The organism is Afipia sp. DC4300-2b1, assembly GCF_049895725.1.
Lineage (GTDB): Bacteria > Pseudomonadota > Alphaproteobacteria > Rhizobiales > Xanthobacteraceae > Afipia > Afipia broomeae.
In genome coordinates, this window is the sequence record NZ_JAFCSX010000001.1 from 674,292 (window position 1) to 729,374 (window position 55,083).

The window sequence follows — 55,083 nt, forward strand, 5'->3', positions numbered from 1 at the left end:
ATCAGATCCTCGAATGTGCCGGGACGGTATTTGCGTGCGAGAACGCGGTAGGCGGAACTTGAGCCTGCCGACGGGGCTGGCGTTCCGCCGAGTTCGAAACCCGGCTGATCGTCCGCAGTCGCGCCGGCAATGTCAGCATCGGTCATCAATCGATCCGCGATTGAGCACGCTAGGCACCAGGCGCGCGTTGCGCCGCTGCGGACGCACGAAAAAAGAGAAGTAGGAGACTGACGAGCGACCCGATCCGGACCTCGTTAGGGCTGCTTCCTTCCGGACCTGACCCGGTTGGCGAGTGGCTCGTCCACCGCCAATCTCCCGGTCCCTATTTGGGGCCAAAAGCGCCGGAAAGCAAGCGCGCGGCGCACCTTCGCACCACGTTGTTTCAGCTTGCAAAATGGCCTGCCTCGTGGTCCGGCCGCTGCGGGTCCAGCCCCGCCCGGACAAAGGCATGGAAGCCCCGCGCAAAGCCGGGCATGACAGGTGTTGTTTGCAGCACTGCACTCTGCAAAATTGCCGGAACCGCTCCTGTTCCGTATCCGACGTTCAGAAACCTAATGTCCCCTTCCGCCTGGTCGCTCCATCCAACCCTCGAGAAAGACACCATCAGCATCGGCGATCTGCCGCTGTCGCGCGTGCTCGTGATCAAGGATGCGAATTATCCGTGGGTGCTGCTGGTGCCGCGCCGGCCGGACGCGGTCGAGATCATCGACCTCAACGAGATCGAACAGGCGCAACTGACCACCGAGATTAACCGCGTCGCGCGGGCCCTGAAAGAGGTCACCAAACCCGACAAGCTGAACATCGCTGCGCTGGGCAATGTCGTTCCCCAGTTGCATGTTCATATCATTGCACGCCGGACCACCGACGCCGCATGGCCGCGGCCGGTCTGGGGCGCAGTGCCGCCGCTGGCGCACGATCCGCAGGAAGTCGAAGCCTTCATCGCCGCGCTCCGCCGCAAGATCTGGCTGAGCTGAAAATCCGGACTGATCAATGACAACAAAAAATGATCCCTTTCCGCTCGGACAGCCCGGCTTCGTGTCGCATCCGATCGACCGCGCGGCGCATATCCGCACCGACGCCGAAAAACTGTTCGCGCTGGAAACCCATCGCAATGCGCGGGCCTATGTGGTTCATCGCGATTCGCTGGTGGTCACCCTGGGCGCCGACGGCCCCCGCGCACTGCTGACGCTGGATGAAGCGCACAAGTTCGGCGCCAATCCCGGCACCATCTTTCTCGGACTGCACGAAGGCGCGGCGATATTCGGCATGGGCATCAGTGCCACCGCCGCGGAAGACCTGATGGGCCGGCAGGACGTCGGCGTGGAAAATCTACGGGCGGTTGCCGCAAGCGGCGCCATACCGGCGCGCGAACTCTCCACCATCGCGATGGCGAAGTCGCTGGTGAGCTGGCATCAGCGCCACGGCTTCTGCGCCAACTGCGGTTCGCGCTCATCGATGGCGGATGGCGGCTGGAAGCGCATTTGCCCAAGCTGCAAGACCGAACACTTTCCGCGCACCGATCCGGTCGTCATCATGCTGGTGACCGCGGGCGACAGATGCCTGATGGGCCGTCAGTCGCAGTTTCCGCCGACCATGTGGTCGTGTCTCGCCGGATTCGTCGAAGCCGCCGAGACCATCGAGAACGCCGTGCAGCGCGAGATTCTCGAAGAGGCCGGCATCCACTGCACCGACGTGCGCTACTACATGACGCAGCCTTGGCCCTATCCGTCATCGCTGATGATCGGCTGCACCGCGCGCGCCACCACCACTGACATTACCGTCGACAGGAACGAACTGGAGGACGCCCGCTGGTTCAGCCGTGATGAAGCCGTGGCGATGCTGGCGAAGACGCACCCCGAAGGCTTGACAGGGCCGCATCCGGTCGCCATCGCGCATCATCTTCTGGCGAACTGGATCAAGGAAACAGCCTGACCGATTTTTACGGTTCCCTTGAACGGGAACCGCGTGGCGTGTCATCGATTGTCTCAATCACGAGCATTTCCGGCGAGGCGCAGTGTCAGTGAATATCCAGAATCAACCACGCAAGGCATCTCCACGCATTGTCTGTATCGGGATGCCGGTGCGCGATCTTATTTTCCGCGTGCCGGAAGTGCCCGCGCGCGGCCAGAAGGAATATGCCAGCGAGTTCGTCGAGGTGGCCGGCGGCAATTCGCCCAACGCCGCCATTTCGATTTCACGGCTCGGCGGGCGTGTCCTGCTGGCAGGCCCGATCGGCGGTTTGCTTGCGGCGAGCAATGCCATCATCGATGATCAATTCAGAAGGGAGAGGATCGACACCAGCGGACTTGTTGTCGTCGATGACGTGGTCACACCGATCTCCAGCGTGCTGATCGATCCGAGCGGTGAGCGCACCATCGCCACCTTCCGCGATCCCAAACTGTGGACCGTGGCGCTACCGCCATCGGACACGCTGCTCGCCGACTGCGATGCCATTCTGATCGAAAGCCGCTGCGCGGAATTCGGCACCGATGTGTGCGCGGAAGCCAGCCGCCGCGGCATTCCCGTGGTGATCGACGGCGACCGGATGATGTCGATGCGCGAAGGGCTCTTGCAGGTCGCCTCCCACATCGTGTTTTCGGCAGAGGCGCTGCACGCAACCGCCGGCGAAAGCGATGACGTGACTGCCCTGCGCAAGCTCGCGCTGGTGACCCCTGCATTGCTCGGCGTCACATCGGGCGCCAGGGGCGTGATCTGGCTCGACCCGCAGGGTCAGCCGAAACACATGCCGGCCTTCCCGGTCCATACCGTCGATACGCTGGGCGCGGGCGACGCCTTCCACGGCGCCTTCACGCTGGCCGTGGCGGAAGGGCAGCCGCTGGAGCAGGCGATGCGATTCGCCTCCGCGACCGCCGCCCTCAAATGCACCCGCTTCGGCGGCGCCTTCGGGTCGCCGCAACGCGCTGAAGTTGATGCCCTTTTGGCCTCCAGCCCGGTCACCCTCCCAGCATAGAGACCCTCTAAAGCCGCAAATCCAGGCTTGTCAGAGAATGATTTTCTATATATGAGGTATACAGCCCTCAATTATGGAAGAAAGTTCTTCTAATGTCTGACGCTGCTGTAGCAATTCTTGACGCTCCGCGCCGCCTGGACGCGATCGATCGCAAGATTCTGACCGTTTTACAGGACGACGCTTCGCTTTCGGTCGCCGAAATCGGCGATCGGGTCGGCCTGTCCTCGACGCCGTGCTGGAAGCGCATTCAGCGCATGGAGGCCGAAGGCATCATCCTGCGCCGCGTCGCGCTGGTCGATCAAAACAAGATCGGCCTCGGGATTTCGGTGTTCGTTTCGGTGGAAAGCGGCGATCACTCCGACGCCTGGCTGAAGAAATTCGCCGACGCCGTCAGCGCCATGCCCGAGGTAATGGAGTTCTACCGGATGGCGGGCGATGTCGACTACATGCTGCGCGTGGTCGTCGCCGACATGCAGAGCTACGATATTTTCTACAAGAAGCTCATCAGCGCTGTGGCGCTGAAGAACGTCACGTCACGCTTCGCGATGGAAAAGATCAAATCGGTGACCGCGCTGCCGGTGCCGGCGCTGACTGCAGCTTAGTTTCTCCTTCTCCCCGTTTACGGAGAAGGTCGGGATGAGGGGCAAGGGTTCCACCAGCAACATTAAAGTGCCCCTCACCCGGATTGCCATAGCGCGTCGCAGACGCGCGTAAACGCGTTTATGGCAATCCGGCCTCTCCCCGCAAGCGGGGCGAGGTTAAGAAACCTCAAATCTTCTGATTGTACTCGCCGACTTCGGGATGGGTGCGCAGCACCGAATCCATCGCCTCGAACATATCGCGCATGCGCTGTTCGGAGACCGGGCTCTCGACCACCACCACAAGCTCCGGCTTGTTGGATGAGGCCCGCACCAAGCCCCAGCTTCCGTCCTCGCAGGTGACGCGCACGCCGTTGACGGTGACCAGATCGCGGATCGGCTGACCGGCGACCTTGTCACCCTTCGCCTTCAGATCCTCGAAGTGCTTCACGACCTGCGCTACGATTCCGTACTTGGTTTCGTCGGAGCAATGCGGCGACATGGTCGGCGACGACCAGGTCTTTGGCAGCGCATCCTTCAGGTCAGCCATGGTCTTGCCCGGCGCATGGTCCAGCATCTCGCAGACCGCAATTGCCGAGACGAGGCCATCGTCGTAGCCGCGGCCGATCGGCGCGTTGAAGAAGAAGTGGCCGGACTTCTCAAAGCCCGCCAAAGCCTTCAGCTCATGGGTGCGGCGCTTCATATAGGAATGGCCGGTCTTCCAGTAGGTGGTGTGGGCACCCTGCTTTTGCAGCACGGGATCGGTCACGAACAGGCCGGTCGATTTCACGTCGACCACGAACTGCGCGTTCTTGTGAATCGCGGACATGTCGCGCGCCAGCATCACGCCGACCTTGTCGGCGAAGATTTCCTCGCCGGTATTGTCCACCACACCGCAGCGATCGCCGTCGCCATCGAACCCGAGGCCGACGTCGGCCTTGTGCTCGAGCACTGCATCGCGGATCGCGTGCAGCATTTCCATGTCTTCGGGATTCGGATTGTACTTCGGGAAGGTGTGATCCAGCTCCGTGTCGAGGCGGATGACCTCGCAGCCGATCGCTTCCATCACCTGCGGTGCGAATGCACCGGCGGTGCCGTTGCCGCACGCGACGACCACCTTCAGCTTGCGCTTCAGCTTCGGACGCTTGGTGAGATCGGCGATGTAGCGCGCCGGGAAATTCTCGTGAAACTGATATCCGCCCGCGGGCTTCAGCTTGAAATCTGCGTTGAGCACGATCTCTTTCAGGCGATTCATTTCGTCCGGGCCGAAGGTCAGCGGGCGGTTCGCACCCATCTTCACGCCGGTCCAGCCGTTGTCGTTATGCGAGGCGGTGACCATCGCCACGCACGGCACATCGAGATCGAACTGCGCGAAATACGCCATCGGCGTCACCGCGAGGCCGATGTCATGAACCTTGCAGCCGGAGGCCAGAAGGCCGGAGATCAGCGCGTATTTGATCGAGGCAGAGTAGCTGCGGAAATCGTGCGCGGTGACGATTTCCTGCTTCTGGCCCATCTCGCCGATCAGGGTGCCGAGGCCCATGCCGAGGGCCTGAATGCCCATCAGGTTGATTTCCTTGCCGAACAGCCAGCGCGCGTCGTATTCGCGGAAGCCGGTCGCCTTCACCATCGGCTCGGATTCATAGGCATAGGTATTCGGAATCAGTTCGGGCTTTGGCTTCGGAAACATTCAGGGGGCCTCATGGCAGGGCGGGCGGGCGATATCCAGCAGCTTTAACGAATGCTTGGAACCGTGGAAAGGCGGGAGCCGGGTGTTTAGGAGCAAAATGCGGCATATTGGCAGCGAGCTTGTACAGCCTTCATTCAGATCGGACCCGCATGACCGACCGCCGCCTTGAGTATCCCGCCACCTTGCGTAACCGCGACGTCATCCTCGACGTCCTGCGCGGTGTGTTGCCCGCGTCCGGACTTGTACTGGAGATCGCCAGCGGCTCCGGCGAACACGTCGTGCATTTCGCGCGGGCTTTTCCGGGCCTGACGTTTCAACCCTCGGACCCCGAGGACGCCGCCTTGCAAAGCATCGCGGCGTGGACGAAGGACAGCGGTCTTCCCAACATCCGCCCGCCTGTGGTGCTCGATGCCTCATCAGGCCACTGGCCGGTGACCGCCGCCGACGCCATCCTCTGCATCAACATGATCCATATTTCTCCCTGGCAGGCGACGACAGGCCTGATACGCGGCGCTGCGAAACTGATGCGCATCGGCGCGCCGCTCTATCTGTACGGGCCGTACCGGCGAGCGGATGTGGTCACTGCGCCGAGCAACGAGGCGTTCGACGCGAGTCTCAAGTCTCGAAACCCGGAATGGGGATTACGCGATCTGGAAGCTGTGGCGGAGGTGGCGCGGGCTGAGGGATTTTCGGCCCCGGCGATCACTGAAATGCCGACGAACAATCTGAGCGTGGTGTTTCGGCGGATATAGTCGTTATTACAAGGGAAGCGAAGCAATCCAGAACTGCAGGCACGAAGCTGGATTGCTTCGTCGCAAGCACTCCTCGCAATGACGCAGCAGCCGCTATCGCTTACTGCTCCATCACCAGCTTGCCGCCGGCCATTTCAAACCGGCGAAGCTTCGACAGATAAGACATGCCGAGCAGATTTTCCGACAGCGCGTCGTCGGGCAGCACCAGCGCATCGACATCGCGTACGACGAGGCCGCCGATATCGACCATCGCAAGGCGCGTGCGCGCGGCCCTGATCGAGCCATTGGCGGTTGAAACATTCGCGGTGTATTCGCTGGGCCGCGGACGAATGCCGATCAGCGCCGCCGAGCTTTCGTTGAGTGCGATCACCGAAGCGCCGGTATCGACCATGAAGCCGATACGGCGGCCATCGACGCGAGCGTCGGTCTGGAAGTGCCCCCGGCTGTCGCGCGAAATGGTGACACTCCGCAGGCCGGCATTGCCTGTGGTTTTCGGCTGCACCGACGCGAAGGCATTCATCGCCTTGGACTTGTCGACGGACTGAGCCTGCGCCTTTTGCGAGGTCATCTGATCGGCGACCTTCGCCATGGACGTGCCGAACACAACCAGCAGGGCCGCCAGAATCATGATGTTACGCATCACACATACGCCTGTTATCGCCCGGTCCCATGTGGACCTTACGGGAAGCACGTCACAGCAGGCCGAAATGACCGCCCGGCACCTTCAAAGGAGGCTTTTTCCGAAATAAGGGTGAGGGAAGCGTTAATTCTCACGTTCCGCGGGGCTTGACCCGGCGGGTCGGCGGTGCGGACGCGGGATCTTCAGGCCAGGGATGGCGCGGATAGCGCCCGCGCAGATCGGAGCGAACCGCCGCATAAGACCCGCGCCAGAAGCCCGGCAGGTCGCGCGTCACCTGCACCGGGCGATGCGCCGGCGACAGCAGTTCCAGCACCAGCGGGATTTTGCCCTTCGCGATCGACGGATGAACATTGAGCCCGAACAATTCCTGCAGGCGAACCGCAATGGTCGGCCCCTGCTCGGCCTCATAGTCGATCGGCAGCGACGTTCCGGTCGGCGCCTCGAAGTGCGTCGGCGCTTCGCGATCGAGTCGCGCGCGCATTTCCCACGGCAACAGATTCATCAGCGCGTCGGACAGGTCGCCGGCGGAAAAATTTGCCAGCGAGGTCTTGTCGTACAGTGCCGGCACGAGCCAGTCGCCTCGTGTCTCCGCCAGCGCATTGTCTGAAAGATCGGGCCATTCCTCAGGCGAGGCCGCGCGCAAAAACATCACGCGGTCGCGCCATTGTTTCAGCGGCTTCGACCATGGCAAGCGCTCCAATCCCGCAGCGACAAGACCGTCGGCCAGCACCCGCGCTGTCTCTGCCGAGGGAGAAACCGGAAGGGTTTGTTCTGAGAGCGTGATGGCGTGAAGTTTCTTCCTGCGCCGTGCGCGCAGCGCCATCGCGGCGCGATCGAACGTGATCTCGTCGTCGGTCTGGATATGATCGGCGAACTGCGCCTCGATCTCGGCCTGCGTGATCGGCGCCGCCAGCAGGATGCGCCCGTTCGCCGCCGTGCCGGTCAGTTCCGCCACCGCGATGTAAGGCGATTTCGCCAGCGCGGAAGTCTGCTCGATGCTCGCGCCGCGCCCGTTGGCGAGCACGAACGAGCCGTTGCCGCGATTGCGTGCGACACGATCCGGGAATGCGAATGCGAGCATAAGCCCGGTGGAGAGTGAACGATCTGTGATGTCGAACGGTTCACTCGCCGCCACCTGTTTGGCCCAGCGCTCCGCCAGTTGCCGCGCGCTTTGCGCCCGCTGCGACCGGTCGCGGCGGAAATTATCCAGCCGCGCATCGAGATCGGCAATGTCTCCGCCAAGCCCGCGCTCGGTGAGAATGGCCGCGATCAGTGCCGCCTCATCACCCGAACCAAGCCGATGCGAATCCACGATCATGCGCGCAAGGCGCGGCGGCAGCGCCAGCGCACGCAAACTGTTGCCCTCGGGTGTGATCCGCCCTGCCTCATCGAGCGCATTCAGTTCACGCAGCAGCGCCCGTGCTTCAGTCAGTGCCGGAAGCGGCGGCGGATCAAGGAAGGCGAGGGCCGAAGGATCGCCCGCGCCCCAGTGCGCGAGGTCGAGCACCAGCGACGACAGATCGGCGGACAAAATCTCGGGCCGTGTATAGGCCTCCAGCGATGCGGTCTGCGGCTCGTCCCACAGCCGGTAACAGACGCCGGGCTCGGTGCGGCCAGCGCGGCCCCTGCGCTGATCGACGGCGGCGCGCGAGGCGCGAATGGTTTCAAGCCGCGTCAGTCCGATGTCGGGTTCATAACGCGGCACCCGCGCCATCCCGGAATCGACCACGATGCGCACGCCCTCGATGGTCAGCGACGTCTCCGCAATCGAGGTGGCCAGCACCACCTTGCGCTGCTCCTTCGGCGGCGGCGAAATCGCGCGGTCCTGCACGCCGGCATCGAGCGCGCCGAACAGCGGCACGATCTCGGTGTTAGGATCGCTGACACGCTCGCTGAGAAAATTCTGGGTGCGGCGGATTTCGGCGGCGCCCGGCAGGAACGCCAGCACCGAACCGCTATCTGCGCGCAGCGCCGTGGCGATGGCGTCCGCCATCTGCCGTTCGATCTGCACATCCGGCTTGCGGCCGAGATAGCGCGTATCGACCGGAAACGCGCGGCCTTCGCTGGTGATCACCGGACAATCGCCGAGCAGTTTAGCGACCCGCGCGCCATCGAGCGTCGCGGACATCACCAGAATGCGCAGATCCTCGCGCAAGCCGGTTTGCGCATCTCGCGCCAGCGCAAGGCCAAGGTCCGCATCCAGCGAGCGCTCATGAAATTCGTCGAACAGCACGGCGGCAACGCCGTTCAATTCCGGATCGTCGAGAATCTGCCGGGTGAAGATCCCCTCAGTGACCACCTCGATTCGGGTCGCGCGCGAGACCTTCGAACCGAACCGCACGCGATAGCCGACCGTCTCGCCGACCCGCTCGCCCAGCGTCTGCGCCATGCGCTCGGCCGCGGCGCGCGCCGCGATCCGGCGCGGCTCCAGCACGATGATCTTCTTACGTCCGACCCAGTCCGCATCCAGCAGCGCCAGCGGCACGCGCGTGGTCTTGCCCGCGCCCGGCGGCGCGACCAGCACGGCAGTGCTGCCGCGCGCGAGCGTCGATGTCAGGTTGGCCAGAACCGCATCGATGGGAAGAGGCGTGGAGAAATCAATCATCGGAACAGATATAGCCGTCATTGCGAGCGAAGCGAAGCAATCCACTCTTAAGAAAAGCTGGATTGCTTCGTCGCAAATGCTCCTCGCAATGACGCCAGGCGGCCTGCGCCTAAATCGCTCCCCGTCCGACGCTCTCGTAGGTGAAGCCGAGCGCTTCCATCTCGTCGCGGCGATAGATGTTGCGCAGATCGACCATCACGGGATTGGCCATTTCGCGCTTCAGCCGCTTCAGATCGAGCGCGCGGAACTGCCGCCACTCGGTGACGATCACCAGCGCGTCGGCACCCTTGGCGACGGCATAGGGATCTTCGCAATAGGTGATGTCCGGCAGTTCGCTCTTCGCCTGTTCCATGCCGGCGGGATCGTAGGCGCGCACTTTCGCACCGAGATCGAGCAGGCCCGTCACCAGCGGAATCGATGGCGCTTCGCGCATGTCGTCGGTGTCCGGCTTGAAAGTGAGCCCAAGAAGACCAATGGTCTTGCCGCGCAGGTTGCCGCCGAGAGCGCTCGAGACCTTACGTGCCATGGCGCGCTTGCGATTGTCGTTGACCGCAAGCACCGCTTCGACAATGCGCAGCGGCACGTCATGGTCCAGCGCGGTCTTGACCAGCGCGCGGGTATCCTTCGGAAAACACGAGCCGCCGAATCCGGGACCGGCGTTGAGAAACTTCGGGCCGATGCGGTTGTCGAGGCCGATGCCGCGCGCAACTTCCTGCACGTCGGCGCCGACTTTCTCCGACAAATCCGCCATCTCGTTGATGAAGGTGATCTTGGTCGCGAGAAATGCGTTGGCAGCGTACTTGATCAACTCCGCCGTGCGGCGCTCGGTATACATGATCGGCGCCTGATTGAGGTACAGCGGGCGATAGACCTCACCGAGAACTTTTCGCGCACGTTCGTCGTCGGTGCCGACCACGATGCGGTCGGGATGCTTGAAGTCGCGGATCGCCGCGCCCTCGCGCAGGAATTCAGGGTTGGAAGCCACGGCAACATCGGCCTGCGGATTGGTTTCGCGGATGATGCGTTCGACCTCGTCGCCGGTGCCCACCGGCACGGTCGACTTGGTGACGACAACGGTGAAGCCCTGCAGGGCCTTCGCGATATCGCGGGCCGCGGCGTGCACATAGGTCAGGTCGGCATGGCCGTCGCCGCGCCGTGACGGCGTGCCGACAGCGATGAACACCGCGTCTGCCTTGCCCACGGGCCCGGCAATATCGGTGGTGAAATCCAGCCGCCCCGCCTTGACGGACGCCTCCACCAGCCGGTCCAGATCGGGCTCAAAGATCGGGATTTCGCCGCGGTTGAGCGCTGCGATCTTGCCGGCGTCGGTATCGACGCAGGTCACGCGATGGCCAAAATCCGCGAAACAGGCCCCCGAAACCAGCCCCACATAGCCCGTGCCGATCATGGCAATCCGCATGTACCACCCGCTCCAAAACTCATTAACGATGTTCCGTTTCGCGGGGCTTTTAGCGCAAATCGGCGTGAATGGGGCACAACATTTGTATGAATAAAGGAGAATGAAACCCATGCGCCCCAGGATGGCGTGCAACTGGACCGAAACGGGACATCATGAGCAGCAACGGCACATCCGGCGCGCGCCCGTCGCCCGCCTCCGAGCGGATCGACTGGGTCGATTACGCCAAGGGCATCTGCATCGTCATGGTGGTGATGATGCACTCGACCCTGGGCGTCGAGGCCGCCGCGGGCAAGCAGGGCTTCATGCACCTGTTCGTCGAGTTCGCGAAACCGTTCCGGATGCCGGATTTCTTCCTGATATCGGGCCTGTTCCTGGCGCGGGTGATCGGCCGCGACTGGCGCACCTATCTGGACCGCAAGGTCGTCCATTTCGCCTACTTCTATGTGCTGTGGGTCACGATCCAGTTCGCCTTCAAGGCCCCCGCTTTCGCCGCCGAGCAGGGCTGGACCCATGTCGGTGTCATGTATCTGCAATCTTTCATCGAGCCGTTCGGCACGCTGTGGTTCATCTACCTGCTGCCGATCTTCTTTGTGGTGACCAAGGCCACCCTGCGCGTGCCTGCAATCGTGATCTGGCTTGCGGCCGCGGCGCTTGAAACGGCGCATGTCGCCACCGGCTGGACCGTGATCGACGAGTTCGCCGCGCGCTTCGTCTACTTCTATTCCGGCTATCTGCTGGCGAATTATGTGTTCGCGCTGGCCGATCGTGCACGCGAAAAGCCGGGTCTCGCGCTGGCCGGTCTCGCGGCATGGGCGCTGGTCAATGGCGTTCTGGTATTTACCGGCTTCGGAGACCGGCCAGTGATTTCGCTCGCACTCGGATTTGCCGGCGCCTGCGCCATCATCGTCACCGGCACGCTGCTGGCCCGCGCCAACTGGCTGGGCTTCCTGCGCTACTGCGGCGAGCATTCCATCGTGATCTATCTCGCCTTCTTCCTGCCGATGGCGATCGTGCGGGTGGTGCTGCTCAAGACCGGCATCATCCCCGACATCGGCCTTGTCTCGCTGATCGACACCATCGCCGGCGTGGTCGGTGCGCTCCTGATGTGGTGGGGCGCCAAACGCGCCGGGCTCAATTTCCTGTTCGAGCGGCCTGCCATGTTCTGGATCGCGCCGAAGCAGAAGCGTCCGGCGGCCCTGCAGGCGGCGGAATAGCTCAACATTTCCGTGAGGAACTCCGCGCGGGCAGGTGTCAATTCCGGGAGAAATCCCTAAATTGCGCCCATGCCCAAAAAGCCTGCATCCCCCGCGAAATCGCCCGCCACGAAACCCGCCGCCAGCGCGCCAGCCGCAAAGACCCCCGCCAAGGGCGATCACGTCTTTCTGGTGGACGGCTCGGGCTACATCTTCCGCGCCTATCACGCGCTGCCGCCGCTGAACCGCAAGTCCGACGGCTTGCAGGTCAATGCCGTGCTCGGTTTCTGCAACATGCTGTGGAAGCTGATGCGCGACATGCCGCCGGACAACCGGCCGACCCATCTGGCGATCATCTTCGACAAGTCCGAAGTCACGTTCCGCAACGAGCTCTATCCCGAATACAAGGCGCAGCGCGCCCCTGCTCCCGACGATCTCATTCCGCAGTTCGCACTGATCCGCGAAGCGGTTCGCGCCTTCGACCTGCCCTGCCTCGAACAATCCGGCTATGAGGCCGATGACCTGATCGCAACCTATGTGCGCGAGGCGTGCGAGCGCGGCGCGACGGCGACCATCGTCTCTTCCGATAAAGATCTGATGCAGCTCGTGACTGAGTGTGTGTCGATGTACGACACCATGAAGGATCGCCGCATCGGCATTCCTGAAGTGATCGAGAAATTCGGCGTGCCGCCGGAGAAGGTGGTCGAGGTGCAGGCGCTCGCGGGCGACTCGGTCGATAACGTGCCGGGCGTGCCGGGTATCGGCATCAAGACCGCGGCCCAGCTCATCAACGAGTACGGCGACCTCGAAACGCTGCTCAAGCGCGCCCCCGAAATCAAGCAGCCGAAGCGGCGCGAGGCGCTGATCGAGAACGCCGACAAGGCGCGCATCTCGAAGAAGCTGGTACAACTCGACGACCGCGTGAAGCTCGATGTGCCGCTGGACGATCTCGCCGTGCACGAGCCGGATTCACGCAAGCTGATCGCCTTCCTGAAAGCGATGGAATTCTCGACCCTGACACGGCGCGTGGCGGAGTATTCGCAGATCGATCCATCGGATGTCGAAGCCGACGCCAGCATGAAAAGCTCGTTCGCGCCCGCCGATGTCGCAGCCGATTCACCCAAGACGCCGCCGCTGGGCGGCGAGCCTGACCTTTTCGCGCGCGGGACGGCCGAAAAGACGTCAAACGCCGGACAGTGGACCGGATCGCAGCCGAAGCAGGCCGCGGCACCCGCCACAGGACCTCAAACGCCGAAGGCGCTGGCCGATGCGCGCGCCGAGGAAGCGCGCAGCGCCAAGTTCAATCGCGCCGCCTACACGACGATCAAGACCGTCGACGAGTTGCAGCGGCGGATCGCGCGCGCCTTCGATCTCGGTCAGGTCGCCGTGACGGTCGAGACCTCGAGCGCCGATCCGATGCAGGCCGAGATCATCGGCATCTCGCTCGCCACCGGCGTCAATGAAGCCTGTTACATTCCCCTCGCGCATACCAAACCCGGCGATGGGTCGGGGCTGTTCGCCGGCGGACTGGCTCCGGACCAGATCAAGGCCGCCGATGCGCTGGCCGCGCTCAAGCCGCTGCTCACGGACGCGGGCGTCCTCAAGATCGGCCATGATCTGAAATTCGATACCGTGGTGCTGGCGCAGCACGGCATCGACATGGCGCCGATCGAAGACACCATCCTGATTTCCTATGTGCTAGACGCAGGCCGCGCCAAGCACGATTACGAGTCGCTGGCCGAGAGCTGGTTCGGCCACAAGGCCATCGGCTTCGGCGAACTCATCGGCAGCGGCAAGAACCGCGTTGCCTATGATCAGGTGCCGGTCGAGAAGGCCGCCGAATACGCCGCCGAACGCGCCGACGTAACGCTCCGGCTGTGGCGGGTGCTCAAACCACGCCTGCTGGCCTACCGCGTCAACACGGTCTACGAAACGCTGGAGCGCCCGCTGGTGTCCGTGCTCGCGCGCATGGAGCGGCGGGGCATTTCCATCGACCGTCAGGTGCTCTCGCGCCTGTCCGGCGAATTCGCGCAGACCGCCGCGCGCGTCGAGGCCGAGATCCAGAAAATGGCCGGCGAGGCGATCAATCCTGGCAGCCCGAAACAACTCGGCGACATCATGTTCGGCAAGATGGGCCTGCCGGGCGGCGCGAAGACCAAGACCGGCGCATGGTCGACGTCGGCGCAAATCCTGGATGAACTGGCCGAAGCCGGACATGAATTTCCGAAGCATGTTCTGGAATGGCGGCAGGTCACCAAGCTGAAATCGACCTACACGGATTCGCTGCCGGAATACGTCAATCCGCAGACCCAGCGCGTGCACACGACCTACGCGCTCGCGGCGACCACCACGGGGCGGCTATCGTCCAACGAACCGAACCTGCAGAACATTCCGGTGCGCACCGAGGATGGCCGCAAGATCCGCAAGGCCTTCATCGCCGCCAAGGGCCACAAGCTGGTCTCGGCGGATTACTCGCAGATCGAACTGCGGCTGCTGGCGGAGATCGCGGACATTCCCTCGCTGAAGCGGGCGTTCCAGGACAAGCTGGACATTCACGCCATGACCGCGTCGGAAATGTTCGGCGTACCGATCAAGGACATGCCGGGCGAAGTGCGCCGCCGCGCCAAGGCGATCAACTTCGGTATCATCTATGGCATCTCCGCCTTCGGCCTCGCCAACCAGCTCGGCATTCCGCGCGAGGAAGCCGGCGCGTACATTAAAAAGTACTTCGAGCGTTTCCCCGGCATCCGCGCCTATATGGACGCGACGCGCGACTTCTGCCGCGAGCACGGCTATGTCGAGACGATCTTCGGCCGCAAGTGCCATTACCCGGACATCAAGGCCAGCAATCCGTCGGTCCGCTCGTTCAACGAGCGCGCCGCGATCAATGCGCGGCTGCAGGGCTCGGCGGCCGACATCATCCGCCGCGCCATGATCCGCATGGAGGATACACTCGCCGAGCACAAGCTGTCGGCGCAGATGCTGCTGCAGGTTCACGACGAACTGATCTTCGAGGTACCGGAAGACGAGGTCGCCAGGACGCTGCCGGTGATCCAGCATGTGATGCAGGACGCACCGTTCCCGGCGGTATCGCTGTCGGTGCCGTTGCAGGTCGATGCACGAGCAGCGAACAACTGGGACGAGGCGCATTAAGCCGTAACTGCGCGCCTATACGTGGGAGATCGAGATGGATGATCAAACCGTGCGGGCAGCGCTGGAGCGCCATTGGGAGGCATCCGATGCGAACGATTTCGACACCGAACACGAGATCTATCGCGAGGATGCCGTGCTTCATTATCCGCAGTCCGGTGAGCGGATTCGCGGCCGGCGCAACATTCAGGAAAGCCGGCGCCTCCAGCCGAACAGGAAGCGCTTTACGGTTCAACGGATCATCGGCAGCGGCGATCTCTGGGTCACGGAATTCGTCCTGACCTACGACGGCATACCGTCCTACACTGTGAGCATTATGGAATTTCGCGACGGACTGGTGGCCAACGAAACGCAGTATTTCGCCGATCGGTTCGACCCCGCACCCTCGCGCGCGCATCTTGTGGAGCACGTCGACGCCCGCGTCCCCCACGGCTAGGACGGGCACATTGATCCGGCGTGAAAGGTCATAGCAATGTCCCCGCCCTTGCTCGCTTTCGCGCTGACCTGTCTCGTGATTGAGATCACGCCTGGCCCGAACATGGCTTATCTCGCCGCGCTGTCGCTTTCGCAGGGCGTCCGCGCCGGCATCGCGGCCGTCGCCGGAATTGCACTCGGGCTTGCAATCTATGGTGTGGCTGCCTCGCTCGGGCTCAGCGCCATCATCGACAACTCGCGATTCCTCTATGAGACGCTGCGCTGGGGCGGCGTCGCCTATCTGCTGTGGCTGGCATGGGAGGCATGGACCGCCGAACGCGAGGTCTCGCCGGAAACTGTCGACGGCGGGATCAACCCATGGACCGCATTCCGGCGCGGACTGATCACTAATCTACTTAATCCGAAGGCCGCGGTATTCTATGTCGCCGTGCTGCCGGACTTTATCCAGATCGAGAAAGGCGCGGTCCCGGAGCAGACGCTCATGCTCTCGGCGATCTATGTCGGCATCGCGACTTCGATTCATCTCGTCATCGTGTTGCTTGCCTCGCGGCTGCAACGTGTGATCGCAACGGCAGAACAGCGGCGTACGGTTCGCCGCGTCCTTGCCGTGTTGCTGGCCGCCATCGCGATCTGGTTTGCGTTCAGCACCAGCCGCTAAGACCTAACCCAGCTTCACCTCAAACCCGCGCTTCACGCCGGGCCGCGCCATCATCATCGCGTACCACCGCTTCACGTTAGGGAAATCGTCGAGCGCCACCTTGTGGCGCTCGTGCCGCCACGCCCAGCCGATAATGGCGAAGTCGGCCACCGATATCTTGTCCGCGGCAAATTCATGCTCCGCAAGGCGGCGGTCCAGCACGCCATAGAGCCTTCGCGTTTCCTTTGAAAAACGCTCGAGGCCGTAGCGGCGATCCTGCTCGTTTTCGAGTGCGATAAAGTGATGCACCTGGCCCGGCATCGGCCCGAAGCCGCCCATCTGCCACATCAGCCATTCCAGCACGGGAATCCGCTCGCCCAGATCCTTCGGCAGGAATTGTCCGGTCTTCTCGCCGAGATAGAGCAGGATCGCCCCGGATTCGAAGATGCTGACCGGCCTGCCGTGCGGGCCATCCGGATCGATGATGGCGGGAATCTTGTTGTTCGGGCTGATCTTGAGAAAATCCGGCGCGAACTGCTCATCTTTGGAAATGTTGATGGGATGCACCTTGTAGGGCAGCCCCATTTCCTCGAGTGCGATGCTGATCTTGCGGCCGTTCGGGGTGTTCCAGGCGTAGAAGTCGATGGTCATTCGCTTCCTTTAATTGATCTTGCGCTGTTGACGGTGAGCGATCCGCTGTGGAATGTCTACAAAGCAGAGGATAAATTCCCGCAAATCCCCATAACCTGAAGAGATCGCCTTGTCCAAATCAGCGTCCCGCGCCCGCCTCGCCGACATCATCCGCAAGCGCTCGTTCGGGCGCGGCGAAATCACGCTGGCCTCGGGCCGCAAGAGCGATTTCTATTTCAACCTGAAGCCGACCATGCTCGATCCCGAAGGCGCGGCGCTGCTCGCCGAGCTGTCGCTGGATGCGCTGAAGGACGATCAGGTCGATTACATCGGCGGACTGGAGATGGGCGCGGTGCCGATCGCGGGCGCGATCGCACAACTGTCGTGGCTGAAGGGACATCCCATCGCGGCGTTCTTCGTGCGCAAGAAGCCGAAGGAACACGGCGCACGCCTCGCAGTCGAAGGCCTAGCCAAGGGCGAGAGCCTGGCCGGCAAACGCATTGTCATCGTCGAGGATGTCACCACCACCGGCGGCTCGGCGATAAAGGCGGTGGATGCGGTGAAGGATTCAGGCGGCGAAGTCGTGCTGGTGTTCACCATGGTCGACCGCGACGAAGGCGCGACCGAAGCGTTCTCCGAGGCCGGCATTCCGTTCCGCGCGCTCTACAAGGCGGGCGAATTTCTCAAGAGCTGACATCGGCCCTATCGCTGCTCGGAGAAAGTTCTCCGGTCGCTCCAGCAAAGCGAGCCCGAGCCGGACGGAATCCATCACCACGGAATAGAGATGAGAATGCAGATATCTCCCCGTCACCACCGGTTTCAAGGTTTATGGGTCCGGACCTTCGCCGGCACGACCGTGACATGCATTCTGGCCTTTACGTTGTTTTTCCTTCTTCCCGCGCCGGCCTTCGCCGCCGAAGGGCTGAACGGCGCAAAGCTCTCGATCCTCTGGGCGCTGCCGTTCGTCGGCATTCTTTTGTGTATCGCCACGGGTCCGGTGTTCTATCCCCACGTCTGGGAGCATCACTACGGCAAGTTCACCGCGCTCTGGGCGGCGCTGATCGTCGTTCCACTGTTCGCCACCGCCGATGTTCACACCGTCACGACGACACTCGCGCACACGGCGCTGCTTGAATACATGCCGTTCATCCTGTTGCTGCTGGCGCTGTTTGTGGTCGCGGGCGGCATCTATCTCGAAGGCAACCTGCACGACAGCGTGTTCACCAACACTGTATTGCTCGCCGTCGGCGGGCTGATGGCCAGCGTCGTCGGCACCACCGGTGCGGCGATGATCCTGATCCGCCCCCTGATCCGCGCCAACGACGACCGGCGATACAACGCGCATGTCGTGGTGTTCTTTATTTTCCTCGTCGCCAATATCGGCGGCGCGCTGTCGCCGCTCGGCGACCCGCCGCTGTTCATCGGCTTCCTCAAGGGTGTCGATTTCTTCTGGACAACGAAACATCTATGGCAGGAGACCCTGGTGGTCGGCGGCATCGTGCTCGCGATTTTCATGGTGATCGATCTTTACATGCATCACCGGGAGGGCCGCTTCACCAAACTGAAAGACCCGACGCCGGACAAACCGCTCAAACTGCACGGCAAGATCAACCTCGTGCTGATCGCGGTCATCATCGCCGCCATCCTGATGAGCGCGCAGTGGAAGCCCGGAATCTCCTTCCACATCGCCGGCGTCGATCTCGAAATTCAGGACCTGCTGCGCGATGCGATCTTCGTCGTGGTCGCGATCGCATCCATGACGTGGACGCAGAAATCAGATCGCGAGGCCAACGGATTTTCATGGGGGCCGATTCAGGAAGTCGCGATCCTGTTCGCCGGCATCTTCATCTGCATCGTGCCGGTGATGGCGATGCTTCAGGCGGGGCCGCAAGGACCGTTCGCCGCGCTGCTCGGACTCGTCACTAACGCCGACGGCAGCAACAACGCCGCCGCCTATTTCTGGCTGACCGGCATCCTGTCGTCGTTCCTCGACAATGCGCCGACCTATCTGGTGTTCTTCCAGCTCGCCGGCGGAGATCCGCAGGTTTTGATGGGAGTAAAGGCTGCGACGCTGGCCGCGATTTCCTCCGGCGCGGTCTACATGGGCGCCAACACCTATATCGGCAACGCACCGAACTTCATGGTCTATGCCATCGCGCGGCAGGCCGGCGTGAAAATGCCGAGCTTTTTCGGCTATATTGTGTGGTCGATGCTGGTGCTGGTGCCGACTTTCGTGCTGGCGACGTTCCTGTTTTTCAGGCCTTGAGCGCGACGCTCGTCTGCACGATTCTTTGGCGCAAAGCCGCTCCCTAACTCGGCGTTTACCATCACGCATTAAGGTCATTGACGCTGCGGCATGAAGTTGCCGCAGGCGTCAGCGTTGCGTGAGTGGGGCAGTCCGTGTTGCGTACAGAGTTGCGTATTTCGCGCGTGCGGCGCCGCATGACGCTTGTTCTCACTGTCATGCTGGCAATGCCCGTGGCGCTTGCGCCCCACGCGGCTTCCGCCGGCATTTTCGATTTCCTGTTCGGCGGTGACAAGCCGCAGCGGCAGGAGCCTCAGCAGCAACAGCAGCCGAGCAATGCCTTTGCCGATCCGTTCGGCCTGTCCACACCCAATCCCGCGCCTGCGCCGTCGGCTTCCTCCGGCGGTCGCTTCACCACCTATTGCGTGCGGACCTGCGATGGCCGCTATTTCCCGCTGACGTCGCGCGGCAACGGTACGCCGGCACAGATGTGCCAGGCGTTCTGCCCGGCAAGCGCAACCAAGGTCTATTCCGGCAACAGCATCGATTACGCCGTAGGCAATATGGGCGAGCGCTATGTCGACACGCCGAATGCCTTTGCCTATCGCAAGGCGCTGAAGGCGGACTGCACCTGCAACGGCCGCGACCCTGCGGGCCTTGCGCCGGTCGATCTGTCGCTCGACACCACGTTGCGCCCCGGCGACATTGTCGCGACCTCGAACGGGCTTGTTGCTTACTCCGGCACCAGTTCCGCCAATGGCCAGATCGCGCAGTTCACTCCGGTCAACAACTATCCCGGCCTGACATCGGAGTTGCGCGCGCGGCTCGGCGAGATGAAGGTCGCGCCGGTGGCCGCTGAAATTCCCGAAGACACCTATTCGTCGCAGGACGTCACGGGGTCGGTGCCCGAGCCGAAATACGCCCAGCCGATGGCGCCGGATGCCGTCATGCCGAAGCTCGCGCCGAAGCCTCGCGCACGGATGTGATTCAACTCACCGCCCGACGATGACGCCGATCACGTTCGGCGCGGCGAGATACTTCTCTTCCATTTCCATCCGCGCCCGCGCCTTGATCTCCGGCGTCAGCAGGCCGCGATGCTCGGCCAGGATCATCCAGCAATAGCCCCACCAGTCGGCGAGAATGCCGGTGTCGTCGACCAGATCGTAGCCGTGTTCGGCGGCGAAGATGCGTGCCCGCGCCTCGTCCAGCGAGTCGAGGAATTCATGATCCTTCAGCGAGAACAGATCGTCGCTGAAATCGTCGGTGGTATAGCCCCACACCGACATGCAGACTGCGTTGAATTCGCGGTCGATGTGGTCGTCGTCCACCAGCCGCGTCCGCGCGGCGGCATGGAGACGGGAAAGCGTCCGGGCAAAGTCCGCGATGCGCGTCAGCGCCTTGTTGTCGAAAGCGATATTGGACATGTAGTCCTCAAGACCGATGACAGACCCTAGATGTGGTGGCCCATAGGGACCGAATCACAATGATATATCAATGACTTGCTAAAGTGTTCTTAATTTGTTCCGAGATCATTCTTCTTTGCACAATGCTGTCGTCGGATGTCTGCTAGCCTGACTGCTCGGGCCGGGTATCACTCACCAAAATACGGAGCATGCGACGATGAAGACTCAAGGATCGGCCGTCTGGAGCGGCGGTATCAAGGACGGCAAGGGTGCGATCTCGACCAAGAGCGGGGCACTGAGCAGCTACCCCTATGGCTTCGCTTCGCGCTTCGAGGGCAAGCCCGGCACCAATCCCGAAGAGCTGATCGGCGCGGCCCATGCCGGCTGCTTCACCATGGCCCTGTCGCTGATCCTGGGTGAAGCCAAACTCACCGCCGAAAAAATGGAAACGGTCGCCGAAGTCTCGCTCGACAAGGACGGCGACGGATTTTCCATCACGGCCGTGCATCTGACGCTGAAGGCGAAAATTCCCGGCGCAACGCAGGAGCAGTTCGAGAAACTTACCGGCATGGCCAAAGCCGGTTGCCCGGTGTCGAAACTGCTGAAAGCGAATATTACGCTGGACGCAACGCTGGAAGGCTAAGCGAGCAGACGGATAGCATCTGACAACAGAGGGGCGTCGCACCAACTCGCGGCGTCCATCCGCTAACCCGCGATGCTCGCGCGACCCTTACGGCACAACCATGATAGGGATCGAAGCGAGTTCGTGAGAGAGCTTGCGCACGGCCTTTTCAGCCTCTGCCGGAAGCTGCTCCGGGCTGCAGCAAAACGGTACCTCCAGCCCCAGTGATTTGCTGGCGTCGCTTTCCCAGACCAGTCCGACGAACGACTTCTTCGTCACGAAGTCATGCGTGAGACTGGCGATCTTGATACCGTCGATATCCGCCATCTGACCCTCCCCGGTTTGGATTTCAGAATAGCGCGCCTTGCGACTGGATTATGACGGCAACCGCCGAAGCCATTGGGGTACTCAAGGCGTGACGTTCAGCGCGGATAGACCGGCGCGCAGACCGTCTGCCCGCTCGTCAGCCGTTCGACCGTGACATCGATGCCGTACACTGCTTTCAGCCGCGCGGCGGTGAGCACCTCGTGCGGCGTTCCTTGCGCAACGATGACGCCGTCCTGCATCAAGGCGACCCGGCTCGCCACCGCAAAGGCCTGATCCGGATCGTGGGTTGAGAGAATGATGCCCGTGCCGCGCGCGGCGAGCTTGCGGATTTCCGCCAGCACAGCGGCCTGATTGCCGAAATCGAGACTGGCGGTCGGCTCGTCCATCACGATCAGCGGCGCCGCCTGCGCCATCGCCCGCGCCACGATCACGAGCTGGCGCTGTCCACCGGACAATGTCGTTACCTCGCGCGAAGCAAGTTCGGCGATCCCAAGCTCGGCCAGCGAATTCTGCGCGATAGTCCGGTCTTCCTTCGTGGGGGCCGCGAACACGCCGCGATGCGCGACCCGCCCCATCAGCACCAGATCGGACGCGGTATAGGGAAACGCGGTGTCCTGCGCCTGCGGCACATAGGCGATGCGGCGCGCGATATGCGCGCGCGGCAGGGTAGACAGTGCATCGCCGCCGAGCGAGATGTCGCCGCCCTGCGGCCGCAGCAGGCCGAGCAGTGTCTTGAACAGCGTGGTCTTGCCGCAGCCGTTCGGCCCGAGCAGACACAGCACCTCGCCGGTCTCGACGGTCAGATTCAGATTCCGGCCGACAGGCCGCTCGGGATAACCGAATGAAAGATCGCGGGCGATGAGACGCATCATGACCACCCGTGCCGGCCGCGCCACAAGAGCCACAAAAAGAATGGTGCGCCGACCACTGCGGTGAGGATTCCGAGCGGCACTTCGATGCGCCCCAGCGAACGCGCCAGCGTATCGACCAGCACCAGATAGCTCGCGCCCATCAGCATCGCCGCTGGCAGCAGCCGCTCGAAATTCGGGCCGACCAGCATCCGCGCAATGTGCGGGATCACCAGACCGACCCAGCCGATCACGCCGGAGATCGCCACCACGCTGGCGGTGATCAGCGTCGCCGCGGCGATGACGATGACACGCAGCCGCCCGGATTCGACGCCAAGGGATTTGGCCTCCTCGTCACCCAGCGACAGCACGTTGATCTGCCAGCGCAGCAGCACCAGCGGCACAAGGCCGATCGCGACCGCCGGCGTGACATTCCACAGATCGCCGCCGCGCACACTGGCGAGACTGCCGAGCAGCCAGAAGCTGATTGCGGGCAACTGGTCATAAGGATCGGCGAGAATTTTCAGCAGCGAGATCGCCGCGCCCGCAAGCGCGCCGACCACCACGCCGCCCAGCACAAGCACCAGCGTCGGATCACGGCCGCGCACAGCCACCGCAATCAGATAGACAAGCCCCACCGTTGCAAGGCCGCCGCCGAAGGCGAGCATCTGGATCGCGAACACCGGCAGTGACAGGAAAATGCCGATCACCGCGCCAAGGCCCGCGCCCGCCGAAACGCCGAGCACATCGGGCGACACCAGCGGATTCCGAAACAGTCCCTGATAGACGACACCCGCGCCCGCCAGCGAAGCGCCGACAATCAGGCCCGCCAGCACGCGCGGGCCGCGAATGCCGAACAGCACACGCTGCTCGGCGGTCTGCGGCAGATCCCCCGACCAGAAATTTTGCAAGGCGCGGAAGAACCCATCGAGCGTCACCGGAAATGCGCCGACGGTCAGTCCGACCACAGCGACTGCAAGCGCCAGCAACGCGAGGCCGGGAATGATCCAGGAAGCCCGCGATGCCGTCCGCTGTGCCGTCATCGGCGCGCCGGAATTGAAGGCGGCTTGCCGTCGGCCCATGCGATCAGCGTGTCGAGATCCGCGTCGGTGACTTCGACATGATAGAACAGCTTGTAGAAGGCGCGCGTGTCCTGCCGGATGTCGAATGGAAAGCGCGCGCCGTGAAACAGATTGGCAAGCCAGCGCAGCCCGATCAGACGGTTGATCGACGGCGGCCGGTCGATCCAGCCGAACGGCGCGGTCGGCGCGAGATACACGCGGCCATCCTTGACGGCTTTGAGGCCCTGCCAGACTGAATCGCCGCCTTTGGCGACCTTGTCGTGGAAGTTACGATCCCAGGTGACAATGATGTCGGGATTCCAGGCGAGAATCTGTTCGGGCGACACGTTGGCAATGCCGCGCCGCTGGTCCTGCGCATCGGCGACGTTGCGCCCGCCGGCCCGTTCGATGATCTCGGTGTTGATCGAGCCGCGCAGCCCTGTCTCAAGTCCGTCCGGACCGCGCGCCAGATAGACCCGCGGGCGCTGATCCTCGGGAATTCCCGCCAGCGTCGTATCGAGACTCTTGAAGAGGTCGTCCGAATATTTTGCAAGCGCCTCGCCGCGCTCCGGCGCGCCAAAGATATTGCCGAGCAGCCGGAACGATGATGCCGTCGCCTCAAAGCGCCCGTCGATCAGCACATAGGGAATGCCGGTGCGCTGCTGCACGCTGTCGGCCAGCGACGCGAAGGTCTGCCGTACCGAGCCGTAGTCGACGATCAGGTCGGGCTTGATCTTCAGCACGGTCTCTATGTTGGCCGTGTCGCCGCGTCCGGTCAGCAAACCGACCTCCGGCAGATCGCGCTGGCCCGCAGCGATGTACGGGCGCTCTTCGGCGCGCAATGCGCGCGGCCAGCCCACCATGGTCTCCGGCCGCATCGCATAGACCACCACCGACGCCGGCCCGCCCGCCGCGAACACCTTATCGACGCGGTCGGGCAGTTCGACGGTCCGCGCCGCGCTATCGGTGATCGTGCGCGCACCCAATGCCGGCCGCGCCAGCATCATCATGCTGGCGCCCGCCACAAACGATCGCCGGTTGATGCGGATCATGGATGGCCTCAGTCGATGCCCACCATGACGTCGCTCGCCTTGACGATGGCGTAGACCTGCTTGCCGACTTCGAGCTTCAACTCCTCAACCGAGGTCTTTGTGATGGCCGAGGTGATGATGCTGCCGCCAATGTCGATCTTCACATGGCTGGTGGTGACGCCGTGGTCGATGGCGACGACCTTGCCCTTGAGCTGATTGCGCGCGCTGATCTTCATTCCGTGATCTCCGTGTGACGGGGCAACAAAAAGGGCGGCCCGTGAGCCGCCCTTTTATACGTCAAAACCGGTCTGAAGGAACTCACTCCGCGGCGAGCTTGACCTCGGGAGCGGCGGCGCGGACTTCCGCGTCAACCTGCTTTTCGAACTGTTCAAAGTTCTTCTGGAACATGCCGACCAGCGCGCGCGCGGTCTTGTCGAACTCGGCCTTGTCCTTCCAGGTGTTGACCGGATCGAGAATGTCGCTCGGCACGCCTTCGAGAGCCGTCGGCACCGCGAAGCCGAAATACTTGTCGGTGCGGAACTGGGCGTTGCGCAGCGAACCGTTCAGCGCGGCGGTCAACAGCGCGCGGGTCACCTTGATCGGCATGCGGCTGCCGGTGCCATACTTGCCGCCGGTCCAGCCGGTGTTGACCACCCAGCAATCGACATTGTGCTTGGCGATCAGCTCCTTCAGGAGCTGGCCGTATTCGGCCGGATCGCGCGGCAGGAACGGCGAGCCGAAGCACGCCGAGAATTCAGGAACGGGCTCGTTGCCGAGACCCCGCTCGGTGCCGGCGACCTTCGCGGTGTAACCCGAGAGGAAGTGATACATCGCCTGCGCCGGGGTCAGCTTGGCGATCGGCGGCATCACGCCGAAGGCGTCGGCAGCGAGCATCACCAGATTCTTCGGATGACCTGCGCGGCCGGTGCGCGATGCGTTCGGGATCGATTCCAGCGGATAAGCGGAACGGGTGTTCTCGGTCTTGGAGCCGTCGTCAAAGTCGGGCTCGCGGGTGACCGGATCGAGCACGACGTTCTCGAGCACCGCGCCGAAGCAGATGCTGGCGTCATAGATCGCAGGTTCAGCTTCGCGCGACAGCTTGATGGTCTTGGCGTAGCAGCCGCCTTCGAAATTGAAGATACCGTCCGGACCCCAGCCCGTCTCGTCGTCGCCGATCAGGGTACGGTTCGGATCGGCTGAGAGCGTGGTCTTTCCGGTGCCGGAGAGGCCGAAGAAGATCGCGCTGTCGCCGTCCGGGCCGACATTGGCCGAGCAGTGCATCGGCATCACGCCCTGCGCCGGCAGGAAGTAGTTCAGCGTGGTGAACACCGACTTCTTCATTTCGCCGGCGTACTGGCTACCTGCGATCAGAACGATCTTGCGGGTGAAGTCGATCGCCACGACGTTCTCGGACTTGCAGCCGTGACGCTTCGGATCGGCGCGGAAGCTCGGCAGATCGACGATGGTCAGTTCGGGTGCGAAGTTCGCAAGCTCGGCCATTTCGGGACGGCGCAGCAGGGTGCGGATGAACAGCGAGTGCCACGCCATTTCGGTGAACACGCGCGTCTTGATCCGGAATTTCGGATCGGCGCCGCCGTAGAGATCCTGCGCGAAGAGGGTCTTGCCTTCGCAGTGCTTGAGGAAATCCTGATACAGCGTTTCGAACTGTTCGGAGGTGATGGACTGGTTGCCGCCCCACCACATGGTCTTGTCGGTGAGCGCGTCGCGCACCGTGAACTTGTCTTTCGGCGAGCGGCCGGTGAACACGCCGGTTTCTGCGACAAGCGCGCCGCCGGCTGACAGCTCGGCTTCATTGTTGCGCAGCGAGTGCTCGTAGAGCGGCGCGGTGCCGAGATTCCAGTTTACCTGTTTGAGATTTTTGAAACCGAATTTATCGGCGCCGAAAGCACCGTTGCGCACACCCGTCTCTTGCACTGTCAGAATCTCCCAAAAAGACCGCGTATCGTTTCGCGCGGCTATTCGCCAAACGCCCCTGTCGCGGATGCCGGGGATCATAGCTCCCGGGCCTCAATCCGGCGACTTATTAGTGGCCAACGCGCGGCTTGCCAAGTCGATCCGTCATAATGCGGTAAAGATCGCCGGGACCGGCGAAAACGGATTGAATTTCACGGGCTTGGGAGGGCCTTGGCGCGGTCGGCAAGCGCCTTCAGGGCTTGCCGCAGTGCGGCAGGCGTGACGATCCGCTGCGGAAAATCGAGCCGGAGCGTGCGCCCGTCATCCTGCAGATCGAGGCCCTCGGGATCGCAGCCGGTGCAGCGCCATGCGCCTTCGGAAGCACCGAGCAGTTTCACCGCATACAGATTCATCGTGTCCATATGATCGGCATTCATATGCGCGACGATGTCCGGCTCGGCCTCCACCAGTGCCTCCGCACCCGAGAGATCGGTGAGAAAATCACGCGGCTCCAGATCGACGATACGGCCGAACCCCGCAACCAGATGCACACCTTTCGGCACGATTTTGAAGAACGAGAAATCCTTGAAGCCGGCGAAATCCTCGGCCGAGGGATGAGCCGCAAGATAGCGCCGTCTTGCAAGCCCGGCGTCGTCGCCCTGCGTTTCTTCGGCGGTGCCTGCCAGCATGATGCGCGCGCCTTCCAGCGGATCGCCCGGCGCGCGTTCGTCCAGCATCAGCGACACCCGCGGATCGTTCAGAATGTTCCTGGTGTGGATCGCAAGCCGCGAGATCAGCAGGACCGGCGACCCGTCCGGCATGGAGCCGACATTGACCAGCGAGCAATACGGATCGCCGCTCTCGGGCATCAGCGTCGCCAGTGCGCCCTGACGGCTGCGGCCCAGCAGCGAGCGGGTCAGACGGGCCGGTTTGACGGTTGCAGAGGGGTCCATCGGGAGCCTGATTTCAAAGGTTAACGGGCTTTTTTGCGGCAAAAAGGGGTTATATCCCGGAACAATCCGCTTATATAAACGTCAGGTTCCAATATTCGCAGGGCCCAGGAACTCGGTCACATTTCAGCCCAGCTTGCATTGCTCGTTGAAGATAAGCGAACGCCTTATTTCACGGCATCCCGGTTTGTCCGGTCAGTAAACAGTCGCCCCGCCCGAAACTATCGATTTGGAAAGCAGGCTCATGCCCACAATCGCCCTGGTCGATGACGACCGCAACATTCTGACGTCGGTCTCGATCGCACTGGAAGCCGAAGGCTACCGGATCATGACCTATACGGATGGCGCGTCAGCCCTCGACGGCTTCAAGACGAGTCCGCCGGACCTTGCCATCCTCGACATCAAGATGCCCCGCATGGACGGCATGGAAACGCTGCGCAGGCTGCGCCAGAAGTCCGATCTGCCCGTGATCTTCCTCACCTCCAAGGACGAGGAAATCGACGAGCTGTTCGGCCTCAAGATGGGCGCCGACGATTTCATCCGCAAACCGTTCTCCCAGCGCCTCTTGGTGGAGCGCGTCAAGGCGGTGCTCCGCCGCGCGGTGCCGAAGGACCCTGCCGCCACGCAGAAGGAAATGGACGCCAAGGCGCTCGAGCGCGGACTGCTGCGCATGGACCCGGAACGTCACACCTGCACCTGGAAGAACGAACCGGTGACGCTCACCGTGACCGAATTCCTGATCCTTCAGGCGCTGGCCACCCGCCCCGGTGTGGTGAAAAGCCGCAACGCGCTGATGGATGCGGCCTATGACGACCAGGTCTATGTCGACGACCGCACCATCGACAGCCACATCAAGCGCCTGCGGAAAAAGTTCAAGGCAGCCGACGATGACTTCGAGATGATCGAAACCCTGTACGGCGTCGGCTATCGCTTCAAGGAAACCTGATCGTTCCGGCATGCGACACGGAGGGAACTGGTCCGGCGACAGCGCCGTATGGCGGGTCGCTCGCGTGCCGGTTGGTTGCTATAATCGGCCGATCTCGAACCGAACAATCGGGCGTCTAGCCATTGCTTGATCGAACGCAGCATGACAGCGACGACGATGCCGAAGCCGGTGCGCCGCCACTTGCGCCGGTTGCCGACGCGCCGTCGGAAGCCGGAGCCGTGCGCCGGCGCTGGAGTCCGGTTGATCTGATCAAGCGCGCCGGACGCTATCTCACCGCGCTGACCTTCTCGAGCCTCACACGCCGCATCGTGGTCCTCAACCTGATCGGCCTGTTCGCGATGCTGGCCGGCATTCTCTATCTGTCGCAATTCCGCGCCGGCCTGATCGACGCGCGCGCGCAGAGCCTGCTGGTGCAGGCCGAAATCATCTCCGGCGCGATCGCGGCCTCGGCCACGGTCGAGACCAACGCCATCACCGTCGATCCCGAGCGCCTGCTCGATCTGAAGCCCGGCGAAACCTACGGCCCGACCGACGAGACCCTCAGCAACATCGATTTCCCGATCAATCCCGAACGCGTCGCGCCGGTGCTGCGGCGGCTGATTTCGCCGACCAAGACCCGCGCGCGGATTTACGATCGCGAGGGCGTGCTGGTGCTCGACAGCCGCAATCTTTACGGCCGCGGCGACGTGATGCGCTTCGAACTGGCGCCGCCCAATGCGGAAAAGCCGGGCTTCGCCGAAAAGACCATGATCGCGATCCGCACTTGGCTCAACCGCGGCGACCTGCCCCTGTACCGCGAACTCGGACCGGAAAACGGCAACGGCTATCAGGAAGTCCAGCAGGCGCTCGACGGCCGCAAGGGCAGCATGGTGCGGATCAACGACCGCGGCGAAGTGATCGTCTCGGTGTCGGTGCCGGTGCAGCGCTTCCGTGCGGTGCACGGCGCGCTGATGCTCTCGACCCAGGGCGATGACATCGACCAGTTGGTGACCAACGAGCGGCTCGCGATCCTCAAGGTGTTCGGCATAGCGTCGGGCGTGATGATCCTGCTGTCGCTGCTGCTCGCCTCGACCATCGCCGGCCCGATGCGCCGTCTCGCCGACAGCGCCGAGCGCGTCCGCCGCCGCATCAAGACCCGTGTCGAAATTCCGGACTTCACCTCGCGCGGCGACGAGATCGGCCATCTGTCGCGGGCGCTGCGCGACATGACCGACGCGCTGTACAACCGCATTGAAGGCATCGAGCGTTTCGCCGCCGACGTCGCGCACGAACTGAAGAACCCGCTGACCTCGATGCGCTCGGCGGTCGAGACGCTTCCGCTGGCGCGCTCCGACGACAGCCGCTCGCGGCTGCTGGCCGTGATCGAGCACGACGTGCGCCGGCTCGACCGCCTGATCTCCGACATTTCCGACGCCAGCCGGCTCGACGCCGAGTTGCAGCGGCAGGATGTGGAGCCGGTCGACATCCGCCGCCTGCTCAACACGCTGGTCTCGGTCGCCAATGAGACCCAGCACGGCACCGACGTCACGGTCGAAGCGCGCTTCGAGGGCAAGCCCAACGACAGCTTCTCGGTGCCGGGACATGACTCGCGGCTCGGACAGGTGATTTCGAATCTTTTGAGCAACGCGCAGTCGTTCTCGCGTCCGGGCAGCAAGGTGCGCATCGTCTGCCGCCGCCTCAAATCCGAAATCGAGATCGTGATCGACGACGACGGCACCGGCATCCGGCCCGGCGCACTCGAGAAAATCTTCGAGCGCTTCTACACCGACCGCCCGCATCAGGGTTTTGGACAGAATTCCGGTCTCGGCCTGTCGATCTCCAAGCAGATCGTGGAAGCCCACGGCGGGCGCATCTGGGCGGAAAACCGCGCCGGTCCGCTCGACGCCGAAGGCGATGCCCGGATCGTTGGCGCACGCTTCACGGTCCGGCTGCCCGCCATATGACCGCTGGCAGCGACCCAAGCATCCATGCCTCGGCAGTCCTGGTCGGCGACCGCGCGGTCCTGATTCGCGGGCCCTCGGGCTCCGGCAAGTCCCGGCTGGCGTTCGACCTGATCCTCGCCGGCCGCGCAGGACTGCTACCCGCCGTCACTTTGATCGGCGACGACCGGGTCCGCCTGACGGACCACGGCAGCCGGCTGATTGTGCGCGGCGTGCCCGAACTGGCGGGAATGATCGAAATTCGCGGGCTTGGAATCAGGACCATCGGCTTTGCCGCCGAAGCGCCCGTGGGGCTGGTGGTGGACCTCGACGCCGCCGACGCTGAGCGCCTGCCGCCGCCGGAAGCCCTCAAAACCCTGGTTTCCGGGCTGGAAATCCCGCGAATCCCGGTGGCACGGGGGTATGGCGCTCTGCCCTTGGTTCTGGCATTCCTTACGACAGTTTAAGGTTTCAAAAGCGAACTCGCGACCTTAGGCTGATTGCTGGCGGCGGTTTGGTCGCCATATAACCCAGACCCCGCCACTGAAGACGACCCGCGCGGACACCTTTTTTAAGGGGGTACGCGGCAACATCCCCCCTTGCGCCGGGGCTCTGGATGGTCAACATGTGGCCCTTTCGTGCGGTGCATCAAAAAGCGCCCGCGAGGAGTTTTGGATGATTGGTCTAGTACTGGTGACCCACGGGCGTCTTGCCGACGAGTTCAAGGCTGCCCTTGAACACGTGATGGGTCCGCAAAAACAAATCGAGTCGATTACGATTGGCGCCGAAGACGATGCCGATCTGTGTCGCAGCGATATTATCGAAGCCGTCAAGCGCGTGGACAGCGGCGATGGCGTTGCGATTCTCACCGACATGTTCGGCGGCACGCCGTCGAACCTCGCGATCTCCTGTATGAGCCGTCCCAAGGTCGAAGTACTGGCCGGCATCAACCTGCCGATGCTGGTCAAGCTCGCCAAGGTGCGCGACGACAAGCCGCTGCCCGACGCGATCGCCGCCGCTCAGGAAGCCGGCCGCAAATACGTGACGATCGCCAGCCGTGTGCTCGCCGGGAAATGAGCGCCACGCCGGAGCATACGTCTTCGTCAGCCGGCGTTATCGTCCGAGAACTTCCCATCATTAACAAGCGCGGCCTTCATGCCCGCGCCTCCGCGAAATTCGTGCAGACGGCGGAAAAGTTCGACGCCGAACTCACTGTCACGCGCAACGGCGAAAGCGTCGGCGGCACATCGATCATGGGCCTGATGATGCTCTCTGCCGGGATCGGCACCACCATCACCGTGGCGGCGAGCGGCCGCGAAGCCGAGGCGGCGATCAACGCCATCACCGAACTGCTCGCCAACAAGTTCGGCGAAGAAGAAGCGGGCTAGAGGGTTCCCGCCGTCATCCTGAGGCGCGAGCACTTGCGAGCCTCGAAGGACGACGGCGATAACAAGTCCCGTCATTCAACGCTCTCATCCTTCGAGGCTCGCCGTCAGTACGGCTCGCACCTCAGGATGACGTTGCAATCTACTTGTCGTCCTCTTCGTCAGGCCGCTCCGGACCCACGATCCAGATCTTCCACTTCACCGCCGGACCCGCCTTGCCGTGGAAGTAGCGCCGCGAGGTGAGATCGAGGCGCTCCGCGTTCGGCGCGTTCTCCGCCATCCAGGCTTCGCACTTGTTCAGCTCGAGATCCTTGGTGTCGCAGATGCCGATGAAGCCGCGCTGCTTCGCCTCCTCCAGACTGGTCAGGCCCGAGGCCCAGACCTCCCGCGGGGTCAGCGGCGCCGGATGATCGGGACTGTAGAAGGTCAGCGGCTCGCCGATTTCCGTGGTGCCTGCGACCACGGCCCAGCGCCTGTTAAACCGCGCGCGCCAGGCTTCGGTCAGTTGCATCGCAAATTCGGACTTGGGCGCGAACGGAACGCCGGCATCGCCGTCGCGCCGCACGGTCTGCGCCGCGATGATCGGCGAGATCAGCAGCATCACGAGGGTGAACCCCAGCCACATCAGCATCAGCCGGATCAGCGCCATCTGCGTGACGCGCAGCGTCGGCAGCGCAATCAGCGCCAGCGGCACCAGGAAGAACAGCGAGATTCCCCAGTCGGTCTTCATGTAGATGCCGAACGCCACAGCGGCGATCGGCGGCACCAGCGCGACAATGATCTGGATGATCCAGATATTGCGCGCCTGCGTGAGGAACACGCCGGAGTTGGGACCGCGCACCCATGGACGCCTTGCCGAGGCGATGAACTCGCCGATAAATCCTCTCCGCCGCAGCGACCTCCACCATTGCAGCTTCCACGCCAGCGCAATGGCTGCGAAGCTCACGGGAAGCAGCAGCAGGCCGAGATTGTGCGCAAGATAGATCGACGCCAGCCGCAGCGTGGTGCCGAAGGTCCGCCCGCCATACACATCGTCGGCATAGATCAGCGGCAGGAAATCCGCCTGCTTCAGCCACCACAGATGCGGCAGCAGGCCGGCGAAGCATGCGGCGAACGCCGCCCACGGCGCGGGTGAGCGCCAAAAACGCATCCGGTCCGGATGGAGCAGCGATGCGAGCCCCGCAGCGCCGATCATGGTCAGTACCCAGTATTTGGTCATCAGCGCCAGCGCGGCGGCGAGTCCGAGCCAGATGCCCGACATCACCGTGCGCTTCTGAAACGCCTCGAGATAGGCCAGCACGAACAGCGGCAGCGTCACCAGTTGCAGCAGATCGGGATTGTACTTGAAGCCCTTGAAGGTGAAGACCGGATAGAGCGCCAGCATCGCCACCGTGAACATCGCGCGGCGATGATCGACCACGCGCACCGCGATCAGCCAGCAGATCACAAGGCCCGTGCCGGCGACCGTCATCGCCAGCGCATAGGTCGCCCAGTCGGTGACGGGAAAAATCCTGAACCAGACGCCCGCGACCCATCCCGCCAGCGGCGGATGCTTGCCGTAGCCGAGCAGGAATTTCTGGCCCCAGGCGTAAGCCTCCGCGACATCCATATGGACATCCTGCGCGGCCTTCAGCGCGGTGAGGATGATGGTCCAGAGCAGCGCATGCACCACCGCAAAGCCGATGACGAATCTGAGCGACGTTGCCGGATCGTGGGCGACTGCCGCGATCCACGCCGCCACGCGGCGCGTGACCGGCACGTGGCGCAGGCGCGCCTTCTGCCGGGATCGCAGTCCGGTGCGCGGGCCGGGGTTTTTCCCGGTTCTGCGCCCGGTTTCGGTCGAGGAAGCATCGGACATCGCGGTCAACCTGTGTCGGAACTGGCTCGTTGCGCTGGCTTGTTGCTACCAGTGCCGGGAGATTGCGGCAAGGATCGCACGGAGCGCCGCGAACAGCAGGAAATCCGCGCCAATCCGCTGGAAGTCCGCGTTCCGCCGCCCAATTCAGTTGCCGCAAAGGGGCGCGAATGCTATCCCGCGCCCATGACAACGACCCCTATTTCCAACGTCCGCAACTTCTCCATCGTCGCCCATATCGACCATGGCAAGTCCACTCTCGCCGACCGGCTTATCCAGACCACCGGCGGACTGGAGGCGCGCGAGATGAAGGAGCAGGTGCTCGATTCGATGGACATCGAGCGTGAGCGCGGCATCACCATCAAGGCGCAGACTGTTCGCCTCAACTACAAGGCCAAGGACGGCAACACCTACATCTTCAACCTGATGGACACGCCCGGCCACGTCGACTTCGCCTACGAGGTTTCGCGTTCGCTGGCCGCGTGCGAAGGCGCGCTGCTGGTGGTCGACGCCTCGCAGGGCGTGGAAGCGCAGACGCTCGCCAACGTCTATCACGCGCTCGACGCCAATCTCGAAATCGTGCCGGTGCTGAACAAGGTCGATCTGCCCGCCGCGGAGCCCGAACAGGTGAAGCAGCAGATCGAGGACGTGATCGGCATCGATGCCTCCGAGGCGGTGATGATCTCGGCGAAGACCGGCCTCGGCATTCCCGACGTGCTGGAAGCCATCGTCACCCGCCTGCCGCCGCCGAAGGGCGACCGCGACGCGACGCTGAAGGCGCTGCTGGTCGATAGCTGGTACGACGTTTACCTCGGCGTCGTGGTTCTGGTGCGCGTGGTCGATGGCGTCCTGAAGAAGGGCCAGCGCGTGCGCATGATGGGCACGGGCGCGGCTTACGACGTCGAGCGTGTCGGCTACTTCACGCCGAAGATGGTCAATGTCGACGAACTCGGCCCCGGCGAAATCGGCTTCATCACCGCGGCGATCAAGGAAGTCGCCGATACCCGCGTCGGCGACACCATCACCGACGACCGCAAGCCGATCACCGAAATGCTGCCGGGCTTCAAGCCTGCCGTGCCGGTGGTTTTCTGCGGCCTGTTTCCGGTCGATGCCGACGACTTCGAGACGCTGCGCGCGGCGATGGGCAAGCTGCGGCTCAATGACGCAAGTTTCTCGTTCGAAATGGAGACCAGCGCTGCATTGGGCTTCGGCTTCCGCTGCGGCTTCCTCGGCCTGCTGCATCTGGAAATCATCCAGGAGCGCCTCTCCCGCGAGTTCAATCTCAACCTGATCGCGACCGCCCCAAGCGTCATCTACAAGATGCACCTCAACAACGGCAGCGAGATCGAGATTCACAATCCGATCGACATGCCGGACGTGACGCAGATCAAGGAAATCGAGGAGCCGTGGATCGAGGCCACCATCCTCACACCGGACGACTATCTCGGCAGCGTGCTCAAGCTCTGTCAGGAGCGCCGCGGCAACCAGAAGGAACTCACCTACGTCGGCGCCCGCGCCATGGTAAAATACGAACTGCCGCTCAATGAAGTGGTGTTCGATTTCTATGACCGTCTGAAGTCCGTCTCGAAGGGCTATGCCTCGTTCGACTATCACCTGACCGACTACAAGCCGGCCGATCTCGTGAAGATGCAGATTCTCGTCAACAACGAACCGGTGGACGCGCTCTCCATGCTGGTCCATCGCACCCGCGCCGAAGGCCGCGGTCGCGCCATGGTCGAGAAAATGAAGGAGTTGATCCCGCCGCACATGTTCCAGATCCCGATCCAGGCGGCGATCGGCGGCAAGGTGATCGCGCGCGAAACTGTCCGCGCGCTGCGCAAGGACGTGACCGCGAAGTGCTACGGCGGCGACATCACGCGCAAGCGCAAGCTTCTGGAGAAGCAGAAGGAAGGCAAGAAGAAGATGCGGCAGTTCGGCAAGGTCGACATCCCGCAGGAAGCCTTCATTGCCGCGCTGAAGGTGGATAGCTGAGGGTTAGACGGCGATCATACCCTTCGGGTCGTCCCCGCGAAGGCGGGGACCCATAGCCCCTAACGTCGGTATTTGGCTTGGAGCTTCCTTCGCTGCGGAACAGGTGCTTTCACAGACACCGTGAAAGTGGTTTCATATCGGCGCAACGGGTCGCGTCATGCCCCGCCCTCAGAATTTTTCGATCTTCTTGCCGTTCTTGTCGACCAGACTCGAAAATTTCTCGCGGAACACGATGTCGTGCGGCTTCACGGTGAACCTGTTGCCCTTCATGAACTCGTACAGCGCGCGCACCGGCGCGGTGGTCGGGCCCTGTTTGATAAAATCGTCCGTCGTGAAGCAGGAATCGTTGTTGGCCTTCAGATAGTCGGTGAAGCTTCCGCTGACGACGCCGACCTTCTTCTGCAACTTGTATGACAACTGCCGCCTGAACATCTTGGGCATCAGCACCTTGCCCCTGTCCCTGGCTGGCTGAGCCGGTCCGTGCGGACGAAACACCAGCTTCGGATCGAACTTGCCGGTGTCAGCCGAGTAGTCCTTCCAGACGCGGCCCTTGGCTTTGGCCTTGCTCAAGATATCGAGATAGGACTGGATCTCTTCTTCTTCCATCGAGGAGTAGAATGTCGGATACGCCCAGCCTTGTTCGGCGAGCCACAGGTTGATGTCGGTCTTGTATCCGGTGCCGACCCGGATGTTGGCGACGAAACGTCCGTAGGTGTCGATCACCTCGAACGGCTTGTCGATCAACGAGACCACCTGACACTTGATCGGGCTGCCGAAGCCGGACAGTTTCTTCGCCAGCGCGACCGTCGCGGTTTCCGCCCAGTATTGCCGCCGCGGCTGTTTGTTTTCGAGATTGAATTTTTCGCGCTTGGCGGCGGAAACGCCGGTGCTCTTCTTGAGTGGCCCCGCGCGATAATGCAGTTCGGGGGCATCGATCCCTTGCAGCCGGACAGTGATCCGGCCTTGCGTGTCGATCACCTCCTTGTTGCTGGCGCCGCGCGCGAACGCCCCGAAATACGCCTTGGTCTTCTTGAAGGTCTTGCCGTCAGCGGCGTAGGCAAACGAGTTGCTTCCGACCGTGACCTTGACCTTCGTTGTATCGGCGTCGGAATCGCCATCGGGCCAGAATTGATCGAGGTCGATTGTCCCCATCACGCGCAACAGGCCCGGCATGCGTCCCTCCCCGCTTTTTTCTGGAGCCGCACCTTATCAAATCACAGCGACACGCGGAATACGGCGGCTCACTGTCACAATCGGTGTCACAAATGGGGGATGAAACGCTTCCTCACTGCGGCGCATACGGCGTCGCGCATCGCCGTTCATCGCCCGTTCAAGTCGAATCTGGCGGGTGCGTGATCGAGAGAAAGGCGCGAGCCGCTTGACTCTTCGCGCCCGTCCATCGACGGTGCGCGTGATCGAATTTTCAACCATCGGAGACAGTGATGGCAGCGTCCTACAAGTTTGAAATCTACAAAGACAAATCCGGCGAATTCCGCTTTCGCTTCCGCGCCCCGAACGGCGAGAAGATGTTCGCCTCGGAAGGCTATTCCAACAAGGCGTCCGCCAAGAGCACGATCAAGTCGATCGTCAAGCATGTCGCCAAGGCCGAGATCGACGACGTCTCGAAGGCCGGGAAGACGAAGGACAAGCCTGCGAAGAAAAAGAAGAAGTCCAAGAAGAAGTGATTTTCAGCGATCATCGCAAGGAAAACCCCGGCTCAAAGCCGGGGTTTTTCATTTGCAGCGGTCCGCGCCGAGAACCGGGATCACGCCACGCGGACGCTTGCACCGCTGATGGTCGCGTTGCGCTGGGCCTGCAACAGCGCGGTGATCTCGGCGTTCGGCCGGGCGCGGCTGAACAGGAAGCCTTGTCCCTCATGACAGCCTTCCGCACGCAGGCAGGCGAGTTCGCATTCGGTCTCGACGCCTTCCGCGGTGATCGTCACGCCAAGGCCCATGCCGAGCGAGATGATCGAGCGGACGATCGCCTGCGCGTCCTGATTGGAGCCGAGATCGCGAACGAATGAGCGGTCGATCTTGATCTTGTCGAACGGGAAGCTGCGCAGATAGCTCAGCGACGAATATCCGGTGCCGAAATCGTCCATCGAAATCCGCACGCCGAGCGCGCGCAGCGCATGCAGCGTGGCCAGCACCTGATCGCTCTTTTCGAGCAGCAGGGTTTCGGTGATCTCAAGCTCAAGCCGCTTCGGCGACAGGCCCGATGTTTTCAGCGCGTCCATCACCACCGATAGAAGGTTACCGACACGGAATTGCAGCGGCGACAGGTTGACGGCGACGCGCACGTCGTCCGGCCATTGCGCCGCGTCCATGCAGGCGCGCCGCAGCATCAGGCCGCCGACCGCGTTGATCAGGCCGGTTTCTTCCGCGACCGGAATGAATTCCACCGGCGGAATCATGCCGCGGTCCGGGTCCGGCCAGCGCACCAGCGCCTCGAAGCCGGTGATCCGTCCGGTCTTGAGATCCACCAGCGGCTGGTAGTGAGGCTGCAGGATGTTGCTCTCGATCGCCGCGCGCAGGTCGATTTCGATGCGGCGGCGGGTCTGGGCGCGGGCGTCCATTTCCGATTCGAAGAAACTGAACGTGCCGTGACCCTCGCTCTTGGCGCGCGACAGCGCCATGTCGGCATTCTTGAGCAGTTTCTCGGCATCGTCGCCGTCGCCCGGCGCAATCGCAATGCCGATGCTGGCGCCGCTGACGATGGTGTGGCCGTCGAACAGATAGGGCTCGCTGATGGCGTCGATCAGGCGCCGGGCCAGAAACGCGACATCCTCGGGCCGCGACGCACCGGCCTGCACGATGGCGAATTCGTCGGAGCCGAGGCGCGCGATCGCGTCTTCCTCGCGCAGGGAGGAGCGCAGTCGCTTGGTCACACCCTTGAGCAGCTTGTCGCCGATGGCATGGCCCAGCGTGTCGTTAATGGCCTTGAAGTTGTCGAGGTCGAGAAACAGCACCGCGACCTTGTCGCCGCTGCGGCGGGTATGCGCCAGCAGTTCATCGAGCCGCTGCCGCAGCAGGATGCGGTTCGGCAATCCGGTGAGGCCGTCATGCTGCGCCATGAAGGCGAGCCGCGCTTCGGCGCGCTTGCGCTCGGTAATGTCCATCAGCGCCAGCAGCACCGCGGGCTTGCCTTCGAACGTCAGCATGCGCGAATAGATCGCGACATCGATCAGCGATCCGTCGGCCTTGACGTGCTTCCAGGTTCGCGCCGCGCGCTCCTCGGTGGTCTGGTCGCCGGTCCAGGGCGCGGCATGATCGAAGGCCTGCACGTCGGATATCTTCAGTTTCTCGAAGTCCTCGCGCGCGTATCCATAATGCGCGACCGCCGCGTCATTGACGCTGATGATGCGCTCGTTGTCCTGGGCACAGACAATCATCGGTACGGGATTGCCGTCGAACAGCAGGCGGAACGAGGCTTCGCGCTGTTTCAGTTCGGTGATGTCGACGCGCAGCCCGATCACGCCGCCGTCGCCGGTCAGGCGTTCCTCGATCAGGATACAGCGGCCGTCGGACAGGGTTTGTTCGTGGCGATGACCGGGATGATAAAGCTTCTCGAGCCGCTCGTTGATCCATTCATCCTCGCGCCCGATCGCGTCCGGATAGTCGCCACGCGCCACGCCCTCCTTCAGGGTGTCACGCAACATCGCGCCCTCTTCAAAGAGGTCGGCGCTCTTGTTGTAGATCTCGGCGTACTTCTTGTTCCAGAGGATGTACCGCCCCTCGGCATCGAGAAACACGATGCCTTGCGGAAGAATATCGATCGCCTCGCGCAAACGCGCGTTGGAGCGCGCCGCATCCGCGATCGCCGCCTCGGCTTCCGCGCGCTTGCGCACGATTTCGCCGATCTCGGAGATCTTGCGGCCCTTGGGTGACAGCTTCGGCACGGCCTTGGGCCGGCGAACCGACAACCTTCCCCGCGTGAGTGCTGACTTACCGGTTCTGTTTTTTGGTTTTGGCCGATTGATCGGCATCTGCCCCGCGTCCCTTGCATTCTGCGAGCGCAGTTTTGCTATAAGTGTCTGAAAAATTGGTATCCTTTAGCGGACCACCTGAAGCTGATGCCACCTATGCGATGGCCCTTGGAGTGCTTAATTGCGAGGCGTTCACAGTGGCAGGTCACACCAGATAAGGCTCGCATGATCGTTTCTCCCCCGCGATCATGACACTACTTCGGCTTCGATGCGCCATCTGCACAACAAATATTCGCACGCATGGCATTTCGCTCCAATTTGCGTCAGTCTCCGGCATGGCTAATGCCCGGTTAAGAATCGCGCCGCCTCGTCGCCGGGCCCGCTGTCCGCTATAAGAGAGTCATGATCCGATTCCGTCTGATTCCCGCGCTCGCTCTGATGTCGGCTGTTCTCGCGGTGACAGTCCCGGCACAGGCGCAGGACAAGGGCAGCGTCAATCCCAAGCCGCTTCCGCCGCTGGCCAATCCCAACGATCCCAACGTCGCCGCCAAGGAACTGTTCGGCCGCAAGCTGCAGCCGGCTGCGCTCGCGCCGCAAGCCATCGGCTTTTACGCCAAAGGATGTATCGCCGGCGCGGTCGCGTTGCCGATCAGCGGATCGGCGTGGCAAGTCATGCGGCTGTCGCGCAACCGCAACTGGGGACACCCTGATCTCATTGCTTTGCTCGAAAGAGTAGCCGTCAAAGCGCAAAAGACGGCGGGCTGGCCGGGACTTCTGGTCGGCGACATGTCCCAGCCGCGCGGTGGGCCGATGTTCACCGGGCACGCAAGCCACCAGATCGGCCTCGATGCCGACATCTGGCTGACGCCGATGCCGAACCGGCAGCTCTCCCGCGAGGAACGCGAGGAAACATCCGCCGTGATGATGGTGCGGAAAGATCGCCTCGACATCGATCCGGCTACATGGACGCCGACACATCTTCCCGTGATCCGCGCTGCCGCTCAGGAGCCGCAGGTGGAGCGCATCTTCGTCAACGCCGCGATCAAGAAGGCGCTGTGCCGGGAAGCGAAGGGCGACCGGAGCTGGCTGTCGAAGGTGCGCCCGATGTACGGGCACGACTACCATTTTCACATCCGCATGAAGTGTCCGGCGGGCAGCACGAATTGTGAAGCACAGACGCCGCCCGCCGACGGTGAGGGTTGCAGCGCAGGCGACCTGGCCTACTGGTTCAGCGACGCGGTGCTGCATCCAAAGCCGCCGCCGGTTCCGCCCAAACCGAAGCCGCCGCTCACACTCGCAAACCTGCCGTCCGAATGCCGGCAGGTTCTTCAGGCTCCGGACGCAAAATAGCCCGAGCGCGTAACCGGGGAGCGATCCGGGACTTTACGCAGCGACCACGCCTGATATTGTCCCGGCGAACGATGCCTTGGCATGCTGCGCGCTGCCGGGGTTGCCGGAACGGCGCTTCCGCTTGTCGTCAGATGATTTGATCAAAGCCGGCTTGCGCGCATTGTTGCGCGCGCCCCGCTATGGAGCGCCCAAATGACCTTTATGTCCCGTTTTCTCGTTGTGACCGCGCTTGTCTGCGCGCCGCTGTTCTCGATGGCTTATGCGCAGGACGCGAAGCCGGCGGGCGCACCACCGGCGGCCGTGCAGGACAAGACCCTCACCGTGTTCGCCGCCGCTTCGATGAAGAACGCGCTCGACGAGGCCAACGCCGCCTACACAGCCAAGACCGGCGTTAAAGTGGTCTCCAGTTATGCTGCAAGCTCCGCGCTCGCCAAGCAGCTCGAGCAGGGCGCGCCGGCGGATATCTTCATCTCGGCCGACACTGACTGGATGGATTACTCCGCAGGAAAGAAGACCATCAGCGACACGTCGCGGATCAACCTGCTCGGCAACAAGATCGTGCTGATCGTTCCGAAAGATTCCAAGCTCACGACGGTTACAATCGGTCAGGGCTTCGATCTCGCCAAGCTCGCAGGCGACGGCAGGATCGCCACCGGTGACGTCAAGGCCGTGCCGGTCGGCAAATACGCCAAGGCTGCGCTGGAAAAGCTCGGTGCGTGGCAGGCCGCTGAGCCGAAATTCGCCATGGCTGAAAGCGTGCGCGCCGCACTCGCATTGGTCGCGCGCGGCGAAGCCAATCTCGGCATCGTGTATGAGACCGATGCCAAGGTCGAACCCGGCGTGAAGATCATCGGCGCCTTCCCGCCGGATTCGCATCCGGCGATCATCTATCCGGTGGCGGCGACGGCAGGCGCGAAGGCAGACGCAACGCCCTATCTCGCGTTCCTTCGTTCGGCCGCGGCGAAGTCGATCTTCGAAAAGTACGGCTTCACCTTCCTGATCAAGCCGACGTCGTAACAACCCGCCGTGTCCGAACTCTCCGCCGAAGAATGGACGGCGATCCTGCTCTCATTGCGGGTCGCCGCCGTCGCCACACTGGTCGCCACGCCACTCGGCATCGCCGTGGCGTGGCTTCTGGCGCGGCGGAACTTCTGGGGCAAGGCGGCGCTGGATGCGCTGATCTATCTGCCGCTGGTGCTGCCGCCTGTCGTCACCGGCTATCTGCTGCTGCTGACCTTCGGACGTAAAGGCTTGGTCGGCGCGTGGCTTGCCGACACACTCGGTATCGTGTTCGCATTCCGCTGGACCGGCGCGGCGCTTGCCTGCGGCGTGATGTCGTTTCCGCTGCTGGTACGGCCCATCCGGCTGTCCATCGAGGCGGTGGACCGCAAGCTCGAACAGGCGGCCAGCACGCTCGGCGCTGCGCCCTGGCGCGTGTTCCTGACCGTCACACTGCCGCTTGCGTTGCCAGGAATCCTGGCCGGCATGGTGCTCGGCTTCGCCAAGGCCATCGGCGAATTCGGCGCGACGATTACATTCGTCTCCAACATTCCCGGCGAAACGCAAACCATCTCGGCGGCGATCTATTCGCTGACCCAGACGCCGGACGGCGATACGGCTGCGCTGCGGCTTGTGATCGTATCGATCGCAATTGCCATGGCCGCACTGATCGCGTCTGAAATTCTTGCGCGTCGCGCGACGGCGCGGCTGCACGGTTATTGATATGCTGCTCGTCGATATTGAAAAGCAACTTGGCGATTTCAGGCTTGAAACATCCTTCACAAGCGATGGGCTGGTCACCGGGCTGTTCGGCAATTCCGGCGCCGGCAAGACCTCGATCATCAACATGATCGCCGGGCTGGTGACGCCCGATCGCGGCCGCATCGTGCTCTACGGGAAAACGCTCGACGATACGGCTTTGTACATGCACATTCCTCCGCACCGGCGGCGGATCGGTTATGTGTTTCAGGACGCGCGGCTGTTTCCGCATCTCGATGTCATGCAGAATCTCGACTACGGGCGCCGCATGAATGGCCTCGACCGCGACGCGGCCGCTGAGAAACACACCGTCGATCTGCTCGACATCGGACATCTGCTCACTCGGCGCCCCGCCCAACTCTCCGGCGGTGAGCGCCAGCGTGTGGCGCTCGGCCGCGCCCTGCTCGCGAAACCGCGCCTGCTGCTGCTCGACGAACCGCTCGGCTCGCTCGACGAGGAACGGAAAGCGGAGATCCTTCCCTACTTCGCCCGGCTGCGCGATGAAGCCAGCGTGCCGATGGTATTTGTCAGCCACGATGCCGGCGAGATGCGGCGGGTGGCGACGAATGTGGTGATGCTCAAGCGCGGCAAGGTGGTCGCCAGTGGCGGCGTCGAGGTTTTGCCCGCGACTGCCTGAGGTTTCTACTTCAGCGTCGTGATCGCCTTTGCGAGATAATCCAGTCCTGCGAGCAACGGCGGTCCGCCGCACAGCGTGTAGCGTTCGGGGAGGTCGATCCGCCTGTTCGCCCCATAGCGCGTCAGCAGCGCCGGATGGGTGATGAACAGCGCACCCTGATCCTGGGCCTCACGCGGCGGGTCCTGCAACACCAGCACATCCGGTCCGTCAGTGAGCAAGTGCTCAAGCGATACGAATCCGCCCTGCTCCGCAGCCATGAAGCCGCCGGCTCCGCCAGCGGCCCGTTGCGGCGGCCGCAATCCCGCGATGGAGAGCATACCGGAAGCCAGACTGGCTGGACCTTCCCGGTAGCCTTCGCGCTGAATGACCAGCGCCGTCAGCGGCGGCTTCAGGGCAACCGCCGACAATCTCGCCTCGGCCTGTTCGATCTGGCGCGCCAGCGCCTCGCCGCGCTCGGGATAGCCGACAAGCTTTCCCACCTCGATGGCCTGACGGCGCGCATCGGCGAGATTGCGGATGAGTTCGACGTCCACGACGCGAATGCCCATCGCGCTGAGCATTGCATGGATCGGGCGATGGCTGGGTCCGCCGAGCACCAGATCAGGCGCGAGGTTCACGACCGATTCCGCATCCCAATCCAGCCGGGGAAACGCCGCGGCCCTGTCCGTCATCACCGACAGAAGCGGATTGACCGCATAGGGCGACAATCCGGCAATCTGGGCCGGGTCGGCCAGCGCGAGCAGCAACTGATCGGCGCAGAGATTGAAGGATACGATGCGCTTCGGCGGCCCGTCCGCACGCGTGTTCTGCACGGAGCCGCAAAACACCGCGAGCGGGACCAAAATACTCATGGCCGCGAAGATGGTTTTCTTGATCATGACAGCCTGTTATGCCACGCCAATCGGATTGCGTCAGCGGCCCTTCCTGCTGCGGAGATATGCCGGAACAAGATGAAGAGCGATAGCCGAGGCGATATTCAGGGACCCGTGCTGACCGCGACGCTCGCCATTCTGGTGGCGGTGCTGTTCGTGCTGTCGCTGATGACCGGGCCTGCGTCCTTTTCGCCGCGTACGGTCATTGCAGCATTGTTTTCCGATCAGGGCGTGGCGTCGATTATCGTCCGCGATATCCGTTTGCCGAGAACATTGCTGGCGATGCTGATCGGCGCCACGTTTGGACTGGCCGGCGCGTCGTTGCAGGGCCTGCTGCGCAATCCGCTCGCCGAACCGTCGCTGTTCGGCGCGCCGCAGGCGGCAGCAGCGGCCGCCGCGGCAATCATGGCGTTCGGTCTGGCCAACGCGCTGTCGCTGGCGGTGCCGCTCGCCGGCATCGCCGGCGCACTTCTTTCGGTTGGAGCGCTGGTCGCCATCGCCGGACGCCGGGCGTCGCTGACCGTGACTCTTCTGGCGGGCCTCGCGCTCGCCAGTCTCGCGGGCGCGGCCATCGCCCTCATTCTCAATCTCGCGCCCAATCCGTACATCGCACTGGAGATCGCGTTCTGGCTACTCGGCTCGCTGCGCGATCGCAGCATGGAGCACGTCTGGCTTGCCGCACCGTTTATGATCGTGAGCTGGTTTGTGCTGGCGTATAACGCGAAGGCGTTTCGCGCGCTGACGCTCGGTGAAGACGCCGCTGCCTCGCTCGGCGTCAATGTCGAGCGCACGCGCGTGCTGGTGGTGATCGGTGTCGCGCTCGGCGTCGGCGCTGCTGTTTCCGTTGCAGGCGCGATCTCGTTCGTGGGACTGGTCGCGCCGCATCTGGTGCGGCGGTTCTATGGATCGGATCCTGCGCGCGTACTGCTGCCGGCGTCACTGGCGGGCGCGGCGCTGCTGATGGCGGCGGATATCGCGGTGCGCCTGATCCCCGCCGTCATTGAAATCAAGATCGGCGTGGTGACGGCGCTGATCGGGGTACCGTTCTTCCTAGCGATGATCTTCCATGAACGCCGTGCATTGGAGGACAGCACGCAATGAAGACAAACAATGCGCCGCGCCTTGTCTCCTCCGGTATCACGGTTGTCCGTGGTTCGCGCCGGATCGTGGACACTGCCGATCTGACCTTGAATGCCGGCGAATTCACAATTCTCGCCGGACCCAACGGCGCCGGCAAAACCACACTGGCGCGCGCCATGGCCGGCGTGATGCGAACCGAGGGCTCAACCGCATTCGATGGCGTCAGCCTGCGTCACATGCAGCCCCGCGCTCGCGCGCGTGCGATCTCCTATCTGCCGCAGGGACATGAATTCCATTGGCCGATGCGGGTGGACAGCATCGTTGCGCTCGGACGCGAACCCCATGCGGACCCGTTCTCGCAGACCTCCATCAAGGATCGCATCGCCATCGAGCGCGCCATCGAGGCAACCGCCGTCGGCGAGTTTTCTTCGCGGCTGATTACGACACTGTCAGGCGGGGAACGGGCGCGCGTCGCGATTGCGCGGGCACTCGCCACCGAGGCGTCGGTCTTGATCGCAGACGAGCCGACGACCTCACTGGATGAGCGCCACCAATTGATCGTCATGGATCTGCTTCAGCGGATCGCCCATGGCGGCACCGCCGTGCTTGCGATCATTCACGATCTCGCCTTGGCAATGCGGTTCGCCGATCGCGTGGTCATCATGAATGAGGGCCGCATCGTCGCCAACGATACCCCGCAGCTTGCACTGACGCCTGATCGCATTGCGGAGATCTTCGGCATCTCGGTGAACCGCGTCGAGACGCCGGACGGGCCGCTGCTGTTGCCATCCCGCGCACTTTAAACAGGCTCAGCTCCCGAGCAGCCGGGTCCCGATCCGCGACAGCTTGCGTCTGGCGGCAGCGGTGCGGCTCAGTTCAGGGGCCGGCGGCTCCTCATCCTCCGGCAGCCGGAGCCCGACCACGTTCACCCGGTTGCCGCCGATGCTCCGCGCCACCAGTACAATGGAATCGAGCGGCAAGGTCGCGCCGACGCGGGGCGCATGATCGAGATGAATGTCGAAATAATCCGCCAGTGTCAGATGCGCGTCGCCGGGGGCGATGGTGACGCCGTAAATATCGGCAACATCCTTGAGGGTCACGTCACCAGGCATCATGAAGTCGCCGAGCAGATGCGGGTCCGGCGCTGGCACCACCGGCATGTCGACAAAGAAGCGATCCAGCGCCTCGGCCTTCTCCGGCGGTGCGAGCAGATAGAGATAGTCACCCTTGACCACCGGTTCGGCCTCGGTCGGCGATAGAATTTTCTCGTCGCGGATCACCAGCGTCGGCTTCGACCATGACGGGATCAGCCCGCGCTTCAGAAACAGGCTGTTGGCGCGAACCGGATAACCCACAAGCTGCTGTTCGAGCTGTCCCGGCAGATCGAGTTCGACGCGCCGGGGCCCGCGATCAGCCCGCGGCAACGCCACATGCAGGCGACGCGCCGCCGCAGCGAGGGTCCAGCCTTGCAGCAGCAGCGAAATAATGACAACCACGAAGGCGACGTCGAAATACACCTGCGCGTTCGGCAGCCCGACCAGCATCGGGATCGAGGCCAGAAAGATCGCGACCGCGCCGCGCAGGCCGACCCAGGCGATGAAAGTCCTTTCGCGCCAGTTGAACGGGAACGGCGCGAGGCAAAGAAACACCGCGACCGGCCGCGCCACCAGCATCAGCACCAGTGCGACCGCGACAGCCGGCAGCACGGTCGCCAGGGTTCGCTCGGGTGAAACCAGGAGACCGAGCAGCACGAACATCACGATCTGCGCCAGCCATGTCGCGGCGTCGAGAAATGCCACGACGGAATTGTGCGCGCGGGTCGGACGGTTTCCGATGATCATGCCGGCGAGATAGACGGCGAGGAATCCCGACGCGTGCGAGATCTGGGACACCCCGAAAATGACCAGCGCGGCTGTCGTCACGAAGGGGGCGTGCAAACCCTGCGGCAGCGAGATGCGATTCAGCGCCAGGACCACAAGCCAGCCGCCGACAGCACCGAAGAGCACGCCCAGCGCGCTCTCGCGCACGAACTGAAGCGCAATGTGCGCCGCCGAACTCTGCCCGATCGACAGGAACTCCACCAGCATCAGCGTCAGGAAGACCGCGAACGGATCGTTGGTGCCGGATTCCACCTCAAGGGTCGCGCCGACGCGCGGGCGCAGACGAAGACCCTGGCTGTGCACCAGCAGGAACACCGCTGCCGCGTCGGTGGAGCCCACCACAGCGCCAACCAGCAGCGCCTCTGCCCAGCCGATCCCGAGTGCATATTTGGCAACGGGCGCCGTGATCAGCGCCGTTACCAGCACGCCGAAGGTCGCCAGAGCGGCCGACGGCGCCAGCACCGCGCGGATGCTCTGGAAACGGGTCTTGAGGCCGCCATCGAACAGGATCAGCGCCAGCGCCACCGACCCGACCAGATAGGTCGACTGCACGTCGTCGAAGCGGATGCCGCCGGGTCCGCTGTCGCCTGCGAGAATACCGACAAAAAGGAAGACCAGCAGCAACGGAGCGCCGAAGCGCAGCGCGAGCAGGCTCGAGAGGATGCCCGCCATCACGAGAACCGAGCCGAGCAGAATGGCAATGCTGACCGAGTCGAGAGATGCCATTAGCTGTGTATGTCTCCTAAAATGTCTGCAAATCCATGAATATAGTCGCAGCCGCCTGCCGCCAACCGATTTGTCGCTGTCATCACGATTGTGCCGGATTTGCTGGTGTTAAGTCGGCCGTGCGCGGAATTCTCACACGCCCGTAGCGGCGGAATATGGGAATCTGTCGATGTTATCGAATCAGGATCGAAGCTGGGGCAGGCGAACCGGCCTGCCTCCTTTTGAGGTGAGTTGCCCATGGAATGGGATGATATCCAGCAGGCGTTACAGGCCAGCGTCAAATCTGCCGAGGCCTATCTGATCTCGCCCTGGTTCTACATGCAGGCTGGCATCATTCTGGCCGCTGCGGGCCTGTCGCTGGCCCTCGCCAGCTTCTTGCGTGCGCGGGTCAGTCCGACATCGCTGGCGATGGGTCTGCCGGCGCCGCTGCGTGCGCTGATCCGCATCCTGATGAACCGGGCCGATGCGATCATCTTCGCGCTGCTGACCAGCATCGCCCGCGCAGTCGTTGTGAAAACCGAAGTTCTCCGACACGGCTACCTGCTCTCCACCGCGGCCAGCCTCGCGACAGCATGGGTCATCATTCGTCTTGCCACCGGATTGATCCGCAACGAGTTCGTGGTCCGTGCGGTGTCCGTCACCGCCTGGATCGTCGCGGCTCTTAGCATTATCGGGAAGCTGGATGACGTGTCGGCCGCGCTGGATTCGGTATCCATCCCGCTCGGCGCGCTGCGGGTCACTCCATTGCTGATCCTGAAGGTCGTGGTGTCACTCGGCATCGCGCTCTGGCTGGTCAACATCCTCGGCAACTTCCTCGAAGCCCGGATTTCGCGCTCGCGCGATCTCACGCCGTCGGTTCAGGTTCTTCTGATCAAGATCGTTCGCCTGCTGCTGATGGTCGCCGCATTCGCAGTGGTCATGAGCGCAGCGGGCATCGACCTGTCCGCCTTTGCGCTGTTTTCCGGCGCCATCGGCGTCGGTCTCGGCTTCGGCTTGCAGAAGATCGTCGCCAATTTCATCAGCGGCGTGATCCTGCTGGCGGACAAGTCGGTGAAGCCCGGCGACCTCATTACCATCGGCGACAGTTCGGGAAAAATCAGCGCGATGAATACGCGCTATATTTCCGTCGCAGCGGGTGACGGCCGCGAAATCCTGATCCCGAATGAAGATCTGGTGACCCAGCGGGTGGTCAACTGGACCTACACCAACAAGAACATGCTGGTGAAGGTCAACTTCGCGACCAACTACGACGCCGATCCGACCCTCGTCTGCAAGCTCGCCGTCGATATCGCATCCAAGACGGCGAATGTTGCGACCTTCAAGGCGCCGAATTGCCTGCTGACGGAATTTGCCGAAACCGGCATGAAATTCTCGCTGACATTCTGGGTGGCCGATCTCGATGTCGGCGCCGACAATGTCCGCAGCGATGTGATGCTGAAGCTGTGGAACGCCTTCAAGAGCGAGAACATCCGCGTGCCGTATCCGGTGCGGGAAATCCGTATCCGCGGCGGCGCGCTGCCGGTCGAAACCGTCGTCGACGTGCAAAGCTAGACATCAATGCGTTTTGCCAGCGAACTGGTGCCGGCGACCCTGATCCGCCGCTACAAGCGTTTCCTCGCCGACGTCGAACTGGCCGACGGCACGGTAATTACCGCGCATGTCGCCAATCCCGGCGCCATGACCGGGCTTCAGGCCGAAGGCGCGCGGGTGTGGCTGTCGAAATCGCCGAGCCTTGCGCGCAAGCTGCCTTACTCCTGGGAACTGGTTGAGGCCGACTTCGGCGGCGGCCTTGAGCTGACCGGCGTCAACACCATGCATCCGAACCCGATCGTGGCCGAAGCACTCGCGGCCCGAGCGATTCCCGAGTTGACGGGTTACGCGACCATCCGCCGCGAGGTGAAGTACGGCCGCACCATCAACGGCAAGGGCTCACGCGTCGACTTCCTGCTGGAAGATCCCTCGCGTCCGCCCTGCTATGTCGAGGTCAAGAACGTGCATCTGATGCGGCGCGCCGGTATTGCCGAGTTCCCCGATTCGGTCACCGCGCGCGGCGCGAAGCATCTCGACGAGCTGGCGGAGATGGTCACCTCAGGCGCCCGCGCCGTGATGCTGTTCGTGATCCAGATCGGCTCGGCCCGCTCGTTCGCGCTGGCCCGCGACATCGATCCGGCCTATGCGCGCGCCTTCGACCGGGCCGGCACCGCTGGCGTCGAGGCTTTGGCATGGACGTGCGATCTCACACGCCACGACATCAGGCTTGGGCGTTCCGTTCCCATCGAGACCTGAAAACGGTCATAAATGCCCTGAAAACAGGGCTGGGCAGCCCGGCTGGTGCTGCGGCTTGCACTGCGGGCAGCATCCATTAAATTGGGCTGATGCACCCTCAATTTTCCTCGATTTCAAGCCAGATTCGCCCATGAACTATGTCGAAGCCACCGAAACCTCGCTGCGAAAGACCGGGCAGATCAAGCTGCACGGTCCCCAGGCGTTTGCCGGCATGCGCAAGGCGGGAGCGCTGGTCGCGCGATGTCTCGACGAACTGGCCACCATCGTCAGGCCGGGTATTTTCACCTCGCAGATCGACGATTTCGTCCGCAAGTTCGCTTTCGACCATAAGGCCTATCCCGCGACCCTGATGTATCGCGGCTATCGCTACTCGACCTGCACCTCGATCAACCACGTGGTCTGCCACGGCATGCCCGGTGATCGTCCGCTCAAGGAAGGCGATATCGTCAACGTGGACGTGACCATGATCGTCGACGGATGGTATGGCGACTCCAGCCGCATGTATGCCGTCGGCGAAATTTCACGCCGCGCGGAGCGGCTGATCGATGTCACCTATGAAGCGATGATGCGCGGCATTGCCGCCGTGAAGCCGGGCGCCACCACCGGCGACATCGGCCATGCGATCCAGAGTTTCGTCGAGCCGCAACAGATGAGCGTGGTGCGCGATTTCTGCGGCCATGGTCTCGGCCGGATGTTTCACGACGAGCCGAATATCATTCACATCGGCCGCCCCGGCGAGGGCGTGGAACTGAAGCCGGGCATGTTCTTCACCATCGAACCGATGATCAATCTCGGCAAGCCGCATGTGAAGGTGCTGTCCGACGGGTGGACCGCCGTGACCCGCGACCGCTCGCTGTCGGCGCAGTTCGAGCATTCGGTCGGCGTGACGCACGACGGCGTGGAAATCTTCACGCTCTCCCCCGGCAAGCTGGACAAGCCGCCTTACAGGGTCTGACGCTCTAGCTTCGCGCGGATGGACATATCCGCATTCAGCAGAGATTCTTGTGGAATAAACCCGGTTGCAAATGCAGCCGGGCGCGGCGATGCTTGCAGCATACTTGAGCACGCATTCCGCCATGCCCGCAAAATCCGACGGTCCGTCCTCGTCATCCGGCTTCTCCGAAGCGCCGCACTATCATGGCCATCGCGAGCGGCTGCGCGAGCGATTCCGCGAGGCGGGCGCCGATGCGCTGAGCGACTACGAGTTGCTGGAGATGGTGCTGTTTCGTGCGCTGCCGCGGCGTGACGTCAAACCGCTGGCGAAGGCGCTGATCGCGAAATTCGGATCGTTCGCCGAGGTGGTTCACGCGCCGGAGTTACGCCTGAAGGAAGTCAGCGGTCTCGGCGATTCGGCGATCACCGAGATTAAACTGATCGCTGCGACCGCGAGCCGGGTCGCCAAGGGCCGGATCAGCAAAGAGAAGACCGTGCTGTCGTCGTGGTCGAACGTGATCGAGTACTGCCGCGCGGCCATGGCCTTTGCCGACAAGGAGCAGTTCCGGATCCTGTTTCTCGACAAGCGCAATCAGTTGATCGCGGATGAATTGCAACAGATCGGAACTGTCGATCACACGCCGGTCTATCCGCGCGAAGTGGTCAAGCGCGCGCTGGAACTGTCGGCCACCGCGATCATTCTGGTGCACAACCATCCTTCCGGTGATCCAACGCCATCGACCGCCGACATCCAGATGACGAAATCGATCATGTCGATTTCGAGCCCGCTCGGGATCTCGGTGCACGATCACATCATCGTCGGCAAGAACGGCCACGCCAGCCTGAAGGGGATGCGGCTGATCTAAATCTACTGCCGCGTCAGCAGCAACGGATCGGCGCTGTCGGGAATGCGCCGCCACTGTGCATTGTCGTCGGCCTCGAAGCGCCAGATTTCGCCCTTTGCCGACTGCAGCAGCAGTTCGCCGCGCTCGATGCGCCATACGGTTGGCGCGAAAGCCGCCACCAGCGGGTCGCAGCGCGGCTTCAGGTACACCGCGAAATTCTCCGGCGTGTTCGTTTCAGTGTTGGTCAGCGTCAATCCGCAGATCGATTTGCCGCTGCCGCGCACCATCGCCCAGTCGCCAATGAGCTGGTCGGCGGATTTTGACAGGGCGCGCGCGGCTGCGAGATTCTGCAAAAGATACACGCCCTCGCCTTGCCGCAGGCCTTCGAAGATTCCGCTTTCGACCTCGGTCACGTCGATGACCGATTGCCCCGCCGCATCCTGCAGCCGCACGATGTCGAGGCCCTTCACACTCCACGCCACGATGCTCTTGGTGAAAGGCAACGCATTGCCGCACCCTTTATCGAGCTCCAGCTTCAGGCCTTGCGGTGTGGAATCGCTCTTCAGCGTCACAATGCAGGTCTTGTCGCGGCCCGCCGTCGAGAGCTCCCATTCTCCGACCATCTCCTTGGTGAGAGAACGAGCGTCCTGTGCCACTGCGTCCGATGCGATCATGAGAACTGCTGCCAATGCGAGCAGGCAAGCCCGCCCGATCAGCAGACGTCTCGTGAGTCCGGGCAGTGCGGCGCGGGACATGTTCAGCGGCCTTTCACCGGCGTCTCGGCAATCGGGGTCAATGGCGCCTTGCCGGAGAACCACAGCTTGAGATTGTCGACCACAAGCTGATCCATCGCGTTGCGCGTGGTCACCGAGGCGGAAGCAATGTGCGGCAGCAGTACGACATTCTGCATCGCCTTCAATGCATCCGGCACCTCCGGTTCGTTCGCGAACACGTCGAGGCCCGCCGCCATGATGGTGCCATCCTTGAGCGCGGCGATCAGCGCATCCTCGTCAGCCACCGATCCGCGCGCGACGTTGATGAACACGCCACGCGGCCCGAGCGCCTTGAGCACCTCGGCATTGATCATTTTTGCGGTCGACGGGCCACCAGGGGTGATGGCGATCAGTGTATCAACGTCCTTGGCCATCTCGACCAGGTTGGGATAGTGCTTGTAGGTCACCCCCTTCGCCGGGTTGCGCGAGTGATAAACCACCGGCACCAGCGATGCATCGAGGCGGCGCGCGATGGCCTGGCCGATACGCCCCATGCCAACCATGCCGACCTTGCGGTCACGCAGCGAACCGGGGCTCAGCGGAAAGGCTTTCGTGGTCCAGTGCCCGGCCCGCAGATAGCGGTCCGCCTTGATGAACTCACGCAGCGTCGCGATCAAAAGACCCAGCGCGGTGTCGGCGACCTCCTCTGTCAGCACGTCCGGCGTGTTGGTGACGACGATGCCGTGCTCGGCGGCGTATTTGGCATCGATATGATCGTAGCCGACCCCGAAGCTGGACACGATCTCAACCTTCGGAAAGTGCGACAGCGTCGCGGCGTCAGTCGATACCAGGCCGGTGACCGCAATGCCGCGAATCCGCCCGGCGATTTCCGGGGCCAGGCGGCTCAGATCGCGATGGTTCTCGAATTTGTGGAGAACGAAGTTCGCAGGAAACCCGTTATCGATTACCGGCTTCGATGGGCCGTAAACCAGTACATCGACCTTTTCCTGAGAACCATTCGCAGCCATTAGTTTTCCTTTCCAAGCGCACTTTCGTGCCAGCGTCGTAGCACAAGATACGAGGCCAGCGAGAGGCCCAAATAGATGACAATTCCGGCAATCGAGAGCAGCAACAGCGCCGCGAACATCCGCGGGATATTGAGGCGGTAGCCGGCCTCTGCGATCCGGTAAGCCAGTCCGGAACCTGCCCCGGCCGAACCTGCCGCGATTTCGGCGACCACCGCGCCGATCAGCGACAGGCCGCCCGCGATCCGCAAGCCCCCGAGGATATGCGGCAGCGCCGAAGGCAGTTTCAGGTGGCGCAGCGTCTGCGCGCGCGAGGCGCCGTACAGTTCGAACAGGCCGAGCAGATTGCGATCGACCGAATTCAGCCCCAGCGTGGTGTTCGACAGCACCGGAAAGAACGCCACGATCCAGGCGCAGATCACGACCGCCACATGCTGTGGCAGGTAGATCAGCAGCAGCGGCGCGATCGCGATGACCGGCGTGACCTGAAGGATCACCGCATAGGGCAGCAGCGCATACTCCAGCCATTTCGATCGGCTGAACAACACCGCAAGCGCAATGCCGCCGACCGCCGCCGCGACAAAGCCCTGAACCGTGGTCAGTAGTGTTGTGAGCAACGATCCGAACAGGATCGGCCAGTCCTGCACGAGGGTCGAGAAGACGACGCTCGGTGCGGGCAGGACGTAGACCGGAAGATTATTGAGGCGAACTACAGCCTCCCAGACCGCAACGCCGACAGCCAGGGCGATTAGCGGCAGAAGGATTTTCAGCAAGCGGGCCGGCGATGACTCACGCGCCGTCATGGAGCAGCTCCTGCGCCACTTGCCTTGGCCAGCGCCGCTGACACATCGCGGCAGCAGGCTGCGTACTCTGCGGATGTGCGGAACGCCTCGCCGCGCGGCTCGGCTGCATCGATGCGAAATTCGCGCGCGATGCGGCCGGGCCGGGATGTCATGATCAGCACGCGCTGCGACAGGTACACCGACTCGAACACCGAATGCGTCACGAACACGATGGTCTTGCCCAGCTTGCGCCAGAGCGCGAGCAGGTCGTTGTTCAGCTTGAAGCGCGTGATCTCGTCGAGCGCCGCGAAAGGTTCGTCCATCAGGAGAATTTCCGGATCGGTCACCAGCGCCCGCGCCAGCGAGACCCGCATCTTCATGCCGCCGGACAGTTCGCGCGGATAGACCTCGGCGAACTCAGCGAGCCCGACTTGCGACAGCGCCTGATTGACCCGCACGACGGCATCGGCGCGGGACACATGGGCCAGATCGAGCGGAAGCTGGACATTGCCGCGCACGCTCGCCCACGGCATCAGGGTCGGCTCCTGAAACACGAAGCCGATCGTGTGACGCGAACGATCCCGCGCACCGCGCCCGGCAACCTGCACAGTGCCGGATGTCGGCTCATTCAGCCCGGCCATGATGCGCAGCGCCGTGGACTTCCCGCAGCCGGACGGACCGAGCAATGACACGAACTCGCCCGCGCGAACGGTCAGGTCGAGCGGGCCCAGCGCGGCAACGCCGTTGTCATAGGTCTTGATGACGTCGCGCAGCGACACCGCCGCGCCCCCCGGCGGCCTGCCCTGCGTATCGTCAGCCTCGAGGATGGACATTCCGGGGAATCCGCTTCCGTCAGTTCTTCGGGCGCAGGTTAAGACCCACGGCCTTGTTGACGAAGCGCAAGGTGTAAGCCTTGCGATAATCGATGTCGCGCCGCGTCACCCCTGCGCGAACCATCTTGCCGAAGAAATCCGCCATACGTGCATCGCTCATCGCGCCAATGCCGTCTTTCAAGGTATCGCCGGAATCGACGATGCCGTACTGCTTCATCTTCTCGACAGAGTACGCG

General features: G+C 63.0%; 54 protein-coding genes and 1 other RNA gene (2 of these 55 running past the window's edge). 30 read left to right on the plus strand and 25 right to left on the minus strand.

The window, feature by feature from the left end:
• Both ACP7AL_RS03375 and ffs read right to left on the minus strand, forming a co-directional pair.
• Positions 1 to 146, minus strand: partial view of a DNA polymerase III subunit gamma/tau gene (locus tag ACP7AL_RS03375; RefSeq protein ID WP_425988856.1) — the beginning only. Its footprint begins 1,720 nt before the window's first position; 146 of the gene's 1,866 nt are visible here — the first part of the coding sequence; the start codon lies at positions 144 to 146; the stop codon falls past the left edge of the window.
• A 73-nt stretch (positions 147 to 219) separates the two neighbouring features.
• Positions 220 to 316, minus strand: an RNA gene (gene ffs / locus ACP7AL_RS03380) — signal recognition particle sRNA small type.
• 238 nt (positions 317 to 554) lie between these two features.
• Between ffs and ACP7AL_RS03385 the strand changes: the two genes are divergently transcribed.
• The 4 genes from ACP7AL_RS03385 to ACP7AL_RS03400 all read left to right on the plus strand — a co-directional run bounded on the left by ACP7AL_RS03385 (position 555) and on the right by ACP7AL_RS03400 (position 3,573).
• Positions 555 to 974 (plus strand): HIT family protein, encoded by a 420-nt coding sequence (locus tag ACP7AL_RS03385; RefSeq protein ID WP_425988859.1) that lies wholly within the window; start codon positions 555 to 557, stop codon positions 972 to 974.
• Positions 975 to 990: 16 nt separating this feature from the next.
• Complete coding sequence (gene nudC / locus ACP7AL_RS03390) at positions 991 to 1,932, plus strand: NAD(+) diphosphatase (protein ID WP_425988862.1); 942 nt, start codon at positions 991 to 993, stop codon at positions 1,930 to 1,932.
• A 142-nt stretch (positions 1,933 to 2,074) separates the two neighbouring features.
• Positions 2,075 to 2,971: a sugar kinase gene (locus ACP7AL_RS03395; protein WP_425990006.1), complete on the plus strand. Its 897-nt coding sequence runs from the start codon at positions 2,075 to 2,077 to the stop codon at positions 2,969 to 2,971.
• A gap of 92 nt (positions 2,972 to 3,063) precedes the next feature.
• The gene (locus ACP7AL_RS03400) at positions 3,064 to 3,573 is read left to right on the plus strand and encodes an Lrp/AsnC family transcriptional regulator (RefSeq protein ID WP_006022339.1); all 510 of its coding nucleotides are present in this window, start codon (positions 3,064 to 3,066) and stop codon (positions 3,571 to 3,573) included.
• Positions 3,574 to 3,739: 166 nt separating this feature from the next.
• Here the strand turns inward: ACP7AL_RS03400 and ACP7AL_RS03405 are convergent, their stop codons facing one another.
• The gene (locus tag ACP7AL_RS03405) at positions 3,740 to 5,239 is read right to left on the minus strand and encodes a phosphomannomutase/phosphoglucomutase (RefSeq protein ID WP_425988866.1); all 1,500 of its coding nucleotides are present in this window, start codon (positions 5,237 to 5,239) and stop codon (positions 3,740 to 3,742) included.
• 149 nt (positions 5,240 to 5,388) lie between these two features.
• Here ACP7AL_RS03405 and ACP7AL_RS03410 point away from each other — a divergent pair, with 149 nt between their 5' ends.
• Positions 5,389 to 5,991, plus strand: a complete 603-nt coding sequence (locus ACP7AL_RS03410; protein WP_425988868.1) for a DUF938 domain-containing protein — start codon at positions 5,389 to 5,391, stop codon at positions 5,989 to 5,991.
• A 100-nt stretch (positions 5,992 to 6,091) separates the two neighbouring features.
• Here ACP7AL_RS03410 and ACP7AL_RS03415 read toward each other — a convergent pair whose 3' ends face one another.
• From ACP7AL_RS03415 to ACP7AL_RS03425, 3 genes are all read right to left on the minus strand, one after another.
• Positions 6,092 to 6,631 (minus strand): TIGR02281 family clan AA aspartic protease, encoded by a 540-nt coding sequence (locus ACP7AL_RS03415; protein WP_425988871.1) that lies wholly within the window; start codon positions 6,629 to 6,631, stop codon positions 6,092 to 6,094.
• Between the two features lie 130 nt (positions 6,632 to 6,761).
• Positions 6,762 to 9,236: an ATP-dependent helicase HrpB gene (hrpB, locus tag ACP7AL_RS03420; protein ID WP_425988874.1), complete on the minus strand. Its 2,475-nt coding sequence runs from the start codon at positions 9,234 to 9,236 to the stop codon at positions 6,762 to 6,764.
• 109 nt (positions 9,237 to 9,345) lie between these two features.
• The gene (locus ACP7AL_RS03425) at positions 9,346 to 10,656 is read right to left on the minus strand and encodes a UDP-glucose dehydrogenase family protein (protein ID WP_425988877.1); all 1,311 of its coding nucleotides are present in this window, start codon (positions 10,654 to 10,656) and stop codon (positions 9,346 to 9,348) included.
• A 152-nt stretch (positions 10,657 to 10,808) separates the two neighbouring features.
• On the opposite strand from ACP7AL_RS03425, the gene ACP7AL_RS03430 reads away from it, so the two are divergent.
• The 4 genes from ACP7AL_RS03430 (at position 10,809) to ACP7AL_RS03445 (ending at position 16,092) form a co-directional block, all read left to right on the plus strand.
• Positions 10,809 to 11,870 carry an acyltransferase family protein gene (locus ACP7AL_RS03430; RefSeq protein WP_425988880.1) on the plus strand — a complete coding sequence of 354 codons (1,062 nt, stop codon included), beginning with the start codon at positions 10,809 to 10,811 and terminating at the stop codon, positions 11,868 to 11,870.
• A gap of 69 nt (positions 11,871 to 11,939) precedes the next feature.
• A complete protein-coding gene (gene polA / locus ACP7AL_RS03435; protein WP_425988883.1) occupies positions 11,940 to 15,002 on the plus strand; it encodes a DNA polymerase I in 3,063 nt (1,020 codons plus the stop codon).
• A 34-nt stretch (positions 15,003 to 15,036) separates the two neighbouring features.
• Positions 15,037 to 15,435, plus strand: a complete 399-nt coding sequence (locus tag ACP7AL_RS03440; protein WP_425988886.1) for a nuclear transport factor 2 family protein — start codon at positions 15,037 to 15,039, stop codon at positions 15,433 to 15,435.
• 36 nt (positions 15,436 to 15,471) lie between these two features.
• Complete coding sequence (locus ACP7AL_RS03445) at positions 15,472 to 16,092, plus strand: LysE family translocator (RefSeq protein ID WP_425988889.1); 621 nt, start codon at positions 15,472 to 15,474, stop codon at positions 16,090 to 16,092.
• A gap of 3 nt (positions 16,093 to 16,095) precedes the next feature.
• Here the strand turns inward: ACP7AL_RS03445 and ACP7AL_RS03450 are convergent, their stop codons facing one another.
• Positions 16,096 to 16,722 carry a glutathione S-transferase family protein gene (locus ACP7AL_RS03450; protein WP_425988892.1) on the minus strand — a complete coding sequence of 209 codons (627 nt, stop codon included), beginning with the start codon at positions 16,720 to 16,722 and terminating at the stop codon, positions 16,096 to 16,098.
• A 109-nt stretch (positions 16,723 to 16,831) separates the two neighbouring features.
• Between ACP7AL_RS03450 and pyrE the strand changes: the two genes are divergently transcribed.
• From pyrE to ACP7AL_RS03465, 3 genes are all read left to right on the plus strand, one after another.
• Complete coding sequence (gene pyrE / locus ACP7AL_RS03455) at positions 16,832 to 17,395, plus strand: orotate phosphoribosyltransferase (protein WP_024920510.1); 564 nt, start codon at positions 16,832 to 16,834, stop codon at positions 17,393 to 17,395.
• A 96-nt stretch (positions 17,396 to 17,491) separates the two neighbouring features.
• Positions 17,492 to 18,967 (plus strand): sodium:proton antiporter, encoded by a 1,476-nt coding sequence (locus ACP7AL_RS03460; RefSeq protein ID WP_425988895.1) that lies wholly within the window; start codon positions 17,492 to 17,494, stop codon positions 18,965 to 18,967.
• A gap of 176 nt (positions 18,968 to 19,143) precedes the next feature.
• Positions 19,144 to 19,932 carry a DUF2865 domain-containing protein gene (locus ACP7AL_RS03465; protein ID WP_425990008.1) on the plus strand — a complete coding sequence of 263 codons (789 nt, stop codon included), beginning with the start codon at positions 19,144 to 19,146 and terminating at the stop codon, positions 19,930 to 19,932.
• A 6-nt stretch (positions 19,933 to 19,938) separates the two neighbouring features.
• Here ACP7AL_RS03465 and ACP7AL_RS03470 read toward each other — a convergent pair whose 3' ends face one another.
• Positions 19,939 to 20,370: a hypothetical protein gene (locus tag ACP7AL_RS03470; protein ID WP_425988898.1), complete on the minus strand. Its 432-nt coding sequence runs from the start codon at positions 20,368 to 20,370 to the stop codon at positions 19,939 to 19,941.
• Between the two features lie 196 nt (positions 20,371 to 20,566).
• On the opposite strand from ACP7AL_RS03470, the gene ACP7AL_RS03475 reads away from it, so the two are divergent.
• A complete protein-coding gene (locus ACP7AL_RS03475) occupies positions 20,567 to 20,992 on the plus strand; it encodes an OsmC family protein (protein WP_425988900.1) in 426 nt (141 codons plus the stop codon).
• A gap of 87 nt (positions 20,993 to 21,079) precedes the next feature.
• Here ACP7AL_RS03475 and ACP7AL_RS03480 read toward each other — a convergent pair whose 3' ends face one another.
• From ACP7AL_RS03480 to ACP7AL_RS03510, 7 genes are all read right to left on the minus strand, one after another.
• Positions 21,080 to 21,298, minus strand: a complete 219-nt coding sequence (locus ACP7AL_RS03480; RefSeq protein ID WP_006022357.1) for a hypothetical protein — start codon at positions 21,296 to 21,298, stop codon at positions 21,080 to 21,082.
• A 95-nt stretch (positions 21,299 to 21,393) separates the two neighbouring features.
• Positions 21,394 to 22,167 carry an ABC transporter ATP-binding protein gene (locus ACP7AL_RS03485; RefSeq protein ID WP_425990010.1) on the minus strand — a complete coding sequence of 258 codons (774 nt, stop codon included), beginning with the start codon at positions 22,165 to 22,167 and terminating at the stop codon, positions 21,394 to 21,396.
• On the minus strand, positions 22,167 to 23,189 hold the full coding sequence (locus ACP7AL_RS03490; protein WP_425988903.1) for a FecCD family ABC transporter permease: 1,023 nt from the start codon (positions 23,187 to 23,189) through the stop codon (positions 22,167 to 22,169). Before ACP7AL_RS03490 ends, ACP7AL_RS03485 begins: the two co-directional genes overlap by 1 nt.
• Complete coding sequence (locus ACP7AL_RS03495) at positions 23,186 to 24,259, minus strand: iron ABC transporter substrate-binding protein (protein ID WP_425988905.1); 1,074 nt, start codon at positions 24,257 to 24,259, stop codon at positions 23,186 to 23,188. The genes ACP7AL_RS03490 and ACP7AL_RS03495 overlap by 4 nt, the downstream gene beginning before the upstream one ends.
• An 8-nt stretch (positions 24,260 to 24,267) precedes the next feature.
• Positions 24,268 to 24,474 carry a TOBE domain-containing protein gene (locus ACP7AL_RS03500; protein WP_006022361.1) on the minus strand — a complete coding sequence of 69 codons (207 nt, stop codon included), beginning with the start codon at positions 24,472 to 24,474 and terminating at the stop codon, positions 24,268 to 24,270.
• A gap of 82 nt (positions 24,475 to 24,556) precedes the next feature.
• Positions 24,557 to 26,173 carry a phosphoenolpyruvate carboxykinase gene (locus tag ACP7AL_RS03505; RefSeq protein ID WP_425988908.1) on the minus strand — a complete coding sequence of 539 codons (1,617 nt, stop codon included), beginning with the start codon at positions 26,171 to 26,173 and terminating at the stop codon, positions 24,557 to 24,559.
• A 191-nt stretch (positions 26,174 to 26,364) separates the two neighbouring features.
• Entirely contained in the window at positions 26,365 to 27,105 is a 741-nt protein-coding gene (locus ACP7AL_RS03510) for a HugZ family protein (protein WP_425988911.1), read from the minus strand.
• Between the two features lie 241 nt (positions 27,106 to 27,346).
• On the opposite strand from ACP7AL_RS03510, the gene ACP7AL_RS03515 reads away from it, so the two are divergent.
• The 5 genes from ACP7AL_RS03515 to ACP7AL_RS03535 all read left to right on the plus strand — a co-directional run bounded on the left by ACP7AL_RS03515 (position 27,347) and on the right by ACP7AL_RS03535 (position 31,355).
• A complete protein-coding gene (locus ACP7AL_RS03515) occupies positions 27,347 to 28,048 on the plus strand; it encodes a response regulator transcription factor (protein ID WP_006022364.1) in 702 nt (233 codons plus the stop codon).
• 122 nt (positions 28,049 to 28,170) lie between these two features.
• On the plus strand, positions 28,171 to 29,991 hold the full coding sequence (locus ACP7AL_RS03520; RefSeq protein ID WP_425988914.1) for a stimulus-sensing domain-containing protein: 1,821 nt from the start codon (positions 28,171 to 28,173) through the stop codon (positions 29,989 to 29,991).
• Complete coding sequence (locus ACP7AL_RS03525; protein WP_425988917.1) at positions 29,988 to 30,434, plus strand: HPr kinase/phosphorylase; 447 nt, start codon at positions 29,988 to 29,990, stop codon at positions 30,432 to 30,434. The genes ACP7AL_RS03520 and ACP7AL_RS03525 overlap by 4 nt, the downstream gene beginning before the upstream one ends.
• Before the next feature lie 208 nt (positions 30,435 to 30,642).
• Positions 30,643 to 31,044, plus strand: a complete 402-nt coding sequence (locus tag ACP7AL_RS03530; RefSeq protein ID WP_006022367.1) for a PTS sugar transporter subunit IIA — start codon at positions 30,643 to 30,645, stop codon at positions 31,042 to 31,044.
• A complete protein-coding gene (locus ACP7AL_RS03535; protein ID WP_006022368.1) occupies positions 31,041 to 31,355 on the plus strand; it encodes an HPr family phosphocarrier protein in 315 nt (104 codons plus the stop codon). The genes ACP7AL_RS03530 and ACP7AL_RS03535 overlap by 4 nt, the downstream gene beginning before the upstream one ends.
• 139 nt (positions 31,356 to 31,494) lie before the next feature.
• On the opposite strand, the gene ACP7AL_RS03540 is transcribed toward ACP7AL_RS03535, so the two are convergent.
• Entirely contained in the window at positions 31,495 to 33,210 is a 1,716-nt protein-coding gene (locus tag ACP7AL_RS03540; RefSeq protein WP_425988922.1) for a glycosyltransferase family 39 protein, read from the minus strand.
• Positions 33,211 to 33,393: 183 nt separating this feature from the next.
• On the opposite strand from ACP7AL_RS03540, the gene lepA reads away from it, so the two are divergent.
• Positions 33,394 to 35,199, plus strand: a complete 1,806-nt coding sequence (lepA, locus tag ACP7AL_RS03545) for a translation elongation factor 4 (protein WP_024920522.1) — start codon at positions 33,394 to 33,396, stop codon at positions 35,197 to 35,199.
• 168 nt (positions 35,200 to 35,367) lie between these two features.
• Here the strand turns inward: lepA and ACP7AL_RS03550 are convergent, their stop codons facing one another.
• Positions 35,368 to 36,372, minus strand: coding sequence for a thermonuclease family protein (locus tag ACP7AL_RS03550; RefSeq protein WP_425988925.1), 1,005 nt, complete (start codon positions 36,370 to 36,372; stop codon positions 35,368 to 35,370).
• A gap of 269 nt (positions 36,373 to 36,641) precedes the next feature.
• Between ACP7AL_RS03550 and ACP7AL_RS03555 the strand changes: the two genes are divergently transcribed.
• A complete protein-coding gene (locus tag ACP7AL_RS03555; RefSeq protein WP_425988927.1) occupies positions 36,642 to 36,884 on the plus strand; it encodes a YegP family protein in 243 nt (80 codons plus the stop codon).
• Between the two features lie 80 nt (positions 36,885 to 36,964).
• On the opposite strand, the gene ACP7AL_RS03560 is transcribed toward ACP7AL_RS03555, so the two are convergent.
• Entirely contained in the window at positions 36,965 to 39,187 is a 2,223-nt protein-coding gene (locus tag ACP7AL_RS03560) for a putative bifunctional diguanylate cyclase/phosphodiesterase (protein WP_425988929.1), read from the minus strand.
• 342 nt (positions 39,188 to 39,529) lie between these two features.
• Here ACP7AL_RS03560 and mepA point away from each other — a divergent pair, with 342 nt between their 5' ends.
• From mepA to modC, 4 genes are all read left to right on the plus strand, one after another.
• The gene (gene mepA, locus ACP7AL_RS03565) at positions 39,530 to 40,477 is read left to right on the plus strand and encodes a penicillin-insensitive murein endopeptidase (RefSeq protein ID WP_425988932.1); all 948 of its coding nucleotides are present in this window, start codon (positions 39,530 to 39,532) and stop codon (positions 40,475 to 40,477) included.
• A gap of 192 nt (positions 40,478 to 40,669) precedes the next feature.
• Positions 40,670 to 41,494 carry a molybdate ABC transporter substrate-binding protein gene (modA, locus tag ACP7AL_RS03570; protein WP_425988935.1) on the plus strand — a complete coding sequence of 275 codons (825 nt, stop codon included), beginning with the start codon at positions 40,670 to 40,672 and terminating at the stop codon, positions 41,492 to 41,494.
• Between the two features lie 9 nt (positions 41,495 to 41,503).
• Positions 41,504 to 42,199, plus strand: a complete 696-nt coding sequence (gene modB, locus ACP7AL_RS03575) for a molybdate ABC transporter permease subunit (RefSeq protein ID WP_425988938.1) — start codon at positions 41,504 to 41,506, stop codon at positions 42,197 to 42,199.
• Between the two features lies 1 nt (position 42,200).
• On the plus strand, positions 42,201 to 42,872 hold the full coding sequence (gene modC / locus ACP7AL_RS03580) for a molybdenum ABC transporter ATP-binding protein (protein WP_425988941.1): 672 nt from the start codon (positions 42,201 to 42,203) through the stop codon (positions 42,870 to 42,872).
• A 5-nt stretch (positions 42,873 to 42,877) separates the two neighbouring features.
• On the opposite strand, the gene ACP7AL_RS03585 is transcribed toward modC, so the two are convergent.
• Entirely contained in the window at positions 42,878 to 43,750 is an 873-nt protein-coding gene (locus tag ACP7AL_RS03585) for an ABC transporter substrate-binding protein (RefSeq protein WP_425988943.1), read from the minus strand.
• A gap of 72 nt (positions 43,751 to 43,822) precedes the next feature.
• On the opposite strand from ACP7AL_RS03585, the gene ACP7AL_RS03590 reads away from it, so the two are divergent.
• On the plus strand, positions 43,823 to 44,845 hold the full coding sequence (locus ACP7AL_RS03590) for a FecCD family ABC transporter permease (protein ID WP_024920531.1): 1,023 nt from the start codon (positions 43,823 to 43,825) through the stop codon (positions 44,843 to 44,845).
• Positions 44,842 to 45,627 (plus strand): ABC transporter ATP-binding protein, encoded by a 786-nt coding sequence (locus ACP7AL_RS03595; RefSeq protein ID WP_425988946.1) that lies wholly within the window; start codon positions 44,842 to 44,844, stop codon positions 45,625 to 45,627. Before ACP7AL_RS03590 ends, ACP7AL_RS03595 begins: the two co-directional genes overlap by 4 nt.
• 6 nt (positions 45,628 to 45,633) lie before the next feature.
• Here the strand turns inward: ACP7AL_RS03595 and ACP7AL_RS03600 are convergent, their stop codons facing one another.
• Entirely contained in the window at positions 45,634 to 47,430 is a 1,797-nt protein-coding gene (locus ACP7AL_RS03600; RefSeq protein ID WP_425988948.1) for a potassium/proton antiporter, read from the minus strand.
• Positions 47,431 to 47,667: 237 nt separating this feature from the next.
• Here ACP7AL_RS03600 and ACP7AL_RS03605 point away from each other — a divergent pair, with 237 nt between their 5' ends.
• From ACP7AL_RS03605 to radC, 4 genes are all read left to right on the plus strand, one after another.
• Positions 47,668 to 48,981 carry a mechanosensitive ion channel family protein gene (locus ACP7AL_RS03605; RefSeq protein ID WP_425988951.1) on the plus strand — a complete coding sequence of 438 codons (1,314 nt, stop codon included), beginning with the start codon at positions 47,668 to 47,670 and terminating at the stop codon, positions 48,979 to 48,981.
• A 6-nt stretch (positions 48,982 to 48,987) separates the two neighbouring features.
• Entirely contained in the window at positions 48,988 to 49,716 is a 729-nt protein-coding gene (gene sfsA / locus ACP7AL_RS03610) for a DNA/RNA nuclease SfsA (protein ID WP_425988953.1), read from the plus strand.
• Positions 49,717 to 49,846: 130 nt separating this feature from the next.
• Positions 49,847 to 50,671, plus strand: coding sequence for a type I methionyl aminopeptidase (gene map / locus ACP7AL_RS03615; RefSeq protein WP_425988956.1), 825 nt, complete (start codon positions 49,847 to 49,849; stop codon positions 50,669 to 50,671).
• A 121-nt stretch (positions 50,672 to 50,792) separates the two neighbouring features.
• Positions 50,793 to 51,515 carry a RadC family protein gene (radC, locus tag ACP7AL_RS03620; RefSeq protein ID WP_425988959.1) on the plus strand — a complete coding sequence of 241 codons (723 nt, stop codon included), beginning with the start codon at positions 50,793 to 50,795 and terminating at the stop codon, positions 51,513 to 51,515.
• Between the two features lie 2 nt (positions 51,516 to 51,517).
• On the opposite strand, the gene ACP7AL_RS03625 is transcribed toward radC, so the two are convergent.
• The 5 genes in view from ACP7AL_RS03625 to ACP7AL_RS03645 are tightly spaced (at most 19 nt apart) and all read right to left on the minus strand, a layout consistent with a single transcriptional unit that may run on beyond the window.
• The gene (locus tag ACP7AL_RS03625; RefSeq protein ID WP_425988962.1) at positions 51,518 to 52,249 is read right to left on the minus strand and encodes an AprI/Inh family metalloprotease inhibitor; all 732 of its coding nucleotides are present in this window, start codon (positions 52,247 to 52,249) and stop codon (positions 51,518 to 51,520) included.
• 2 nt (positions 52,250 to 52,251) lie between these two features.
• Positions 52,252 to 53,235, minus strand: coding sequence for a 2-hydroxyacid dehydrogenase (locus ACP7AL_RS03630; protein WP_425988965.1), 984 nt, complete (start codon positions 53,233 to 53,235; stop codon positions 52,252 to 52,254).
• Positions 53,235 to 54,035, minus strand: coding sequence for an ABC transporter permease (locus ACP7AL_RS03635; RefSeq protein ID WP_425988967.1), 801 nt, complete (start codon positions 54,033 to 54,035; stop codon positions 53,235 to 53,237). Before ACP7AL_RS03635 ends, ACP7AL_RS03630 begins: the two co-directional genes overlap by 1 nt.
• Positions 54,032 to 54,847: an ABC transporter ATP-binding protein gene (locus ACP7AL_RS03640; RefSeq protein ID WP_425988970.1), complete on the minus strand. Its 816-nt coding sequence runs from the start codon at positions 54,845 to 54,847 to the stop codon at positions 54,032 to 54,034. The genes ACP7AL_RS03635 and ACP7AL_RS03640 overlap by 4 nt, the downstream gene beginning before the upstream one ends.
• Before the next feature lie 19 nt (positions 54,848 to 54,866).
• Positions 54,867 to 55,083 carry the 3' end of an ABC transporter substrate-binding protein gene (locus ACP7AL_RS03645; RefSeq protein ID WP_425988973.1) on the minus strand. The gene runs 803 nt beyond the window's last position, so only the last 217 of its 1,020 coding nucleotides appear in the window; the start codon falls outside the window, past its right edge; it ends in the stop codon at positions 54,867 to 54,869.

What these genes read in the sequence shown, in the direction of transcription:
- ACP7AL_RS03385 (WP_425988859.1), top strand. Translation starts at nt 555, where the DNA reads ATGTCCCCTTCCGCCTGGTCGCTCCATCCAACCCTCGAGAAAGACACC.
- nudC (WP_425988862.1), top strand. Translation starts at nt 991, where the DNA reads ATGACAACAAAAAATGATCCCTTTCCGCTCGGACAGCCCGGCTTCGTG.
- ACP7AL_RS03395 (WP_425990006.1), top strand. Translation starts at nt 2,075, where the DNA reads ATGCCGGTGCGCGATCTTATTTTCCGCGTGCCGGAAGTGCCCGCGCGC.
- ACP7AL_RS03400 (WP_006022339.1), top strand. Translation starts at nt 3,064, where the DNA reads ATGTCTGACGCTGCTGTAGCAATTCTTGACGCTCCGCGCCGCCTGGAC.
- ACP7AL_RS03405 (WP_425988866.1), bottom strand. Translation starts at nt 5,239, where the DNA reads ATGTTTCCGAAGCCAAAGCCCGAACTGATTCCGAATACCTATGCCTAT.
- ACP7AL_RS03410 (WP_425988868.1), top strand. Translation starts at nt 5,389, where the DNA reads ATGACCGACCGCCGCCTTGAGTATCCCGCCACCTTGCGTAACCGCGAC.
- ACP7AL_RS03415 (WP_425988871.1), bottom strand. Translation starts at nt 6,631, where the DNA reads ATGCGTAACATCATGATTCTGGCGGCCCTGCTGGTTGTGTTCGGCACG.
- hrpB (WP_425988874.1), bottom strand. Translation starts at nt 9,236, where the DNA reads ATGATTGATTTCTCCACGCCTCTTCCCATCGATGCGGTTCTGGCCAAC.
- ACP7AL_RS03425 (WP_425988877.1), bottom strand. Translation starts at nt 10,656, where the DNA reads ATGCGGATTGCCATGATCGGCACGGGCTATGTGGGGCTGGTTTCGGGG.
- ACP7AL_RS03430 (WP_425988880.1), top strand. Translation starts at nt 10,809, where the DNA reads ATGAGCAGCAACGGCACATCCGGCGCGCGCCCGTCGCCCGCCTCCGAG.
- polA (WP_425988883.1), top strand. Translation starts at nt 11,940, where the DNA reads ATGCCCAAAAAGCCTGCATCCCCCGCGAAATCGCCCGCCACGAAACCC.
- ACP7AL_RS03440 (WP_425988886.1), top strand. Translation starts at nt 15,037, where the DNA reads ATGGATGATCAAACCGTGCGGGCAGCGCTGGAGCGCCATTGGGAGGCA.
- ACP7AL_RS03445 (WP_425988889.1), top strand. Translation starts at nt 15,472, where the DNA reads ATGTCCCCGCCCTTGCTCGCTTTCGCGCTGACCTGTCTCGTGATTGAG.
- ACP7AL_RS03450 (WP_425988892.1), bottom strand. Translation starts at nt 16,722, where the DNA reads ATGACCATCGACTTCTACGCCTGGAACACCCCGAACGGCCGCAAGATC.
- ACP7AL_RS03460 (WP_425988895.1), top strand. Translation starts at nt 17,492, where the DNA reads ATGCAGATATCTCCCCGTCACCACCGGTTTCAAGGTTTATGGGTCCGG.
- ACP7AL_RS03465 (WP_425990008.1), top strand. Translation starts at nt 19,144, where the DNA reads ATGACGCTTGTTCTCACTGTCATGCTGGCAATGCCCGTGGCGCTTGCG.
- ACP7AL_RS03470 (WP_425988898.1), bottom strand. Translation starts at nt 20,370, where the DNA reads ATGTCCAATATCGCTTTCGACAACAAGGCGCTGACGCGCATCGCGGAC.
- ACP7AL_RS03475 (WP_425988900.1), top strand. Translation starts at nt 20,567, where the DNA reads ATGAAGACTCAAGGATCGGCCGTCTGGAGCGGCGGTATCAAGGACGGC.
- ACP7AL_RS03480 (WP_006022357.1), bottom strand. Translation starts at nt 21,298, where the DNA reads ATGGCGGATATCGACGGTATCAAGATCGCCAGTCTCACGCATGACTTC.
- ACP7AL_RS03485 (WP_425990010.1), bottom strand. Translation starts at nt 22,167, where the DNA reads ATGCGTCTCATCGCCCGCGATCTTTCATTCGGTTATCCCGAGCGGCCT.
- ACP7AL_RS03490 (WP_425988903.1), bottom strand. Translation starts at nt 23,189, where the DNA reads ATGACGGCACAGCGGACGGCATCGCGGGCTTCCTGGATCATTCCCGGC.
- ACP7AL_RS03495 (WP_425988905.1), bottom strand. Translation starts at nt 24,259, where the DNA reads ATGATCCGCATCAACCGGCGATCGTTTGTGGCGGGCGCCAGCATGATG.
- ACP7AL_RS03500 (WP_006022361.1), bottom strand. Translation starts at nt 24,474, where the DNA reads ATGAAGATCAGCGCGCGCAATCAGCTCAAGGGCAAGGTCGTCGCCATC.
- ACP7AL_RS03510 (WP_425988911.1), bottom strand. Translation starts at nt 27,105, where the DNA reads ATGGACCCCTCTGCAACCGTCAAACCGGCCCGTCTGACCCGCTCGCTG.
- ACP7AL_RS03515 (WP_006022364.1), top strand. Translation starts at nt 27,347, where the DNA reads ATGCCCACAATCGCCCTGGTCGATGACGACCGCAACATTCTGACGTCG.
- ACP7AL_RS03525 (WP_425988917.1), top strand. Translation starts at nt 29,988, where the DNA reads ATGACCGCTGGCAGCGACCCAAGCATCCATGCCTCGGCAGTCCTGGTC.
- ACP7AL_RS03530 (WP_006022367.1), top strand. Translation starts at nt 30,643, where the DNA reads ATGATTGGTCTAGTACTGGTGACCCACGGGCGTCTTGCCGACGAGTTC.
- ACP7AL_RS03535 (WP_006022368.1), top strand. Translation starts at nt 31,041, where the DNA reads ATGAGCGCCACGCCGGAGCATACGTCTTCGTCAGCCGGCGTTATCGTC.
- ACP7AL_RS03540 (WP_425988922.1), bottom strand. Translation starts at nt 33,210, where the DNA reads ATGTCCGATGCTTCCTCGACCGAAACCGGGCGCAGAACCGGGAAAAAC.
- lepA (WP_024920522.1), top strand. Translation starts at nt 33,394, where the DNA reads ATGACAACGACCCCTATTTCCAACGTCCGCAACTTCTCCATCGTCGCC.
- ACP7AL_RS03550 (WP_425988925.1), bottom strand. Translation starts at nt 36,372, where the DNA reads ATGCCGGGCCTGTTGCGCGTGATGGGGACAATCGACCTCGATCAATTC.
- ACP7AL_RS03555 (WP_425988927.1), top strand. Translation starts at nt 36,642, where the DNA reads ATGGCAGCGTCCTACAAGTTTGAAATCTACAAAGACAAATCCGGCGAA.
- ACP7AL_RS03560 (WP_425988929.1), bottom strand. Translation starts at nt 39,187, where the DNA reads ATGCCGATCAATCGGCCAAAACCAAAAAACAGAACCGGTAAGTCAGCA.
- mepA (WP_425988932.1), top strand. Translation starts at nt 39,530, where the DNA reads ATGATCCGATTCCGTCTGATTCCCGCGCTCGCTCTGATGTCGGCTGTT.
- modA (WP_425988935.1), top strand. Translation starts at nt 40,670, where the DNA reads ATGACCTTTATGTCCCGTTTTCTCGTTGTGACCGCGCTTGTCTGCGCG.
- modC (WP_425988941.1), top strand. Translation starts at nt 42,201, where the DNA reads ATGCTGCTCGTCGATATTGAAAAGCAACTTGGCGATTTCAGGCTTGAA.
- ACP7AL_RS03585 (WP_425988943.1), bottom strand. Translation starts at nt 43,750, where the DNA reads ATGATCAAGAAAACCATCTTCGCGGCCATGAGTATTTTGGTCCCGCTC.
- ACP7AL_RS03590 (WP_024920531.1), top strand. Translation starts at nt 43,823, where the DNA reads ATGAAGAGCGATAGCCGAGGCGATATTCAGGGACCCGTGCTGACCGCG.
- ACP7AL_RS03595 (WP_425988946.1), top strand. Translation starts at nt 44,842, where the DNA reads ATGAAGACAAACAATGCGCCGCGCCTTGTCTCCTCCGGTATCACGGTT.
- ACP7AL_RS03600 (WP_425988948.1), bottom strand. Translation starts at nt 47,430, where the DNA reads ATGGCATCTCTCGACTCGGTCAGCATTGCCATTCTGCTCGGCTCGGTT.
- ACP7AL_RS03605 (WP_425988951.1), top strand. Translation starts at nt 47,668, where the DNA reads ATGGAATGGGATGATATCCAGCAGGCGTTACAGGCCAGCGTCAAATCT.
- sfsA (WP_425988953.1), top strand. Translation starts at nt 48,988, where the DNA reads ATGCGTTTTGCCAGCGAACTGGTGCCGGCGACCCTGATCCGCCGCTAC.
- map (WP_425988956.1), top strand. Translation starts at nt 49,847, where the DNA reads ATGAACTATGTCGAAGCCACCGAAACCTCGCTGCGAAAGACCGGGCAG.
- radC (WP_425988959.1), top strand. Translation starts at nt 50,793, where the DNA reads ATGCCCGCAAAATCCGACGGTCCGTCCTCGTCATCCGGCTTCTCCGAA.
- ACP7AL_RS03625 (WP_425988962.1), bottom strand. Translation starts at nt 52,249, where the DNA reads ATGTCCCGCGCCGCACTGCCCGGACTCACGAGACGTCTGCTGATCGGG.
- ACP7AL_RS03630 (WP_425988965.1), bottom strand. Translation starts at nt 53,235, where the DNA reads ATGGCTGCGAATGGTTCTCAGGAAAAGGTCGATGTACTGGTTTACGGC.
- ACP7AL_RS03635 (WP_425988967.1), bottom strand. Translation starts at nt 54,035, where the DNA reads ATGACGGCGCGTGAGTCATCGCCGGCCCGCTTGCTGAAAATCCTTCTG.
- ACP7AL_RS03640 (WP_425988970.1), bottom strand. Translation starts at nt 54,847, where the DNA reads ATGTCCATCCTCGAGGCTGACGATACGCAGGGCAGGCCGCCGGGGGGC.